The organism is Kribbella sp. NBC_00359, from assembly GCF_036097425.1.
Lineage (GTDB): Bacteria > Actinomycetota > Actinomycetes > Propionibacteriales > Kribbellaceae > Kribbella.
Window position 1 is genome coordinate 3636080 of sequence record NZ_CP107975.1, and the last position, 55091, is coordinate 3691170.

60 protein-coding genes, 1 tRNA gene and 1 pseudogene (1 of these 62 cut by a window edge) are annotated in these 55091 nt (G+C 69.0%); 33 read left to right on the forward strand and 29 right to left on the reverse strand.

Annotation, left to right across the window (positions count from 1 at the left end):
- The first annotated feature begins 120 nt into the window (after positions 1-120).
- Complete coding sequence (locus OG876_RS17755; RefSeq protein WP_328525986.1) at positions 121-441, forward strand: hypothetical protein; 321 nt, start codon at positions 121-123, stop codon at positions 439-441.
- A gap of 140 nt (positions 442-581) precedes the next feature.
- On the opposite strand, the gene OG876_RS17760 is transcribed toward OG876_RS17755, so the two are convergent.
- The 7 genes from OG876_RS17760 to OG876_RS17790 form a co-directional block, all read right to left on the reverse strand.
- A complete protein-coding gene (locus OG876_RS17760) occupies positions 582-3494 on the reverse strand; it encodes a helix-turn-helix transcriptional regulator (RefSeq protein ID WP_328525987.1) in 2913 nt (970 codons plus the stop codon).
- A 122-nt stretch (positions 3495-3616) separates the two neighbouring features.
- Positions 3617-3778: a hypothetical protein gene (locus tag OG876_RS17765; RefSeq protein ID WP_328525988.1), complete on the reverse strand. Its 162-nt coding sequence runs from the start codon at positions 3776-3778 to the stop codon at positions 3617-3619.
- Positions 3779-3791: 13 nt separating this feature from the next.
- Positions 3792-3923: a hypothetical protein gene (locus OG876_RS17770; protein ID WP_328525989.1), complete on the reverse strand. Its 132-nt coding sequence runs from the start codon at positions 3921-3923 to the stop codon at positions 3792-3794.
- Positions 3924-4153: 230 nt separating this feature from the next.
- Positions 4154-4375: a hypothetical protein gene (locus OG876_RS17775; protein ID WP_328525990.1), complete on the reverse strand. Its 222-nt coding sequence runs from the start codon at positions 4373-4375 to the stop codon at positions 4154-4156.
- 1024 nt (positions 4376-5399) lie between these two features.
- The gene (locus OG876_RS17780) at positions 5400-6110 is read right to left on the reverse strand and encodes a GntR family transcriptional regulator (protein WP_328525991.1); all 711 of its coding nucleotides are present in this window, start codon (positions 6108-6110) and stop codon (positions 5400-5402) included.
- Entirely contained in the window at positions 6107-6622 is a 516-nt protein-coding gene (locus tag OG876_RS17785) for a cysteine hydrolase family protein (protein ID WP_328525992.1), read from the reverse strand. The genes OG876_RS17780 and OG876_RS17785 overlap by 4 nt, the downstream gene beginning before the upstream one ends.
- Positions 6622-8079 carry a purine-cytosine permease family protein gene (locus tag OG876_RS17790; RefSeq protein WP_328525993.1) on the reverse strand — a complete coding sequence of 486 codons (1458 nt, stop codon included), beginning with the start codon at positions 8077-8079 and terminating at the stop codon, positions 6622-6624. Before OG876_RS17790 ends, OG876_RS17785 begins: the two co-directional genes overlap by 1 nt.
- A gap of 82 nt (positions 8080-8161) precedes the next feature.
- Between OG876_RS17790 and OG876_RS17795 the strand changes: the two genes are divergently transcribed.
- From OG876_RS17795 to OG876_RS17805, 3 genes are read left to right on the forward strand one after another with little or no spacing between them, the layout of a single operon-like run.
- Positions 8162-9007, forward strand: coding sequence for an alpha/beta fold hydrolase (locus OG876_RS17795; RefSeq protein ID WP_328525994.1), 846 nt, complete (start codon positions 8162-8164; stop codon positions 9005-9007).
- A gap of 4 nt (positions 9008-9011) precedes the next feature.
- Positions 9012-9569, forward strand: coding sequence for an NADH-quinone oxidoreductase subunit B (locus OG876_RS17800; RefSeq protein ID WP_328525995.1), 558 nt, complete (start codon positions 9012-9014; stop codon positions 9567-9569).
- Entirely contained in the window at positions 9566-10258 is a 693-nt protein-coding gene (locus tag OG876_RS17805) for an NADH-quinone oxidoreductase subunit C (protein ID WP_328525996.1), read from the forward strand. Before OG876_RS17800 ends, OG876_RS17805 begins: the two co-directional genes overlap by 4 nt.
- On the opposite strand, the gene OG876_RS17810 is transcribed toward OG876_RS17805, so the two are convergent.
- Positions 10249-11439 (reverse strand): NmrA family NAD(P)-binding protein, encoded by a 1191-nt coding sequence (locus tag OG876_RS17810; protein ID WP_328525997.1) that lies wholly within the window; start codon positions 11437-11439, stop codon positions 10249-10251. The two genes, OG876_RS17805 and OG876_RS17810, sit on opposite strands and share 10 nt — an antisense overlap.
- A gap of 85 nt (positions 11440-11524) precedes the next feature.
- Between OG876_RS17810 and OG876_RS17815 the strand changes: the two genes are divergently transcribed.
- Positions 11525-12472 carry a complex I subunit 1/NuoH family protein gene (locus OG876_RS17815; RefSeq protein ID WP_328525998.1) on the forward strand — a complete coding sequence of 316 codons (948 nt, stop codon included), beginning with the start codon at positions 11525-11527 and terminating at the stop codon, positions 12470-12472.
- A gap of 152 nt (positions 12473-12624) precedes the next feature.
- Here the strand turns inward: OG876_RS17815 and OG876_RS17820 are convergent, their stop codons facing one another.
- The 3 genes from OG876_RS17820 to OG876_RS17830 form a co-directional block, all read right to left on the reverse strand.
- Positions 12625-13275, reverse strand: coding sequence for a DUF6069 family protein (locus OG876_RS17820; protein ID WP_328525999.1), 651 nt, complete (start codon positions 13273-13275; stop codon positions 12625-12627).
- Positions 13276-13403: 128 nt separating this feature from the next.
- Positions 13404-14477 (reverse strand): RNA polymerase subunit sigma-70, encoded by a 1074-nt coding sequence (locus tag OG876_RS17825; RefSeq protein WP_328526000.1) that lies wholly within the window; start codon positions 14475-14477, stop codon positions 13404-13406.
- A gap of 96 nt (positions 14478-14573) precedes the next feature.
- Positions 14574-15503: a phosphotransferase family protein gene (locus OG876_RS17830; protein WP_328526001.1), complete on the reverse strand. Its 930-nt coding sequence runs from the start codon at positions 15501-15503 to the stop codon at positions 14574-14576.
- Positions 15504-15638: 135 nt separating this feature from the next.
- Between OG876_RS17830 and OG876_RS17835 the strand changes: the two genes are divergently transcribed.
- The gene (locus OG876_RS17835) at positions 15639-15956 is read left to right on the forward strand and encodes a nucleoside triphosphate pyrophosphohydrolase (RefSeq protein WP_328526002.1); all 318 of its coding nucleotides are present in this window, start codon (positions 15639-15641) and stop codon (positions 15954-15956) included.
- 38 nt (positions 15957-15994) lie between these two features.
- Here OG876_RS17835 and OG876_RS17840 read toward each other — a convergent pair whose 3' ends face one another.
- Positions 15995-17245 carry an MFS transporter gene (locus OG876_RS17840; protein WP_328526003.1) on the reverse strand — a complete coding sequence of 417 codons (1251 nt, stop codon included), beginning with the start codon at positions 17243-17245 and terminating at the stop codon, positions 15995-15997.
- A gap of 179 nt (positions 17246-17424) precedes the next feature.
- Between OG876_RS17840 and OG876_RS17845 the strand changes: the two genes are divergently transcribed.
- Both OG876_RS17845 and OG876_RS17850 read left to right on the forward strand, forming a co-directional pair.
- Positions 17425-17769: a YciI family protein gene (locus tag OG876_RS17845; protein ID WP_328526004.1), complete on the forward strand. Its 345-nt coding sequence runs from the start codon at positions 17425-17427 to the stop codon at positions 17767-17769.
- Positions 17766-18968 carry an RNA polymerase sigma factor gene (locus tag OG876_RS17850; protein ID WP_328526005.1) on the forward strand — a complete coding sequence of 401 codons (1203 nt, stop codon included), beginning with the start codon at positions 17766-17768 and terminating at the stop codon, positions 18966-18968. The genes OG876_RS17845 and OG876_RS17850 overlap by 4 nt, the downstream gene beginning before the upstream one ends.
- A 15-nt stretch (positions 18969-18983) precedes the next feature.
- On the opposite strand, the gene OG876_RS17855 is transcribed toward OG876_RS17850, so the two are convergent.
- Entirely contained in the window at positions 18984-19253 is a 270-nt protein-coding gene (locus tag OG876_RS17855) for a hypothetical protein (protein WP_328526006.1), read from the reverse strand.
- Positions 19254-19328: 75 nt separating this feature from the next.
- Between OG876_RS17855 and OG876_RS17860 the strand changes: the two genes are divergently transcribed.
- From OG876_RS17860 to OG876_RS17890, 7 genes and pseudogenes are all read left to right on the forward strand, one after another.
- Positions 19329-20087 carry a methylenetetrahydrofolate reductase gene (locus OG876_RS17860; RefSeq protein ID WP_328526007.1) on the forward strand — a complete coding sequence of 253 codons (759 nt, stop codon included), beginning with the start codon at positions 19329-19331 and terminating at the stop codon, positions 20085-20087.
- Between the two features lie 232 nt (positions 20088-20319).
- A pseudogene (locus OG876_RS17865) lies at positions 20320-20511 on the forward strand (4Fe-4S binding protein); the annotation flags it as partial.
- Between the two features lie 140 nt (positions 20512-20651).
- On the forward strand, positions 20652-21146 hold the full coding sequence (locus tag OG876_RS17870) for an NADH-quinone oxidoreductase subunit J family protein (RefSeq protein WP_328526008.1): 495 nt from the start codon (positions 20652-20654) through the stop codon (positions 21144-21146).
- Position 21147: 1 nt separating this feature from the next.
- Entirely contained in the window at positions 21148-21504 is a 357-nt protein-coding gene (gene nuoK, locus OG876_RS17875) for an NADH-quinone oxidoreductase subunit NuoK (protein ID WP_328526009.1), read from the forward strand.
- Positions 21501-23264, forward strand: a complete 1764-nt coding sequence (locus OG876_RS17880; RefSeq protein ID WP_328526010.1) for an NADH-quinone oxidoreductase subunit 5 family protein — start codon at positions 21501-21503, stop codon at positions 23262-23264. Before nuoK ends, OG876_RS17880 begins: the two co-directional genes overlap by 4 nt.
- Positions 23261-24778 carry a complex I subunit 4 family protein gene (locus tag OG876_RS17885; RefSeq protein ID WP_328526011.1) on the forward strand — a complete coding sequence of 506 codons (1518 nt, stop codon included), beginning with the start codon at positions 23261-23263 and terminating at the stop codon, positions 24776-24778. Before OG876_RS17880 ends, OG876_RS17885 begins: the two co-directional genes overlap by 4 nt.
- A complete protein-coding gene (locus tag OG876_RS17890; RefSeq protein ID WP_328526012.1) occupies positions 24775-26226 on the forward strand; it encodes an NADH-quinone oxidoreductase subunit N in 1452 nt (483 codons plus the stop codon). Before OG876_RS17885 ends, OG876_RS17890 begins: the two co-directional genes overlap by 4 nt.
- Here OG876_RS17890 and OG876_RS17895 read toward each other — a convergent pair.
- Positions 26223-27071 (reverse strand): arylamine N-acetyltransferase family protein, encoded by an 849-nt coding sequence (locus OG876_RS17895; protein ID WP_328526013.1) that lies wholly within the window; start codon positions 27069-27071, stop codon positions 26223-26225. The genes OG876_RS17890 and OG876_RS17895 overlap by 4 nt on opposite strands.
- 19 nt (positions 27072-27090) lie before the next feature.
- Here OG876_RS17895 and OG876_RS17900 point away from each other — a divergent pair, with 19 nt between their 5' ends.
- On the forward strand, positions 27091-27627 hold the full coding sequence (locus tag OG876_RS17900; RefSeq protein WP_328526014.1) for a GNAT family N-acetyltransferase: 537 nt from the start codon (positions 27091-27093) through the stop codon (positions 27625-27627).
- A gap of 18 nt (positions 27628-27645) precedes the next feature.
- Positions 27646-28659, forward strand: a complete 1014-nt coding sequence (locus tag OG876_RS17905) for a lactonase family protein (RefSeq protein ID WP_328526015.1) — start codon at positions 27646-27648, stop codon at positions 28657-28659.
- Between the two features lie 40 nt (positions 28660-28699).
- On the opposite strand, the gene OG876_RS17910 is transcribed toward OG876_RS17905, so the two are convergent.
- On the reverse strand, positions 28700-28993 hold the full coding sequence (locus tag OG876_RS17910; protein ID WP_328526016.1) for a hypothetical protein: 294 nt from the start codon (positions 28991-28993) through the stop codon (positions 28700-28702).
- Positions 28990-29853 carry a phytanoyl-CoA dioxygenase family protein gene (locus OG876_RS17915; RefSeq protein WP_328526017.1) on the reverse strand — a complete coding sequence of 288 codons (864 nt, stop codon included), beginning with the start codon at positions 29851-29853 and terminating at the stop codon, positions 28990-28992. The genes OG876_RS17910 and OG876_RS17915 overlap by 4 nt, the downstream gene beginning before the upstream one ends.
- Positions 29854-29953: 100 nt before the next feature.
- Here OG876_RS17915 and OG876_RS17920 point away from each other — a divergent pair, with 100 nt between their 5' ends.
- Positions 29954-30739, forward strand: coding sequence for an AraC family transcriptional regulator (locus OG876_RS17920; protein ID WP_328526018.1), 786 nt, complete (start codon positions 29954-29956; stop codon positions 30737-30739).
- Between the two features lie 9 nt (positions 30740-30748).
- On the forward strand, positions 30749-31486 hold the full coding sequence (locus OG876_RS17925; RefSeq protein ID WP_328526019.1) for a GNAT family N-acetyltransferase: 738 nt from the start codon (positions 30749-30751) through the stop codon (positions 31484-31486).
- A gap of 5 nt (positions 31487-31491) precedes the next feature.
- On the opposite strand, the gene OG876_RS17930 is transcribed toward OG876_RS17925, so the two are convergent.
- Complete coding sequence (locus OG876_RS17930) at positions 31492-32244, reverse strand: helix-turn-helix domain-containing protein (protein ID WP_328526020.1); 753 nt, start codon at positions 32242-32244, stop codon at positions 31492-31494.
- A gap of 127 nt (positions 32245-32371) precedes the next feature.
- Here OG876_RS17930 and OG876_RS17935 point away from each other — a divergent pair, with 127 nt between their 5' ends.
- On the forward strand, positions 32372-33607 hold the full coding sequence (locus OG876_RS17935) for a vanadium-dependent haloperoxidase (RefSeq protein WP_328526021.1): 1236 nt from the start codon (positions 32372-32374) through the stop codon (positions 33605-33607).
- Here OG876_RS17935 and OG876_RS17940 read toward each other — a convergent pair.
- Together OG876_RS17940 and OG876_RS17945 are read right to left on the reverse strand one after the other, a co-directional pair.
- Positions 33591-34538 (reverse strand): phosphotransferase enzyme family protein, encoded by a 948-nt coding sequence (locus tag OG876_RS17940; protein WP_328526022.1) that lies wholly within the window; start codon positions 34536-34538, stop codon positions 33591-33593. The genes OG876_RS17935 and OG876_RS17940 overlap by 17 nt on opposite strands.
- A 61-nt stretch (positions 34539-34599) precedes the next feature.
- Positions 34600-35091, reverse strand: coding sequence for a YajQ family cyclic di-GMP-binding protein (locus tag OG876_RS17945; protein WP_328526023.1), 492 nt, complete (start codon positions 35089-35091; stop codon positions 34600-34602).
- An 81-nt stretch (positions 35092-35172) separates the two neighbouring features.
- On the opposite strand from OG876_RS17945, the gene OG876_RS17950 reads away from it, so the two are divergent.
- A tRNA-Tyr gene (locus OG876_RS17950) sits at positions 35173-35258 on the forward strand.
- Positions 35259-35417: 159 nt separating this feature from the next.
- On the opposite strand, the gene OG876_RS17955 is transcribed toward OG876_RS17950, so the two are convergent.
- Positions 35418-36245, reverse strand: coding sequence for a hypothetical protein (locus tag OG876_RS17955; protein WP_328526024.1), 828 nt, complete (start codon positions 36243-36245; stop codon positions 35418-35420).
- Positions 36246-36825: 580 nt separating this feature from the next.
- On the opposite strand from OG876_RS17955, the gene OG876_RS17960 reads away from it, so the two are divergent.
- The 5 genes from OG876_RS17960 to OG876_RS17980 all read left to right on the forward strand — a co-directional run bounded on the left by OG876_RS17960 (position 36826) and on the right by OG876_RS17980 (position 41032).
- Positions 36826-37194, forward strand: a complete 369-nt coding sequence (locus OG876_RS17960; protein ID WP_328526025.1) for a cupin domain-containing protein — start codon at positions 36826-36828, stop codon at positions 37192-37194.
- A 94-nt stretch (positions 37195-37288) separates the two neighbouring features.
- Complete coding sequence (locus OG876_RS17965) at positions 37289-38185, forward strand: mandelate racemase/muconate lactonizing enzyme family protein (RefSeq protein ID WP_328526026.1); 897 nt, start codon at positions 37289-37291, stop codon at positions 38183-38185.
- 94 nt (positions 38186-38279) lie between these two features.
- A complete protein-coding gene (locus tag OG876_RS17970; protein WP_328526027.1) occupies positions 38280-38939 on the forward strand; it encodes a hypothetical protein in 660 nt (219 codons plus the stop codon).
- 57 nt (positions 38940-38996) lie between these two features.
- On the forward strand, positions 38997-39668 hold the full coding sequence (locus OG876_RS17975) for a response regulator transcription factor (RefSeq protein ID WP_328526028.1): 672 nt from the start codon (positions 38997-38999) through the stop codon (positions 39666-39668).
- The gene (locus tag OG876_RS17980; RefSeq protein ID WP_328526029.1) at positions 39665-41032 is read left to right on the forward strand and encodes a sensor histidine kinase; all 1368 of its coding nucleotides are present in this window, start codon (positions 39665-39667) and stop codon (positions 41030-41032) included. The genes OG876_RS17975 and OG876_RS17980 overlap by 4 nt, the downstream gene beginning before the upstream one ends.
- A 15-nt stretch (positions 41033-41047) precedes the next feature.
- On the opposite strand, the gene OG876_RS17985 is transcribed toward OG876_RS17980, so the two are convergent.
- Positions 41048-42241, reverse strand: coding sequence for a hypothetical protein (locus OG876_RS17985; protein ID WP_328526030.1), 1194 nt, complete (start codon positions 42239-42241; stop codon positions 41048-41050).
- Between the two features lie 261 nt (positions 42242-42502).
- Between OG876_RS17985 and OG876_RS17990 the strand changes: the two genes are divergently transcribed.
- Positions 42503-43519, forward strand: coding sequence for a methyltransferase (locus OG876_RS17990; RefSeq protein ID WP_328526031.1), 1017 nt, complete (start codon positions 42503-42505; stop codon positions 43517-43519).
- A gap of 23 nt (positions 43520-43542) precedes the next feature.
- Here OG876_RS17990 and OG876_RS17995 read toward each other — a convergent pair whose 3' ends face one another.
- Positions 43543-44055 carry a hypothetical protein gene (locus OG876_RS17995; protein ID WP_328526032.1) on the reverse strand — a complete coding sequence of 171 codons (513 nt, stop codon included), beginning with the start codon at positions 44053-44055 and terminating at the stop codon, positions 43543-43545.
- A 135-nt stretch (positions 44056-44190) separates the two neighbouring features.
- On the opposite strand from OG876_RS17995, the gene OG876_RS18000 reads away from it, so the two are divergent.
- From OG876_RS18000 to OG876_RS18010, 3 genes are all read left to right on the forward strand, one after another.
- The gene (locus OG876_RS18000) at positions 44191-45285 is read left to right on the forward strand and encodes a hypothetical protein (RefSeq protein ID WP_328526033.1); all 1095 of its coding nucleotides are present in this window, start codon (positions 44191-44193) and stop codon (positions 45283-45285) included.
- Positions 45285-45809, forward strand: coding sequence for a YciI family protein (locus tag OG876_RS18005; RefSeq protein WP_328526034.1), 525 nt, complete (start codon positions 45285-45287; stop codon positions 45807-45809). The genes OG876_RS18000 and OG876_RS18005 overlap by 1 nt, the downstream gene beginning before the upstream one ends.
- Positions 45810-45870: 61 nt before the next feature.
- Entirely contained in the window at positions 45871-47466 is a 1596-nt protein-coding gene (locus OG876_RS18010; protein ID WP_328526035.1) for a purple acid phosphatase family protein, read from the forward strand.
- Here the strand turns inward: OG876_RS18010 and OG876_RS18015 are convergent.
- Both OG876_RS18015 and OG876_RS18020 read right to left on the reverse strand, forming a co-directional pair.
- Positions 47438-48133, reverse strand: coding sequence for an alpha/beta fold hydrolase (locus OG876_RS18015; protein ID WP_328526923.1), 696 nt, complete (start codon positions 48131-48133; stop codon positions 47438-47440). The genes OG876_RS18010 and OG876_RS18015 overlap by 29 nt on opposite strands.
- Entirely contained in the window at positions 48133-48558 is a 426-nt protein-coding gene (locus OG876_RS18020) for a MarR family winged helix-turn-helix transcriptional regulator (protein WP_328526036.1), read from the reverse strand. Before OG876_RS18020 ends, OG876_RS18015 begins: the two co-directional genes overlap by 1 nt.
- A gap of 92 nt (positions 48559-48650) precedes the next feature.
- Between OG876_RS18020 and OG876_RS18025 the strand changes: the two genes are divergently transcribed.
- Positions 48651-49553, forward strand: a complete 903-nt coding sequence (locus OG876_RS18025; protein WP_328526037.1) for an LLM class flavin-dependent oxidoreductase — start codon at positions 48651-48653, stop codon at positions 49551-49553.
- On the opposite strand, the gene OG876_RS18030 is transcribed toward OG876_RS18025, so the two are convergent.
- Genes OG876_RS18030 through OG876_RS18045 form a run of 4 tightly spaced genes read right to left on the reverse strand, consistent with a single transcriptional unit; the run spans position 49528 to position 52233 of the window.
- The gene (locus OG876_RS18030; RefSeq protein ID WP_328526038.1) at positions 49528-50055 is read right to left on the reverse strand and encodes a hypothetical protein; all 528 of its coding nucleotides are present in this window, start codon (positions 50053-50055) and stop codon (positions 49528-49530) included. The genes OG876_RS18025 and OG876_RS18030 overlap by 26 nt on opposite strands.
- Before the next feature lie 43 nt (positions 50056-50098).
- Positions 50099-50980 carry an aldo/keto reductase gene (locus OG876_RS18035; protein WP_328526039.1) on the reverse strand — a complete coding sequence of 294 codons (882 nt, stop codon included), beginning with the start codon at positions 50978-50980 and terminating at the stop codon, positions 50099-50101.
- A complete protein-coding gene (locus OG876_RS18040) occupies positions 50977-51660 on the reverse strand; it encodes an RraA family protein (RefSeq protein ID WP_328526040.1) in 684 nt (227 codons plus the stop codon). The genes OG876_RS18035 and OG876_RS18040 overlap by 4 nt, the downstream gene beginning before the upstream one ends.
- 36 nt (positions 51661-51696) lie before the next feature.
- Positions 51697-52233, reverse strand: a complete 537-nt coding sequence (locus OG876_RS18045; RefSeq protein WP_328526041.1) for an AAA family ATPase — start codon at positions 52231-52233, stop codon at positions 51697-51699.
- 124 nt (positions 52234-52357) lie between these two features.
- Between OG876_RS18045 and OG876_RS18050 the strand changes: the two genes are divergently transcribed.
- Positions 52358-53638 (forward strand): bifunctional transcriptional activator/DNA repair enzyme AdaA, encoded by a 1281-nt coding sequence (locus OG876_RS18050; protein ID WP_328526042.1) that lies wholly within the window; start codon positions 52358-52360, stop codon positions 53636-53638.
- Here OG876_RS18050 and OG876_RS18055 read toward each other — a convergent pair.
- The gene (locus tag OG876_RS18055; protein ID WP_328526043.1) at positions 53614-54366 is read right to left on the reverse strand and encodes an isocitrate lyase/PEP mutase family protein; all 753 of its coding nucleotides are present in this window, start codon (positions 54364-54366) and stop codon (positions 53614-53616) included. The two genes, OG876_RS18050 and OG876_RS18055, sit on opposite strands and share 25 nt — an antisense overlap.
- A 227-nt stretch (positions 54367-54593) precedes the next feature.
- On the opposite strand from OG876_RS18055, the gene OG876_RS18060 reads away from it, so the two are divergent.
- A protein-coding gene (locus tag OG876_RS18060; protein WP_328526044.1) for a class I SAM-dependent methyltransferase crosses the window boundary here: on the forward strand, positions 54594-55091 show its 5' portion. It continues 297 nt past the right edge of the window; 498 of the gene's 795 nt are visible here — the first part of the coding sequence; the start codon lies at positions 54594-54596; its stop codon lies beyond the right edge, outside the window.

Genomic DNA, 55091 nt, shown 5'->3' on the forward strand with positions numbered 1-55091 from the left:
CAACAAACGTGAGTTTGAATCGCCCGGGATAACGGAATGCGCACAGCTGGTCGCCAAGCGGTCAGTCGGGGTCTATGGTGATTACACGGGGGAACGAAGTGAGTACGGGGCGGTGAGGCTATGTCGTGGCAACTGTGGGTGTTGATCGCACTCGCGGCGACCGGTTTGGTACTGCTGGCCGTGGCGCGAATGCGGCACGCTCGCCACGTCTTCGATGACATCACTCGGCTCGACGGGTCGACGCACGGCAGTCAGCCCGGCGCGGGGAGGCCGCCCGGCCTCGCCGGCTTGACGGGTATCGCGGGACGGCCCGGGTTCGCCGGCCGGATCGGGCTGGCCGGCCGGAATGGTTTGGCCGGCGACGAGCTGGCGCAGGCCCGGGCCCGCCGGCTCGAGCCTGGTGAGGAACAGGCTCACGGCACGCGCCGCAAGCACGGCTAGACAGACTCCAGATCGCCCGGTCCCCACCCGGGTTCCGCCCAGAGCCGCTCATGTTCGGTGGCCCGCACAGCGCCGAACGTGAGCGGCCCGAGGCCAACCAGCCCGGCCGTTGACGCGGCCGGGCAGGCTGCCGTTTGGGCCTACTGGTCCTTGTCGAGGAGGCCGTCGCGGCGGGCTACGGCCGCGGCTTCGGTGCGCGAGCGGACGCCGAGCTTGGCGAGGATGTTGGAGACGTGCACGCTGACCGTCTTCTCGCTGATGTACAGCTCCCGGGCCAACTGCCGGTTGGTCCGCCCCTCGGCAAGCAGCGCTAGTACTTCGGTCTCCCGCGACGTCAGCGCGCCCGCGCCACCGGTGTCGACGCCACCGATCTCGTCCAGCAACGGCTTGGCGCCCAGTTCACGCCCGACGTCGGCGGCCAGCGTCGCCTGCTCGTTCGCCTCCGCGACCCGGCCGGCCGCGCGCAACGCGGCCGACAATCGCACCCGCGACCACGCCTGCTCGAAGGTGTAGCCGTACCCGAAGGCGTCCACGGTCCGCTCCCACGCGGACACATGGTCCGCGGGCGTCGGCGCGTCGACTCCGGCCAGCCACCGCAGTCGCTCCCACTCCGACTCGAGCCGCGCGAGCCAGGCCAGCCCCTCGACGCCCATCAGCCGCCCCGGTGGCAGACCCTTCTCCGCTGTCGTCTGTCCATCGGCGAGCAACGTGGCACCCCGCGAGACCAGCTCAGCAGCAGCCGACGGCTCTCCGACGGCCCGATGGCACAGCACCTGCATCCCGAGTGTGGCGAACCGGATCCGCGCCAGGAACCACTCCGCCTGGAAGACATCGGCACACAGCGCCGACACGTCCGCGATCAGCTTCTCCGCTTCGGCCGGCTGATCCAGCTGACGGTAGGCGTCCACCGCCGGCTGCAGACCAAGGATCGGCAGCATCACGTCGAGGTCCCACCACTTGCGCATCCGCTCGAGCTCCTCGGCGACCGCGGTGTCACCCCGCCCGCCCCGGACGGCGAACTCCACGGCCCGCAGCGCTGCCGCGGCGGCCGCGGGAGTCATCGAGTCCGTCCGGGCCGTCGCACTCGCGTCGTCCCACTCGCCGAGGATGAACTGCGTCAACGCCAGCATCCGCCGCGCGTCGAACCCGTACGCCGCCCACTGCCGCCCGAGCTCGCCGGCCCGCTTCGTAGCGAACGCCAGCGCGGACTTCGCATTGACCAGATCCCCCTGCTCGTACCGCGTCGAGCCGAGCAGGAACCGGCTCCGCACCTCGGCGGCCGGGTCGCCGACGAGTTGGGCCCGGATGGCAGCCTCCTCCAGCTGCTTGGCGGCGGTCTCCGGATCACCGGCCCGGCGACGCAGCTGGGCGAGCGTGATGCCGGCGTCGCTGGCTGCGGACTCCTGCCCGGCCTCCCGGGCGATCTCCAGCGCCTTATGGGCCCAGCGCTCGGCCTCCATCGGACGGCCCAGCGCATCGGAGACCTTCGCGTACAGCGACGCGACCTGGGCCTTGAACACGGTGGACGGCTCGTCGTGCACCAGCTTGAGCGCCTGCGAAACCGCTTCGTTGGCTTCCTGATCCTGGTCGATGATCAGCGCAATGTCCGCCAGCGGCAGCAACAATCGGGCGCGCTGCAGCTTGGGCGCGTCGGGCGGCAGATCCGCGAGCGCCTTCCGGAGCAGCTTGAGCGCCCGCAGGTGCTGCGAGGACAACGTCGCCGCCAGCGCGGTGTCGACGATCAGCCAGGTCTTGTCGATGGTGTTGTCCGGCGACGCGTTCGGGAACAGCTCGAGCGCCATCTCGTAGTGCTTCAGCCCCTCCAGCGGGGCGCCGACCGAGATGGCTTCCTGGCCGGCCCGCACGCGCGCCTCGAACGCGGTCGCCAGGTCATGCGACCGGGTGGCGTGACCGGCCAGCTCAGCCGCCGTACCCGCGACGGTCTGGTTCTTCAGCGCCTGCACGTACGCCGCGTGCTGGCGGACTCGCTCACCCGGCAGGAGGTCGTCGTACACGGCCTCGGCCAGCAGGGCGTGGCGGAAGTAGTACCGATCGCTGGTCGGTACGTCGATGATGTGGGCGTCGATCAGCTCCCGCAGCGCGTCGTCGAGCTGGCGGTCGGGCAGGTCCGCGACCGCGGTGAGCAGATCGTGCGGGACGCGCCGGCCCGCGACCGCGATCACCCGGGCCAGCTGCCGCGCGTCGTCGGACAGCGGGTCGAGCCGGACCAGCAGCAGATCGGCCAGATCCGGCGGTACGGCGTCGCCGTCGCCCATCGAGGCCGCGGCCACCAGCTCCTCGGTGAAGAACGCGTTCCCACTGGCGCGGTCGAGGATGCGCCGTACTTCGGTCTCCGGGAGCGGCTCGGTGAGCAGGGAATTGAGCAGGACGCGGGACTCGTCGGCGTCCAGGGGGAGCAGGTTGACCCGGCGCACCCGGGGGTTGCGGGACCACTCGGCGATCGGGCGGCGCAACGGGTGCCGGCGGTGCAGGTCGTCGCTGCGGTACGAGACCACCAGGGTCAGGCGCTGCGAGGTGAGCCGGGTGATCAGGAAACCGATCAGGTCCCGGGTCGAGTCGTCGGCCCAGTGGGCGTCCTCGATGATCACCAGCAGCGGCTCGCTGGTGGACAGCGCCGTGAACGCGCCGAGGACGGCGTCGAACAGCGCGGCCCGGTCGAGCTGGCCCTCCTGCGGCACCGGCTGGGCGCCGATCAGGCGGTGGGTGGGCAGCAGCCGCCCGATCGCCGGGAAGTTGGTCAGCACGCTCTCGACCAGGTCGGGCCGGTCGCCGGCCAGTCGGCCGAAGATCTCCGTGAACGGCAGGTACGGCAGGCCGGCGTCGCCGAAGTCGGTGCAGTGCCCGACCAGGACGCCGAAGCCCCGCTCGTGCGCGCCGTTCGCCACCTCGTCCAGCAGCCGGGTCTTGCCGACGCCGGCGTCACCGGACAGCAGAACGGCGCCGGCACGACGCGTTCTGGCGTCGTCCACGGCGCTCAGCAGTGCGGCGAGCTCGGTCGAGCGGCCGACGAGAGGTGTCGAAGTCCAGGGCACGTCGTCTATTTTCGCCCCTGGCGCCGACACAAATCGACGGCATCCCGTCCGGTGACCCTTCTTGGACGTGAAAACGCCGTCCCTGATCGCAACTTCCGGATCAGGGACGGCGGTCCCGGCGGTCATGCCGCCGTGGTGTATCGGTCGGCCCGGCGGGCGTGTCCCGGCTCAGGCCGCTCGGCCTGCGCCGCGCGTGCCCGGCGGCTCGTCGTACGGAACTGGCGCTTGGTCCGCTCGTGCTTGTAGGCGGTCTCCGCCTTGATCGACTGAGGTGTGATGAACATGGTGTGCCTCCCTTCAGGCTTTCCGGCCGAACAGGTGGACGAGGTTCCGGCGGGTCCGGGTGGTGGTCCGGTGCTGCCGGTAGTCACGGGCGAGGCGCTGCCTGCGGTAGTCGACCTCTGCCTTGACCGATTCGTTGGTGAACATCTGCTGTTCCTCCTGGTTTCTCGCCGGCTTCCTGCCGACACCCTCAATCTGCTCGTCTGAGGTAGCCCCGCACATCGGAACTCCTCCCTATGCCCGGACCTCAGCTGCCCTTAGGCGCCCTAGGTACGGCGTAAGTGGTGTCTAGGGAGCCTGGAAATGAGGGCGGCGCGACCGGCTCGGGGGAGCCGGTCGCGCCGCGGGGTGGGGGGACTGCGGGGGCGCTCTCGCGGTCACATCGCGGGACGTGCGCGGAGTTCGGGCGCGCAGGGCTCGGGAATCTGTGGCTTGGGCTTGCGCTGGAACCAGGCCGGGCGCTGGAAATCGCGCCGGAGACGGTCCTGCCGGTAGCGGATCTCTGCCTGGAGTGAGTCGGTCGAGTGGAAGAACATGCTGATCTCCTCCGCGAGCTTGTCGATGAGAAGATAGTGCGCGCCTGAGGAGGCCCCCCACATCGGCACATATCCCTACGCCCACAGCAACAACCGCCTTAGACGCCTTGTGGACCACCCCACGCGGCTCCCACCCCACCGGACGGTCCATCCGACCTACCGCCTCAGCACTCGCGAGCCACCACCCCACAACCAACCGCCCGACAGCCCCGCCTCGCCACCCCGCCCGGCTGGCTCGGTCTGTCACTTTGTGCACCAGATCCGCACGGCGCCGACCCTCCGGGCACGGATCTGGTGCACAAAGTGCATCCCAGCAGTGGCCGACACCGGTTGGGCCAAGGTCCGGGCTACCGCCTCAGCACTCGCGAGCCACCCCCCACAACCGACCGCCGGACAGCCCCGCCTCGCTACCCCGCCCGGCCGGCTCGGTCGGTCACTTTGTGCACCAGATCCGTACGGCGCCGGCCCTCCGGGCACGGATCTGGTGCACAAAGTCGATCTCTGCGTTGGCCGACACCGGTTCGGCCAGGGTCCGGGCCCGATTCCGCGGTGCTTGCACTCTCACCAGGCAGACCCTCCGCCTCCGGGGCTCTCCCCTCGGACATCCGCAAAGAAGCCGGCACGCGTTCGGATGTCGGCTCCACCATCCGGGGGTGCCGTTTGGCGGGCGGGGGCGCGGACACCATGTCGGGGCCCGGCACACCTCATGACCTGTCCCAGGTCCCGACATCTTGTCCAAGCTCGCTGCTCCTGCCCGAAATCCTCGCCCACCGCCCACCGCCCACCGGCGCCAGCTGGTGGAGGTGTCGTTCCGCCCGGGTGTGCACCAGTCGAGCGTCGCAGCGGCGGCTCGGTGCCTGATCGGAGCACAAAGCTAGCCGGGGTCGGCGACCCACGAAACGACAGGAAGGCCTCATAAACGAGTAGGGGGACCACGGTCGCTCGATCGCGGGGTGCTTCCCCACACCACAGTCCTCACGCGCCTATCACCCAGCACGTCATGACGGGTCCGGGCCGCCGAAGGCAACAGAACTGCCATCGCAGCCAGGGCGGTGTCCGATTGGCTGGGGACGCCGGGAGGCCGGGGCTAGGTGCCGTAGGAGAGGCTTAGTTCGTAGTGGTCGGGGTCCAGGAGTTCGTCGGCGTACTCGGCGAAGCGGTCGTCGGCGGTCCAGCTGGTGCGGGTGGTGTGGAGGAACCAGGCTCCTTCCGGACGGCGGAGGAGCTCGGCTTCGTCAGGGCTCAGGGGGCGGCCACGGAGTCGTTGCTCACAGTGGTCTAGGTAGAGGCCGGCGCGGTTCAGAGTGGTGCTGATCGAGCCGTGGTCCAGGCCGCGTCCGGGCAGGTCGCGCAGCGCGTCCAGCGCGGGGATCCGGCTGCGTTCGAGCGAGATCGCCGTACCGTCGGTGAGTTGCCGGACCCGCTCGATCACGATCACGTCGGGGGACTCGAGTCCGGCCCGGTCGGCCAGGTCGGGATCCTGCGCGAGCGCGATCCGCACGGTCCGCATCCGCGTCTCCACACCTTGCTCTGACAGCGCATGGGTCCAGCCGAGCCGCCCGTCCAGCGGCCGCCCGTCGAACAACACGAACGACCCCTTACCGGTGCGGGTCGTGATCAGGTCGTCCTCGGCCAGTACGGCGAGCGCGGCCCGGACCGTGTTCCGGCTGACCGAGAACCGCCGCGCCAGCTCGACCTCCCCGGGCAGCTGCGCACCACGCCGTACGACGCCCGACCGGATCTCCCGGGCCAGCACCGCCGCCACCCGCTCGTGCTTCAACGAGATCCGGCGCATCATCGCAACTGGTCGACGCTGACGATCTCCAGCATCGGTGCGTACAGCCGCATGATGTCGATCGCCTTGCGATGGTTGTCGTCGGTGGATCCGGCGCACGCCTCTTCGACCACTTGCACATGGACGCCGGCGTCGACCGCGGCCAGGGCCGTGCTGATCACGCAGCAGTCCGTGCTCACGCCACCCAGGACCAGCCGCCCGTCCGACCGGGCCGCCAGCTCGGGACCCCAGGCGCTGAACGTGGTCTTGTCCAGCGTTGGAGCGCCCTTGAACTCGTCGACGAGCTGGTAGTCCTCTGCGTCCGGCGGCTGCAGGGCGAACGGGAACGCCTCGTAGTACGGCACCCAGGCACCGGCCGGTTTCTCCGGGGCCACGAAGCGGGTGAAGACGACGTCCGGTGCGAAGCGCTCGATCAGCGCCTTGGTCGGCTCGATCACCCGGTCGAAGCCCGGCGTGGCCCAGCCGGAGTCCGGGTCGGCGAAGATCCGCTGCAGGTCGATGAGCGCGAGCACCATCAGGCGATCGTCTCCTGCTGACGTACGGCGGACGCCCCGGCGAACCGCTGCACGACGAAGCCGGCCACCAGCGCGACCAGGACACCGAGGTTGGCGAAGGCCCAGTCGCCGGTCTTGCCGCCCAGACCGAACGGGCCGAGCAGGTAGCCCTGCCAGGTCAGCCAGGACGCGAACGTGTTCGTGACCAGACCCCAACCGATGCCGGTGGCAACGATCATGGTGAGCACCGGCAGCCACCGGACGTCGCCGTACCGGCCGATGGGGGTGTAGAGGTCGTCGTCGGTGTAGTCGCGGTGGCGGGTCGCGATGTCGGCGAGCATGATGCCGCACCAGGCCGCGATCGGGACGCCGAGCGTGATCAGGAAGCCCTGGAACTGGCCGAGGAACTCACCGCCGTAGAACACCACGTAGACGGTCCCGGCGATCATCACCAGGCCGTCGATGAAGGCCGCGACGTACCGCGGCACCGGCAGGCCGAGTGACAGCAGAGCCAGGCCGGACGAGTAGATGTCCAGCACCGCGCCGCCGACCAGACCGAGCACCGCGACGATCACGAACGGCACCAGGAACCAGGTCGGCAAGGCCTCCGCGAGCGCACCGATCGGGTCCTCCGCGATCGCCTTGCTCAGGTCCTGCGACGAGCCCGCCAGCAGCAGACCGAAGACCAGCAGGACGACCGGGGCCACCGCGCCACCGAACGTCGTCCAGCCGACCACGCCGGAGCTCGACGACCGGCGCGGAAGGTACCGGGAGTAGTCCGCGGCCGCGTTCACCCAGCCGAGCCCGAAGCCCGTCATCAGGAACACCAGCGCCCCGATCACCTGCTGGCTCGATCCGCTCGGCAGCGCCGACACGGTGCTCCAGTGGATCTGGTCGGCGACCAGGATGATGTAGACGACCGTGAGTACGCCGGTGACCACGGTGATCACGGTCTGCGCCCGCATGATCAGGTCGAACCCGAGCACGCCACAGGCCACGATCAGTACGCCGACCACGATCAGCGCGACCAGCTTCGTCAGATCGCCGCCGCCCCACCCGAGGCGCTCGAAGACGGTCGCGGTCGCCAGCGTCGCGAGGATCGTCAGCACGGTCTCCCAGCCGACGGTCAGCAACCACGAAACCAGCGAAGGGAGTTTGTTGCCGCGGACACCGAACGCCGCCCGGCTGAGCACCATCGTCGGCGCCGAGCCGCGCTTGCCGGCCAGCGCGATCAGCCCGCAGAGCAGGAACGAGAAGACGATCCCGATCAGCCCGGCGATCACCGCCTGCCAGAACGAGATCCCGAACGCCAGTGTGAACGCGCCGTAGCTGATGCCGAGCACGGAGACATTCGCCGCGAACCACGGCCAGAAGAGCTGCGCCGGCCGGCCCTTCCGTTCGGCCTCCGCGATCACGTTGAGCCCGTTGCTCTCCACCGAGAGCGCGCGGGTCTCCTGCACCTCGAGCCGGTCAGCCATGGTGTCTCCCCACCGGAATGGACCTGTTCAGTCCTGTTCAATCACGGTAAGCCCGGTCCCTGGGGTGGTCAAGAATGAATCCATGCTGAGCAACGTGGTGGACGGATTCCGGCTGGCGTACGACCGGATCGGCGAGGGACCGGCCGTGGTGTTGCTGCACGGGTGGCCCGGTGACCGCACCGACTACCGGGTGCTGGCGCCGATCCTGGCCGAGCGTGGCTTCGAGGTGGTGATCCCGGATCTGCGCGGATTCGGTGCGTCGAACAGTCAGTCCCTGGATCCTGCGCAGTACGGCGTGGCCGCGCAGGGGCGGAGCGTGGTCGGGCTGATCGAGGAGCTCGGACTGGACCGTCCCGTGCTCGCCGGGTACGACGTCGGCAGCCGGATCGCGCAGGGGATCGCCCGGAGCCGGCCCGACCTGATCGAGGGCCTGGTGGTCGCGCCGCCGTTGCCGGGGATCGGGAAGCGGGTGTTCTCCGAGCACGCCCAGGCGGAGTTCTGGTATCAGGCCTTTCACCGGCTGCCGGTGATCGAGGAACTGATCGACGGCAACCCGGATGCGGTCCGGTCCTATCTGCGGCATTTCTGGACCCACTGGTCCGGGCCGGGGTTCGAGCCGGAGCTGGATCACCTGGTCGAGGTCTACTCGGCGCCGGGCGCGTTCACGGCATCGATCCAGTGGTACCGGGCGGGTGCGGGGTCGGTCGCGATGTCGGCGGCCGAGACGGCGCCGGCGTCGTACGACCGGATCGCCGTACCGACAGTGGTGCTGTGGCCCGAGTTCGACCCGCTGTTCCCGCGGGCGTGGTCGGACCGGCTGGACGACTTCTTCAGCGATGTCCGGCTGCGGTTCGTCGACGGGGCCGGCCACTACGCGCCGCTGGAGTACCCGGAGATCCTCGCGGAGGAGATTGTCGGACTAGGCTGACCATATGTCCGAGACCGAGCTGGGGATGCCGACGGTGCGGCCGGCAGTCGGTGCGCTGGCGAAGCTCGCGCCCGAGCCGGTTCGGTACCTGCTGAACTGGGGCCGCAAGTACTCGCTCTGGGTGTTCAACTTCGGCCTGGCCTGTTGTGCGATCGAGTTCATCGCGGCGTCGATGGGCCGGCACGACTTCATCCGGCTGGGCGTGATCCCGTTCGCGCCCGGGCCGCGGCAGGCCGATCTGATGGTGGTGTCGGGCACCGTGACGGACAAGATGGCGCCCGCGATCAAGCGGCTCTACGACCAGATGCCGGAGCCGAAGTACGTGATCTCGTTCGGCTCCTGCTCGAACTCGGGCGGCCCGTACTGGGACTCGTACTGCGTGACCAAGGGCGTCGACCAGATCATCCCGGTCGACGTGTACGTGCCTGGCTGCCCGCCGCGGCCGGAGGCGTTGCTGCAGGGGATCCTCAAGCTGCAGGAGAAGATCGCCGGCGAGAACATGCCGAGCCGGTACGACGAACCGTCCGCCGCGGCGCTGACCCGCGGCCTGGTGACGCCTTGAGCCACGACGCTCTGGATGCGCTGACCAGCGCCGGGATCGCCGCGACTGTTGCGGACAGCTTCGGACCGGTGACGATCGACGTACCCGCGGAGTCCTGGGTGCCGGCGCACGAGGTGTTGCGGGACGCGGTCGGGTTCACGTTCTTCGACTTCCTGAGCGCTGCCGACGAGCTGACCGACGGATTCCGGGTGGTGTCGCATCTCGCGGACTTCTGGGGCGGCTCGCATGTCGAGCATGTGCTGGTCCGCACGCTGATCCCGCGCGACAAGCCGGTGCTGGCGACGCTCTCGGAGGTGTACGCCGGTGCGAACTGGCACGAGCGCGAGACGTTCGAGATGTTCGGCATCACCTTCGAGGGACACCCCAACCTGATCCCGCTGCTGCTCCCCGACGGCTTCGAGGGCAACCCGCTCCGCAAGGAGTTCATCCTCGCCTCCCGGGTCGCCAAACCCTGGCCCGGCGCCAAGGAACCCGGCGAATCCGAGCACGCCCCCACCGGCGCGCCTAGCCGCCGCCGCACTCTCCCACCCGGCGTCCCCGACCCCGAAACCTGGGGCCCCCGACCACCCGGCTCCCCCGACCCGGACCCCTTGGCGCCGGCCCAGGCAGCCGCCACCCCGGCCCGACCACGCCGAGCCGGAGCAGAACGCCGTACCCGCAAGCAGGCGGACCCACCACCTCAGGAGTGAGGTGGGGTGAAGTAGAAGACTTCCTCGCGGGTGATTCGGCCGGAGTCGACCGTGCAGAGGGACAGCTTGGTGGTGCGGCTGCGGGTGCCGGTGCGGACGTTGAGTTGGTCGAAGGTGAAGCGGATCGCGAAGCGGTCGTCGAGGATGAGCGGGCCGAGGATCTGGACGCCCAGGTACTCGATGTCGGCGTTGAGGCGGCGGGTGTTCTCGAGGATGGCTTCCGCGCCTTTGAGCTCGATCTCTTCGCCGCCGGTCTCGAGCGGAGCTACGCGGACGACCTCGGGAGCCGACAGGGCCAGGGCCTCGTCGACCCGGCCGGTGGAGAGGGCGTTGACGTAGCGGTCGGCGACCTCGGTAGTGGAGAGGATGCGGAACTCGTCGGCGTGCTCGCCGGCCCAGGTGGCGAAGGTCAGTGCGGGGCGGCCGGTGAGCTGGGTGACCGTGGTGGTGACGGGCTCGGGATTGTCCACGAGGGTGGACCAGTAGGTGACGGCGCTGTTGGCGATGGCGGCGGGAGTGCCTTGGTCGAGCATGGCCTGGCGGGCCTCGTCGCCGGTGAGCCCTTCGATGCGCATCGTCTTGCCGACGGCGCGAGCGATGGTCTCGACCTGTTCGGCCTGGGTCAGGACCTCTGGGCCGGTGAGCTCGTAGGTCTTGCCGATGTGGTGGTCGTCCAGCAGCGTGAGTACGGCGACCGCCGCGATGTCTCGCTCGTGGATCAACGACCGACCGGCCTCCGGGTACGGCAGCCGGATGACGTCGCTGGTGCGGAACTCCGGCGCCCAAGCCTGCGCGTTCACGGCGAAACCGCCGGGTCGCACGAACGTCCAGTCCTTGCCCGCGTCTCGTAGCAACTGCTCGACCTCGCCCCACACGCCGCCGTCCGAGGCGTTGAGCGAGGACAGGTACACCACTCGCCGCGGCAACTGGCCGACCACGGCCTTCGCGCCGGAGGCGTCGAACGACGGCCACAGCAGGAATGCCGCATCCACGTCGGCCGCGGCCCGTCGTACGGCGTCCTCGTCGTAGAGATCACCGCGGACGAGTTCGACGTCCGGCGGTAGCCCGGCGAGGTCCGGCGTACGGACGAGGGCCCGGACGGTCACGCCCGCGGCGCGCAGGCCCGCGACCACGTGGCGGCCGACCCGCCCGGTGGCTCCGGTGACAAGAACGGTGGTCATCTGAGTCTCCTTCAACTGGTTGACGCGACCCACCCTTGGACCTCAACGCTGGTTGAGGTCAAGTCGGACTCGATAGGGTGCGGTCATGCTGGAGTTCGTGGTGCGGGTGGTGGGCGTCCTGGTCGCCTTCCTGGTGGCGCCCTTGCTGGTCGGTCAGGCCGAGCACAAGGTGATGGCGCACATGCAGTCACGGCTCGGCCCGATGTACGCCGGCGCGTTCCACGGCTGGGCGCAGTTGGTCGCGGACGGCGTGAAGTTCGTCCAGAAGGAGAGCGTGGTCCCGACCGCCGCGGACCGGCGGGTCTTCGAGTTGGCCCCGATCGTTGCCCTGCTGCCGTACCTGGCCGCGCTCGCCGCCATCCCGCTCGCGCCCGGCATCGTCGGCGCGGACCTCGACTCGGGTCTGTTCTTCGTGCTCGCGGTGATGAGCATCGGCGTACTCGGCTCACTGATGGCCGGATGGGGGAGCGGCAACAAGTACAGCCTGCTCGGCGGGCTGCGGGTTGCGGCGCAGCTGATGAGCTACGAGCTTCCGTTCGTGCTGTCCGCGGCGAGCGTCGCGGTGGCGGCCGGATCGCTCAGTCTGACCGGCATCGCCCACGCGTGGAACCCGTGGTGGTTGCTCTGGCAGCTGCCCGGGATGGTCGTGTTCTTCATCGCGGGGCTGGCGGAGTTGCAGCGGCCGCCGTTCGACATGCCGGTCGCGGACTCCGAGGTGATCTTCGGTCCGTACACGGAGTACACCGGGCTGCGGTTCGCGATGTTCCTGCTCGCCGAGTACGCCGGGATCGTCGTACTCGCGGGTCTGACCACGGTGCTGTTCCTCGGCGGCTGGAGTGGTCCGGGGCCGGAGTCGATCGGCTGGATCTGGACGATCGTCAAGGTGGCGTTCGTGTCCGTCGTGGTGATCTGGGTGCGGGTCTCGTTCCCGCGGATGCGCGCCGACCAGCTACAGAAGCTCGCCTGGCAGGTCCTGGTACCGGTAGCACTACTCCAACTCGCCCTCACCGGCATCGGCGTCACCATCTTCTAAGGAAGCCCTACGGGCAACCAGGAAGGGACACCGCTTCGCGGCGGTTGTTCTCTGGCGACCTCCGGCGGCGCCGCGAGGTGTGGATGAGGGCCGCTGGGAGTGACGGGGTGGACTGTGGATCGGGTTCAGGGGACCGGCGTCCTGTGGGGTCGTCAATTGGTTCGGGTGTGGAGGCTTCGCGTCAGGGTGGGGATCATCACCGTTGCAGCGACGAGGTGTAGGCCGATTAGGGCGGTGGTGGTGGCGGTGTTTGCCCCGGAGAGGAGGGGCGGGACGAACGAGATCGCGGCAAGCGACAGTGTCGTCCACACGAATCGCTTGGCGGGGCGAGCGCTCCAACGAAGAAGTGCGACGGCGATGACGGTGCCGACGACCGAGAAGAAGCCGGTCACTACGGCGATCCCGGACAACGGGATCGTCTCGCCGCCATCGGGGACCTCGAAGTCGACGCCGGCGGCTTGGGCAAGCGCAGCGGCGAGGGTGGTGGCCGCCATCGCTGCGAGCGTGGCAATCAAGCCGATGCCGGCGAGCCCGCGGAGTCGGTGGGTCCGGCCCGATTGCGGGCCGGCGACGACCCCGCTGTCATTCCTGCTGTTCATGTCGTTCCTCCAAGGTTCAGTGACTGGGGTGACGATGCGCACTCTCGCTGTCGCGCAGCTCCAGCTGCACGCGTGCTGTTCATTCCGCTGCTGACGGCACTGCTGCTGATCGGCTTCGGTGCGATCGCCGAGGCCGCCGCCCGCGGGTGACGGCGCCGAACGCGTCGCACCACTCCGCGACGACCGCGACACGCGCGCCACCACGCAGCGCGAGCGTCCGCACCGGGACTACGGCGCGAGCGTCGGCACCGGGACTACGGCGCGAGCGTCGGCACCGGGACTACGGCGCGAGCGTCGGCACCGGGACTACAGCGGGAGCGTCCGCGCCGGGACTACTCCGTGCTGTCCGCCGGTAGGCGGTCCGGCAGTCCGAGTTGCGGGAACTGGTTGGCGTGGAACGTGATGATCTCGGTGATCGCCCCGTCGGTGATGCGCAGGACGTCGATCGTCAGCGGCAGGTACGCGCCCTCCCGCTCCCGCCAGTGGTAGAAGGCGACGGCGGGCTGCCGGTTCACGGCCGTGAGGACGGCGCGCAGGTTCGTCATGCCCTCGAAGCCGCTCTCGACCCAGTCGTTCACGACCGCGTCGCGGCCGACGTACAGGCCAGGCGTGGGCGGCATCGAGCAGCGGACGTCGTCCCGCAGCAGTACGGCGATCCTGCCGATGTCCGTGGCCACGCTGGCGTCGGTAAAGCGGCGTACCAGCTCGCGCGTCCCGGCGTCCTCCTCGCCGCCGGTCCAGTCCTGCCGCTCGGCGGGCAGGTGCTCCCGCAGGCCGGCGCGGGCCCGCTGCAGCGCGCTGTTCACGGAGTTGACGGAGTCCCCGAGGAGCTCCGCGACGTCCTTCGCCGGCCAGCCGAGCACGTCCCGCAGGATCAGCACGGCCCGCGGGCGCGGCGCAAGGTGCTGGACTGCGACCAGGTAGGCCAGCTCGATCGTCTCCCGCGCGACGGCGACGGTCTCCGGCTCGTCCGCGTCGCCCGCGGGCAGCTCGTCGAGCAGCCGGTCCGGGTAGGGCTGCAGCCACAGCACCTCGCCGCCGGTGGCAGGCTCCGGGCGGCACTTGGCAAGCAGGTCCAGGCAGGCGTTGGTGGCGATCCGGTACAGCCAGGCCCGGAACGTCGACCGCCCCTGGAAGGTCTCCCGCCGCCGCCAGGCACGGAGGAACGTCTCCTGCACGGTGTCCTCGGCATCCTCGAACGACCCGAGCATCCGGTAGCAGTGCACGTGCAGCTCCCGCCGGTGCCGCTCCACCAGCCCCGAGAACGCCGGCTCGTCGACCTCGCCCAGTCCACTCCCGCCCAGACCACTGCCGCCCAGACCACTCCCGCCCAGACCACTCCCGCCCAGACCACTGCCGCCCAGCCCGCTCACGCCCAGCTCCTCCAGCCATGTGTCCGCACTCATCAAGTCATCCTTCCGCCTCGTCGTGTCCCGTCGTAGGTATGACGGGTGCGAGCGCGACAACTCATCACTGGGGTCGGTCGGCACAGACCTGAACGGTCAGGTCGGAGATGGCTCGATGTGCAGTGCGGTGAATCGCTTGGCGAGGTCGTCGACCCAGGCTGGCGGCGTTCGGTGATCCGGTAGCGGAACGCCTGCTTCGCTGCGCCACAGTGCGTCGCCGAGGGCCGTGCGTACATGCCAGGCCATGACCCGCTCAGCTGCCAGTTCACGGCCTGTGATCTGCCGGTAGTGGCGCATTGTGGCAGTCAGCAACTCAACGCCCGGACCCGTTCCGGGGAAAGCACGCAGGTCGTACTCGGCCTCGGCGAGGCCGGCGGTCTCGAAATCGACGACCACGCGGAGGTGCTCGCCGTCCCAGACCTGATTGCCGCCATGCAGATCGCCATGCACCAGGACACTCGGGCGCGGCGTCGCCAGTACTTCGTCCGCCCAGTCGCACCACCGCAGGACAGCGGGACGCTGATCCGGACGAGCCCATTTCACGAACCGATCGCGCAAGGTGTCGGTCGTGGCCGGTTGCAGCGCCGCAGGGGGAAGTTCACCGACGGCGGCTTCGGCGCGTACCAGGGTCGCCGAACGGTTCAGCTCACCCAGAAAGTGGGCGAGCTGGCGACCCAGGTGGTCCCGATCGAGCGAGTCCACGACATCGAACAGCGCCTCACCCGGCACGAGCCTGGTCACCAGCAGCAGTGGATCGGTGCTGCTCGCAACCACCTCCGGCAGGAACGGAACCGCCGGCTCGCGCGCCAATGCGTCCAGAACCGCGATCTCGTGCGCCAGCCGGAGCGCGGCGGGACGTGACCACGCGAACTTCGCAACGAACCGCTCGCCGACGACCGCGGTCGCCGACCACCACAAGGGGTCATCCTCGCCCGCCGATCCGCGCACCGCGATCGGGTAATCGCCCAGCGCGGGCGCGACCTGCTTCAGCGCCTCGGCGATCGCCCCTGGCGAGCCGTCCTCCAACCACCTCACGGCCGCCGAGGCTACCGCTTTCTCGAATCATGAGGCTGGGAGCGGCGTTATCGGTGTGGTGCACTGGTCCACGCCGGTGAGATGGCTCGCGCGGCCGACCGATCCCCTGACGGTGCGGAGGAAGAGATGAGTGCGGACGCCAAGCTGGTTAGGGATCGGATTCCCGAGATCATTCGTGCGACCGGTGGGGAGCCGATCACCTATCGGGCCGAGCCGGACGAGTATCGCCTGCGGCTGCGAGAGAAGTTGGCCGAGGAGGTCGGCGAGTTTCTCGCTGCCGACGATGAGAATGCCATCGAGGAGCTTGCGGACGTTTTGGAGGTCGTGTACGCGCTCGCCGCCGAGCTGGGGACCGACCAGACGCAGCTGGAGCGCGTGCGCGCGGACAAGGCCAGCCAGCGGGGCGGATTCGTCGAGCGGATCGTGTGGACGGGGCTCCGCTGACGGTTGACCACTGGCTGGCCGCGTCGGTATCTGCCATCTCAGTTCTTTGTGGAGAGGCGTAGTAGGAGGGGCGAGGCGACGAGGACGCCGGCGGCTACGACGATGGCGAAGGTTAGGAGGATGACCTTGAAGGTCACGTATTGCAGCGCGATTCCGGCGCCGACGACGGGGACCGAGAGGCCGACGTAGCCCACGACGAAGAACAGGGCCAGGGCGGCGGCGCGTTCGTTGGCCGGTGCGGTCGAGATGACGACCGACAGAGTGCTCCGGAAGATGCTGCCGCTCCCGACGCCCACCAGGGCCGCGCCGGTCAGGAAGAAGGCCAGGCTCGGTGGGTGCACCCACGCCGCGGTCACGATCACGGCCAGCCCGATGATCAGCACGGGAATGCCGAGCCCGAGCAGCCGGCGCAAGGGCCAGGTCGCGGTCGTGACCTGAGTGAGCGCGCCGACGCCGAAGGCGATGAAGACGGTCAGTCCGGCCAGTGCGGGCGACGAGCGATGCAGCGGCCCGGACAGGAACGCGGACGCCAGCCCCGCGAACACGCCGTACACGGTGAACACCAGGAAGTCGCCGGTGAGCGCCGCACTGAACTGGGCCCGGGCAGTTCCAGGAATGGCCAGCCGTTGCGGGCGGTAGCGGGGCCGGGGCGAAGGCAGCGACCTGACCTCAGGAGACACCCAGGTGGCGGCCAGTGCGAGCACCAACAGCGCCGCGAAGATGAAGTAGATCAGCCGCGGGAGCCCGGGTACGTACGTCGCGAGCAACCCGGCCGCCAAGGGCCCGACCGCCAGGCCGCCGACGTTCGCGACCGTGGACACGATCTGCGATCGCCGCGTCGGGACACCGTTCGGCCCCGAGTCCAGGTCGGTGAGGTAGGCGCCGGCGGTGGCGGTGGCGGCCCCCAGGGCCAGACCTGTGAGCACTCGCCCCACGAACAGGGCAGGAAGCGAGGTGGACGTGGCGAAGATCAGCGCAGCCACCAGGCCCGTCAGCTGAGCGGGGAGGAGCACGGTCCGTCGTCCGTACCAGTCCGAGACATGGCCGACGAGGAGCAGGCTTGTCACGACCCCGGCGGCGAAGACGGCGTACACGACGGTGATGGTGATCGACGACAGGTGGTCCTGTCGTCTGTAGAGCCCGTACAGCGGGCTTGGTGCGGTGGAGAAGGCGGTCAGGATCGTCATGCTCGCGGCGATCGCCCAGAAGCCGGCGGACCGGCTCAGTCGTCCGCGCCTCGTCCCCCCGGTCGCGGGCGCGTGTTCGATGTGGACAGTTGAAGTGGTCATGGCACCGATGGTCTGCGCCGACGACCTCGGTCGCGCCAGTACAGCCCACGTGCAGGACCACGGGTCCCACGGCCGGTGCCGCCGGCCCACGGCCGGCGCTGAAACTAGTGTGTTCGCGGGTGTCGATCTGGAATGGCGGCGTTCGTGTAGGTGGTGACAGCACGCACCAGGAGGTTGGGATGAATCAGTACCTGCTCAGCATTTACCAGCCGGATGGGCCGCCGCCTGGGCCGGAGGTGCTGGGGCCGATCCTGCGGGAGCTGCAGGCTCTGAACGAGGAGATGCAGGCGGCGGGGGTCTGGGTGTTCGCGGCCGGGTTGCATCCGCCGGAGACGGCGACGGTGTTGAAGGCGTCGCAGGGGGAGGTGCTGGTGACCGATGGGCCGTTCACCGAGGGAAAGGAACACCTCGGCGGGTTCACGGTCATCAAGGTCGAGGACCTCGATGCGGCGCTGGGCTGGGCTCGGCGGCTGGCCAAGGTGCTCAGTCCGCTGTCGGTCGAGGTGAGACCGTTTCAGTCGTGACTCCTGACATCGCCGGGGTGTTTCGGGCTGAGCACGGGCGGGCGGTTGCTGTGCTTGCCCGGGTGTTCGGGGACCTCGAGATCGCCGAGGACGCGGTGCAGGACGCGTTCGCGGCGGCGGTGGAGAAGTGGCCGGAGAGCGGCGTACCGCCGAGCCCGGCGGGGTGGATCATCACGACCGCGCGGAACCGGGGGATCGACCGGCTGCGGCGGGAGTCGGCGCGCGCGGACAAGCAGGCCGAGGCGGCGCTGTTGCATGCCCAGGACGAACCAGTGGAGGAGGGCGCCGTGCACGACGACCGCCTCCGGCTGATCTTCACGTGCTGCCACCCGGCGCTGGCGCTGAACGTCCGCGTCGCGCTCACCCTGCGGATGCTCGGTGGGCTGACGACCGCCGAGATCGCCCACGCGTTCCTGGTCCCGGAGCCGACCATGGCGCAGCGCCTGGTCCGCGCCAAGGCGAAGATCCGCGCGGCCGGCATCCCGTACCGCGTCCCGTACGAAGCCGATCTGCCCGAGCGCGTCCGCGGCGTACTCGCCGTCGTCTACCTGATCTTCAACGAGGGGTACGCCGCTTCGTCCGGCGACAGCCTCGTCCGCGACGAACTGAGCACCGAGGCGCTGCGTCTCGGTCGCCTCCTGGTCGAGCTGATGCCCGACGAGCCCGAGGCCGTCGGTCTGCTCGCCCTCATGCTCCTGCAGCAGTCCCGCCGCCCGGCCCGGGTCGACCCCGACGGCTCGCTGATCCGCCTCTCCGACCAGGACCGCGACTTCTGGGACCGAGCGCTGATCGACGAAGGTCAAGACCTGGTACGCCGTTGCCTCCGCCGCAACCAGCCTGGTCCGTATCAACTCCAGGCCGCCATCAACGCCGTCCACTCCGACGCCGCCACGGCCGAAGACACGGACTGGCGCCAGATCCTCCAGCTCTACGACCACCTGCTCACCCTCGAGCCCACCCCGGTCGTAGCCCTCAACCGAGCCGTCGCGGTAGCCGAGGTTCACGGCCCGGCCGCGGCCCTCAGCGCGATCGACGACCTGGACCTGGGCTCCTACTACCTCTTCCACGCCATCCGCGCGGACCTGCTCACTCAACTGAACCGGCCGGCCGACGCCCGCACCTCCTATGCCGCCGCCCTGGAGCTCACCACCAACCAGGCCGAGCAGAACTTCCTCCAGTCCCGCCTCGACACCCTCTAGACGGTCCCACCTGGTCTAGCGGTACTTGCGCTTCTCGCGGCGGTCGCGGTCGCGGCGGGTGGTGTACGGCGAGCGCCTCGCCGGGGGCCGGGTCACGCGGAGCAACAACCCACCGACGGCGCCGGCGGCGGCGCCGAAGAGGGCTGCGAAGGGGGCCAGGGCGATGGCGGAGTGGCTCCAGTCCTGGTGGTCGGGGCCGCTGGTGAACCAGGCGAAGGCGATGCTGACGACAACCATCGCGAACGCGCCGAACACCGCGCCCGACACCGCTTCACGGCTGCCCATGTCACCAAGGTAAGGGCGCCGCCGCGATGTGGAATCCCGACTGGGCGCGCCGCCGGATTCAGTAGGGTCTCGGGTGTGCCGGGATTCGAGCTGGTGTGTGAGGTGGAGCCGCCGACGCGGCCGGATCTGAAGAAGGTGCGGCACCAGATCGGGGTGATGAGCCCGATCGCGGACGCCTTCCTGATCCCGGACAACCACATCGGCCGGGCGACCGTGTCGAGTGTCGCGGTGGCGAACGAGGTCCAGGCGATGGGGTCGCGCGGGATCGCCTGCCTGAACTCGCGGGATCGCAACCTCCTCGGCTTCCGGCGAGATCTCCTGACGGCGGCGGCGTATGGCGTGGAGCAGTTCCTGTTCGTGCACGGCGACGACCCGGCCGAGGGCGCGCGGACCAGCCAGCTGACGGTCCGGACGATGATCGAGCAGGCGCGTGCGACGTCGTACCGCGGATGCAGTCCGTTCCAGGTCGGCGCGGCGACGCGGCTGCGGCCGGTGCCGGGGTGGAAGGCGGAGGCGGACTTCCTGTACGTGCAGGTCAGCTACGACCTGGACGAGCTGCTGCGCTGGCGGGACAGCGTCGTACTCGACATCCCCGTGTACGCCGGGGTGATGGTGCTCGCCAGCGCGAAGATGGCCCACAACCTGGCGGCCCTGCCCCAGCTCTCGATCCCGGAGACGCTGATCGACGCCGTCGAGCGGGATCGCGATGCCGGTGTCGACCACGCCTGCGAGCAGATTCTGAAGATCCGTGACTCCGGGGCCTTCGACGGCGTTCATCTGATACCGGTCAGCCGCTACCGCCAGGTTGCTGCCAGGCTCGAGCGGGAACTCTGAGGTGGGTGGCACCGGAACGGGCCGGAAACGACTAGTGTCCTGCTAGCAGCGGGTTACCGACGGGAGGTGGAAGGTGGGTGTCCCTGGCAAGGGGTTGATCGAGGGGCTGAAGGTCACCGCGAAGACGCTGGCTCGCCGGTCCGTCACCGAGCAGTACCCCGACGTCCAACCGGAGCTGCCGCCGCGCAGCCGGGGCGTGATCGCGCTGCTCGAGGAGAACTGCACGTCCTGCATGCTGTGCGCCCGGGAGTGCCCGAGCTGGTGCATCTACATCGACTCACACACCGAGACCGCGCCGTCGGTCGGTGAGCAGGCCCGCGAGCGCAGCCGGAACGTGCTGGACCGGTTCGCCATCGACTTCAGCCTGTGCATGTACTGCGGGATCTGCATCGAGGCCTGCCCGTTCGACGCGCTGTTCTGGTCGCCGGAGTTCGAGTACGCCGAGACCGACATCCGCAACCTCACGCACGAGAAGGACCGCCTCCGCGACTGGATGTGGACCGTCCCCGCACCGCAGCCGATCGACCCAGGCCCCACCGTCACCCCGGCGCCGGAGGACGACGCGTGACGACTGCCCTCTTCAGCGTCGCCGGAGCAGTCGCACTCATCGCTTCCGTCTTCGTCGTCACCTCGCGCCGGATCGTGCACGCCGCGCTCTGGCTGGTCGTTGCCCTCGGCGCCGTCGCCGGCTGCTTCGGCGCGTTGCACGCCGAGTTCGTCGCGCTGGTGCAGATCCTCGTGTACGTCGGCGCGATCGTCGTACTCGTGCTCTTCGCGCTGATGCTGACCAAGGCGCCGACGAACCCGCTGCCGGGTCTGACCAGCGGCCGCAGCCCGTTCGCGGCCGTGGTCGCGGGGGTGCTGGCGATCCTGGTGGGCACCGGCGTTGTGCTTGCCTTCGGCAACGAGAAGGTCAGGGCCGTACCGGACGGATCGCCGGACGCCATCGGGACGTCGATCTTCAAGACCTGGGTTCTGCCGTTCGAGGTGCTCTCGGTGCTCCTGCTGGCTGCTCTGATCGGTGCGATCGCCCTGTCCCAGCGGAAGAGGGAGGACTGACGTGCCGTTGATCCTCCCGCTGCTGCTGGCGGTCGCGTTGTTCTGCATCGGGGTGTACGGCGTTCTCGCCCGGCGCAATGCGATCACAATGCTGATCTCGTTCGAGCTGATGCTCAACGCTGTCAACCTCAACCTGGTCGCGTTCGACGCCTGGCGGCTCGACGGCCTGGCCACCGGTCAGACGCTGGCGATCTTCGTGATCACGCTGGCCGCGGCCGAGATCGGGCTAGGGCTGGCGATCGTGCTGCTGCTGTTCCGCGGTCACGGCAGCGTCGACGCCGACGCGGCGCGTGACCTGGCCGAACAGGACCCCTCGGTCGAGCTGGATGCCGCGGTCGAGCAGGAGAAGACCTCGTGATCGCGACCGTCTGGCGGGTCGTCGGGGTCGGCTTCTCGCTGCTCGTCATCCTGGCCGCCGTCCTGCTGTCCGGCGCCAGTCCGGATCAGGCCGCGTTCCTCAACTCGTCCGTCGGCGACCTCACCATCGGCTTCGCGGTCCGCACCGACGACCTGACGGTCGTGATGCTCGCGGTCGTCGGCGTGATCGCGACCTGCGTCCAGGTCTACTCGCTCGGCTACCTGCACCAGCGCCCGGCGTCGTACCACGCGCTCGTCACGCTGTTCACCGCCGCGATGGTGACCGTGGTGATCTCGGACAGCCTGTTCTTCCTGCTGATCGGCTGGGAGGTGATGGGCGCCTGCTCGTACCTGCTGATCGGTCACTACTGGGAGCGTCGCGACGCCCGGTCCGGTGCGGTCAAGGCGTTCCTGATGACCCGGCTCGGCGATGTCGGGTTCCTGTTCGGCATCTTCGTGATCGGCGTCGGCGCGGGGACGTTCCGGATCTCCGAGCTCGACCCGGCCGAGATCTCGCCCGGCGTCCTCACCACCGGGACCTTGCTGCTCCTGGTCGGCGTGGTCGGCAAGTCGGCCCAGGTGCCCTTGCAGACCTGGCTCCCGGACGCGATGCCCGGCCCGAGCCCGGTCAGCGCGCTGATCCACGCGGCGACGATGGTTGCCGCCGGCGTCTTCCTGATCGCCCGGCTCTACAACCTCTTCTCCGCCTCCGACACCACATTGACCGTGCTGGCCGTGGTCGCCTGCGTGACCATGCTGTTCGCCGCCCTGTGTGCGATGGCCGCGGTCGAGGTGAAGCGCGTACTCGCGTGGTCCACGGTGAGCCAGTTGGCGATCATGTTCTCCGCGCTCTCCCTGGGTACGGCGGCCGGCCGGCACGCAGCCATCTTCCACCTCGTCACGCATGCGGCCTTCAAGGGATTGCTGTTCCTCTGCGCCGGTGTGCTGCTGCATCAGGTCGGCAGCGCGGCGTTCGTCGTACTGCGCCGCTACACCCGCCGCGGGCGGTTGCGGAAGGCACTGCGGGTCACGTTCGTGACGATGACGATCGGGCTCGCCTCGCTGGCCGGCGTACCGGGGTTCGCTGGGTTCTTCTCCAAGGACGCGATCATCGACGCGGCCTGGGAGCACGCGCGGGACGGTTCGGTCGTCGGATGGATCGTGCTCGTGTCGGTGTGCCTGACTGTGGCGCTCACCGCGTTCTACTGCATGCGGTTGTGGTTGTGGGTGTTCTTCCGGACGCCCGCGCTCGCCGGTGCGCGCGGCGCCTTCGAGGACGACGATGCGACGGCCGACCTCGACGAGCCCGACACCTCCAAGCTGGGCGACGCGCCGTGGGTGATGCTCGCGCCGATGGTTCTGCTGGCGATCGCCTCGATCGTCCTCGGGTACGTCGACGGCCTGCAGCTGAATTGGGGGGTCGGGTTGGTGTCGACGGCACTCGTGGTGCTCGGCGCGATCCCGGCGTACTCGTTGTGGTCGCGGGGCGCGGATCCGCGGCCGGTGGTGCTGGAACGTGAGTTCGGCGTGGACACGGCGTACCACGGTCTGTTCGTCGTCCCCGTGCAGTGGTTGGCGAAGCTGACGGTGGCGGGAGATCGGGACGTGATCGGCGGGTATGTGCGGGCGACCGGGCGGACCGGGACGCTGTTGTCGCAGGGGCTCCGGCGGTTGCAGACCGGGAACGTGCAGAACTATCTGACCGCGGCCGTGGTCGGCGTCGTCGCGCTCGCGGTGCTCGCTGGGGTGATCGGCTCGTGAAGGCGATTCTGCTGGCGATTCTGCTCCTGCCCATCCTGGCCGCGGTCGCGTTGTGGGCGATCCCGGCCGGCATCGGTGATCGGCTTGCAGCGGCGTACGGGTCGGTGATCTCGGGGCTGGTGCTGGTCGGGTCGGTGGTGCTCTGGCCGCAGACCGGGGGATGGTTCGCCTACACCCCGCTGCAGAACGAGGACATCCGGCCGCTCAGCGCCGTGACCGACGTTCCGTGGATTCCCGCGCTGGGCGTGCGGTTCCACGTCGGGGTGGACTCGATCTCGATGCCGCTGATCGTGCTGACCGCGCTGCTGACCTTTCTCTGCTGCCTGTACTCGCTGAAGATCACGCCGCGGATCGGCCGGACCCGGTCGCTGATCGCGTTGCTGCTGGTGATCGAGGCCGGCGTGATCGGAACGTTCTCCGCGATGGACCTGATCCTGTTCTTCGTCTGCTTCGAGATCGTGCTGATCCCGATGTGGCTGGTGATCGACATCTGGGGTGACGACCACGATCCGGTCGGCCGGAGGCGGGCGGCCTTGACGTTCGTGCTGATGACCGTGCTCGGGTCGGCGCTGATGCTGCTCGGATTCCTGCTGGTCTTCCGGCGGGCCGGGACGTTCGACATCGTCCAGTTGAGCAACCAGCCGGTGCTCGGCGGTCACGGCGTACCCCTGGCCGCGGCGCTGCTGATCGCGGTCGGCCTGGCGGTGAAGGTGCCGCTGTGGCCGTTGCACATCTGGCTCCCGGACGCGCACGCGAAGGCGCCGACTGTGGGGTCGGTCATTCTTGCGGGCGTGCTGCTGAAGCTGGGGACGTACGGCCTGATCCGGATCCTGGTCCCGGTGCTGCCGGATGCCACCGTGACGATCGCGCCGTACCTGGCCGGCTTCGCCGTCGTGGCGATCATCGCCGGGTCGCTGGCGTGCCTGGCGCAGACCGACGTGAAGCGGCTGATCGCGTACTCGAGCGTCGGGCACATGGGGTTCATCGTGCTGGGGATCGCGACGCTGTCGCCGGCCGGGCTGCGCGGCGCGCTGTTCGCGAACATCGCGCACGGCATCATCACCGGTCTGCTGTTCTTCCTGGCGGGTGCGATCAAGGACCGGCACGACACCAGCGATCTGCGGGCGATCGGCCGGGCGCTGTACGCGCGGCTCCCGCGGATCGGCGCGCTGCTCACGTTCGCCTGTCTGGCGTCGCTCGGGCTGCCGGGGCTGGCCGGGTTCTGGGGCGAGATGCTGGTCCTGCTCGGTGCCTACAACCCGGCCGCGGTGTTGCCTCGGACAACTTATTTGGTGTTCATGGTGATCGCGGGACTCGGCACCGTCCTGACCGCGGCGTACTTCCTCCGGCTGATCCGCAACCTCTGCCAGGGTGACCCGGCCGAGAACCCGCCGGCCGCATTCGCCGTCGATCTCAGTCGCATCGAGCTGATCACCTGGGCCCCGCTGATCACACTGACCGTCCTCCTCGGCGTGTGGCCAGGACTACTTCTGCATCAGTGGGTGACGTTGTGACCCTGACTTGGATCGATTGGCAGGCGATCGCCGTACCGCTGGTGCTGGCGATCGGGGCGGTCGCCGTTCTGCTGGTCGACAGCTTCTGGCACAGCGCCCCGCAGCAGCTTCGGCACACGGTGGTCACGTTGCTCACGGCAGCGGTGATTCTCTTCGGGGTGGTGTTCGCCTGGGCACAGCGGGACGACTTCAAGCCGGCGTTCTGCCATCCGGCGGTCGAGGGGCCGGCCGAGTGCAGCTTCGTGTTCGAGCCGTTGACCGCGGGGCTATGGGCGGTGTTGCTGGTCGGCGGACTCGGAGTCGTCGGGTTGTCGGCGTACCGGCTGCTGGCTTCGGACATCCCGATCGGGGAGTACCACTTCCTGCTGCTGAGCGTGCTGGTCGGTGCGACCGTGCTGGCCGGGGCGCGCGATCTCGCCACGATGGTGATCGCGCTGGAGGTCGTGTCGCTGCCGAGCTTCGCGATGGTCGCGCTGCGTCGGGATCGCCGCGGATCCGAGGGTGCGCTGAAGGCGTTCCTGGTGTCGGTGCTGTCGACCGCGGTGATGCTGTTCGGGGTCTCCTATCTGTACGGCGTGACCGGCTCGCTGTACCTGACCACGATCGCGAACCGGTTGAGCGGGCTCGATCCGGACTTGAGTCGGGTCGCCTTCGCGGCCGGGCTGTTCGTGATCGTCGGGTTCGCGTTCAAGATCGCGGCGGTGCCGTTCCACGCCTGGCTGCCGGACACGTACGTCGGTGCGCCGGTCGAGGTCACGGCGTTCCTCGCGGTGGTGTCGAAGTCGGCCGGCGTCGGTGGTCTGCTGGTCCTCGTGACGGCCGGGATCGCGCCGGACGGGTCGAACCTGCGGACCGTGATCGCCATCCTGGCCGCGGTGACGATGACGGTCGGGAACCTGGCTGCTCTGCGTCAGGTCGAGGCGGTGCGGCTGCTCGCGTGGTCGTCGATCGGCCAGGTCGGGTTCCTGCTGGCGCCGCTCGCGGTCGGCGATGCCCAGGCGGTGGTCGGGTATCTGGCGGCGTACGTCGTCGTCACGCTCGGCGCGTTTGGATCGGTCGCGGTGGTTCAGCGGCATCGGCCGGGTGGCTTGCTGACGGACTACCGCGGGATGGTGCGCTCCGAGCCGGGACTGGCCGCTGCGTTGATCTTCTTCCTCGTCGTCCTCGCCGGGCTGCCGCCGGGTCTGGCCGGACTGTTCACGAAGTTCGCCGCCTTCCAGGCCGTCATCGACGCCCACCTCGGCTGGCTCGCGATCGTGATGGCCGTCAACGTGATGATCGGCCTGGCCGTCTACCTCCGCTGGGTCGCCGAACTCTTCCGCCTCCCCGCCGACGACCCCTTCTCCGTCGACATCGAGACGCCCGCCGTCACCATGATCTCCATCTGCGCCGCCATCGCCGCCGTCCTCTCCATCCTCCCCAGCACCCTCTTCGCCCTGGCCACCTAACTGGTCTGCTTGGCGAGGAAGTCCTCGTACTGGGACCACACTCGGCGCCAGAGCTCGTTGCGTTGAGCGGTGTCCAGGTGGGGGAGTGGGAGGTGGAAGACGTCGGCGAGTACCGCGAAGTAGTCGGTCGGGTTTTCGATGAGGGAGGTGTCGATGCGGTCGGCGTACAGCTCGGTGAGGCCGACGGAGCGTAGGACGACCACCGACGTTGGCTTGCGGCGGAAGGCGGAGGCCAGGCGGCGGAAGGCGGAGTCCGGGTTGGCCGAGAGGTTCGCGTGCTGGGCGGCGAAGGCGTCGAGGCCCGCTGCGGCGGACTCGAAGTCCATGCCGACCAGGTTGGCTCGCGGGTCGTGGTCCAGTCGCCAGCCGTCGGTCTTCTCGGATGGACGCAAGCGGAGGTTGAACGGCTCCTGATAGGCGGTGCCCGGCTCCAGCGGCAGTGGCTCGCGCAGTGCCTCGCCGAGGCCGGCGTCGACCAGCCAGACGCGGTCCGGATCCTCGACCAATCCGCTCACGGTGAGCACCAGGTGGCTGGCGTCGACATCGCCGGCGCGGGTCGGGGTCTCCGCCCCGCCGCGGTGCATCTTCACCCGGTAGCCGAGCTCGGTCAGCAGCAGGGCGAACGTTCCGTTCAGCTGGAAGCAGTACCCGCCGGTCTCCCACGCGATGATCCGCTTCGCCGCTTCCTCCGGGTCAAGCGGTCCGCCTGGCGCCAGCTGGAACTGCACCGATTCGTACGGCACCTGATCCACGAAAGCCGCGTGCAGCTGGGACAAACCGTCCAGCCGCGGCGGACCGTCGTACCCGCTCACTCCGATGCGTTTCAGGAATGCCTCGGTGTCCATTCGGCCTAGGCTATGCCAGGTGATCGACGTTCTCGCCCCAGACGAAGCCGTCCACGCCGCCCCCGAGCTGGGCGCCGTCTACCTGTCCGCCTTCGGCGCTCCGGGGTACGACGAGGAGCCGGCGCGAGCCGAGGAGTTCGCCACCGAACAGATCCCGCTGCACTCCCAACGCGACGACTTCAAACTCGTGGTGTCCCGGGACGCGGGCAAGCTGACCGGGTTCGCGTACGGGTTCACCGGGCATCGCGGACAGTGGTGGTCGGACCGGGTCGCCGCGGCGGTGAGTCCGGAGCTCGCGGACGAGTGGATCGGCGGTCACTTCGAGGTGGTGGAGCTCGCGGTGGTTGTCGAGGCACAGGGTCAAGGGCTCGGCGCCGAGTTGATGGCCGCGCTGATGACCGACCTGCCGAACCGCAAAGCCCTGCTCACCACGTTCGTCGACGACCGTCCGGCGCCGAGGCTCTACCGGCGGATGGGGTGGAAGGTGCTGGTGCCCGACCTGGGCTGGGACTCCGCGCTCTACGGATTGGACCTGGGAGTGCCCGCCGGCCGCTGACCTGGCAGGGTAGGGCCCATGACTTCTGAGCGGATCTATGTCGGGAGCTACACCAGTCAGCCGGGTGCCGGGGACGGGATCGGGTTCGGGCCCCTCGACGGGATCGAGCTGGTGGTGACGACTGCCGATCCGTCGTTCCTGGTCAGGTCCGCGGACGGCCGGTTCCTGTACGCCACCGGCGAGGTGCACGGTGGCCGGGTCAGCGCGTTCGCGATCCAGCCGGACGGCGGGCTGGAGTTCGTCAACGAGCAGCCGAGCGGCGGCGCGGACCCGTGCCACCTGGACATCGACCCGTCCGGGCGGTACCTGCTGTCCGCCAACTACACCTCGGGCGCGGTCGCGATCCACCCGATCGCGGCCGACGGCTCGCTCGGAGAGGCGACCCAGTTCCTCCAGCGCGAGGGCAGCGGGCCGAACCAGGAGCGCCAGGAGGGGCCGCACGCCCACCAGATCGCGTTCGACCCCGCCGGTGCGTACGTGTTCGACATCGACCTCGGCTCGGACACTGTCTACACGTCCACGCTGACCGACGACGGGCAGCTGGAGGAGGTCGACCGGCTGCACATCCACCCGGGCGCCGGTCCGCGGCACATGGTGTTCCACCCGCACGCGGGAGCGGCGTACGTGATCAACGAGCTCGACTCCACGCTGACCGTGTGCGGCTACGCGGACGGGAAGCTGCAGGTCGTGCAGACCGCGTCGACCCGGCCGGCCGACTCGCCCGGTGAGAACTTCCCGGCGGAGCTGCTGATCTCCGCCGACGGCCGGTACCTGTACGGCTCGAACCGCGGCGACAACACGATCGCGGTGTTCGCGACCGCCGCCGACGGCCTGTCGGTCGAACTGGTGCAGACCATCGGCTCCGGCGGCGACTGGCCGCGGCACCTTGCCTTCAGCAACGACGGCACCCGGCTGTACGCCGCCAACGAGCGCTCCGACCAGATCGCCACCTTCACCATCGCCGACGGCCGCCTCACCCAGGAGGGTGACCCCGTCAGCTGGCCGAAGCCGGTCTGCATCCTCCCGGTGTGACGCACCAGGGCCCCGGCGCGATGCCGGGGCCCTGGTCCGCTCAGGCGAGCTTCTCGAAGAAGAACTCGTGCTTGAGGAACGACACGTCGTACTCGTGACCCGGCTGCGGCGGCATCAGTTGCGCGGCCTGGAACAACCGCCAGCCATCCTTCAGCGCGTCCAGTCCGGTCGCGTACGGCGGCTCGTCGCTGTCGCCCGTCGTCGGGTGCGTGTCGCCGGTTCCGTCGTACTCCGACCAGCCGACAACGCGGGCGTCGAGCGCGGACGAGGCCAGGTACAGGACGAGCACCTGCTGGCGAAGGGTCTGCTGTCCGATGGGGGCGGTGGCGGTCATGCCATCTCCTTCTTCGCGGCGTGCGGGTTGAGGCTGCGCTGGGTGACCACGCGCTGCGGGCGGTTCGACACCCGGGTGACCCAGTACTCCGGGTCGAACGTGTCGTCGCCGGTGAGCGCCTGCCACAGCTTGATCCGGTTGTACTTCTCCAGCCGGCCGGTGGCGTTCTCGTACCAGGGGAACGACTGGTCGAGCTCGCGCGCGACCTGGTCGTCGTACAGGTCCTCGAGGTTCCACAGCCGGACCTGGCGGACGGTCGGGTTGAAGCGGATCTTGAACATGTAGCGGTCGATGGCGCTGTCGTTCTTCCGGCCGCCGTGCCAGATGCCGTGGTGCAGGAACTGCACGGTGCCGGCCGGGCAGACCAGCCGGGTCTGGCCGAGCAGGTTCTGGTACCGGCCGGTGTCGGACTCGTTGGTCCGGCGCAGGTGGCTGCCGGGCACGCTCAGGGTGCCGCCCATCTCGAGCGTCACGTCCTGCGGGTAGTACATGAGCTGGACGTCGAACGCGTCGGGACGGACGTCGATGATCGCGTCACCGTGCAGGTTCTGCGCCTCGCCCTCGTTGGCCTTGCGGATGTGCACGGCGTGGTGGTCGACCGTCGGCTCCGGCCCGACCAGGCTGTGGATCGCGCCGGCCACCTCGGGCAGCTGCACCAGCCGCTGGACGAACTCACTATCCTCGAACGCCTCCGACAGCGGCGTGCCATAGGGGACGCCGGGGATGCCGGCCTTCAGGACCTCGATCGCCTGCTGGTTCATCTCGTCCGGTACGACGGCGTCCATCCGGAGCGACCCGGTGGCCACGAAATGCGCCATGTGAACCGAGGTGAGCAGGTTCTTCTGATGCGGATGGGGCATGAGACTCCCTCTCGGGGTGGTGGTTACTACTCCACCAGGCTAAGTTCGGACAGCGCTTGCTCGCGTGGGCTGTGTTCACCACTGGTGGTAATTTCTCACCATGATCGAACTGCACCTGGCTGCGCCGCCGGAGGTGGTGAGCGTCGGCGTCGGGATTCACGGCGTCCGCAGCCTGCGGGACGTCTTCCGGCTGCCGGACCTGTGGCAGCTGCACGTGTACGCATACTCGGCCGATCTCAAGGTCGCCGGTACGACGTACTCCGTGGCGCCGGGATACGTGTCGCTGACCCCGGCCGGCACGCAGGTGCAGTTCGACTACCGCGGCCGGTCCGAGCACCTGTACGCCCACTTCCGGCCGGTCGTGACGGGCGAGCCGTCGTACGTCCCCGTCGTACAGGACGCCGGGGATGCCGCGCCGGTGCTGTCAGGTCTGCTGCGCTCGGCGGTCGAGGCCTCGCCGTCGGGGTCCGCGCGGATGACGGCCGAGGTGTGGACGGCGTTGTGGCGGATCGTGGACCTCCACGCGGTCACCACCGAGGGCGACTCGCGGCACCCCGCGGTCTCCACCGCCATCGCCTATATCGAGGCCAACCTGGCCCAGCCACTCACCATCCCCACGCTGGCCCGGCTGTCCGGCGTATCCCACAACCACCTGACGCGCCTCTTCCAGACCGAGACCGGCCAGACGGTCATCGCCTACATCCGGGGTCGCCGGATGGCTCGCGCCCGCCACCTGCTCGTCTCCTCGACCCTCTCCATCCCCGCTGTCGCGGCGTCGGTCGGTGTCCCCGACCTCCAGGCTTTCAACAAGACCTGCCGTCGCGAGCTCGGCGGCTCGCCCCGCGCGATCCGTAATGCGGTGGCCGGTCCGGTCGCCGCGGGTTAACGTGCGCTCGTGTTCGAACTCATTCCGGTAGTGCAGGCGCCGCAGTACGACGAAGAAGCCGAGCAGCGGTTCGCCGAGGAGTGGCCGGAGTTCATCTTCCACGACGTCGAGGTCCGGAAGTACTCGGAGCGGCGTACGGAGTATTTCCAGAAGGATTGGGAGTTCTACCTGGTCTCCGACGACCAACGGCTGATCGCCGGCTGCTGGGGTGTGCCGATCGCCTGGGACGGGACCGTCGACGATCTGCCCGCTGGGTTCACCGGCTCGCTGACGCGGGCCGTGACCGCGTACGAAGAAGGCGTCGTGCCGAACACCTTCGTCCTGATGGCGGCCGCCGTCCGCTCCGACGAACAGGGCCGCGGCCACGCCTCGCGCGTCATCACGGCTGTCCGGGAGCGTGCCGTGGCGGGCGGCTTGGAGCGGGTGATCGCGCCGGTCCGGCCGACGCTGAAGTCACGCTATCCGCTGACCCCGATCGAAACCTTCATGACCTGGACCCGCGACGACGGACTACCGCTCGACCCGTGGCTGCGCACGCACGCCCGCCTCGGCGCGACCATCATCGCCCCCGCAACCGTCTCCCAGACCATGACCGGCACCGTCGCCGAGTGGGAGAAGTGGACCGGCCTGGCCCTGCCGTCCTCAGGCTCCTACGTCATCCCCGACGGCCTCACCGTGCTGGAGATCGATCGCTCGACGGACACCGGCATCTACCGCGAGCCGAATATCTGGATGCGCCACGCTTAGCAGGTTCAGGCCGAGTGGGTGCGGCTGAAGGCGGTCGCGACCGCGGCGGTCCGGCTGGTCACACCGAGACGCTCGTAGATGTTCTCCAGATGCTTGCGAACGGTGCCCTCGGCAACGAACAGCCGATGCGCGATCTGCGTGTTGCTGTGCCCGTCGGCGACCAGGCGCAGCAACTGCAGCTGGCGGGTGGTCAGATCGGGTACGCCGGCCCGACGGCGTTCGTGGGCACGGAGGACCTCGATGAAGTGCGGGCGCAGCATCGTCAGCAGAAGTCGCTCGCGTTCGGTGAAGTCGCAGCCGGACGTGCGGAACAGCAGCAGCCGACGGTCTTCCGCACCACGGACGGGGAGCGGCACGGCCACCTCGTGGCGTACGCCGGTCAGGCGGCACCACTCGCCGACGATCGTGTCCGCCATCTGTCGCTCGGTCAGGTAGTCCGACACCCTCCAGACGGTGTCGTAGTCACCGGTGAGCTGCGGCCGGCAGCATGTCTCGCCTTCCCAGTAGGACCGCCAGAACAGGTCTTCCCAGCCGTCCTCGAGGTCGTGGGGGTCGTCGCCGACCAACTCGAGCCCGATGAACTCGTGATCCAGCGGGCGGCTCACCTGGTACGAGATGTACTCGGCGGGCACCAGGTCCGCGAGGCCGCGCAGCAGGTCGCGCGGGAACAACTCCTCAGGGTCGGCGTTCCGGCCCTGGTCGACGACGTCGAGCATCGTCCGCAGGTCGCGTTCGGTGATCGTCAACTGATCCACCATGACGTACCCCTCCCCGCCGCCAGGCTATCCCCGCGCTGCCGCCCCGCCCATACGTCGAACGACGTATGGCGTTCGGACGTCCGCCGCGGCCACGGTGGATAAGTCGTTCCATGATTGGGGGGGTCTCATGAAGTCGCCGTTGCGATGGCCTGCGCTGGCAGCCACCTGTGCGTTGGTGCTCACCGCGGCCGGCTTGTCGCCCGCCGCCACTGCGACGTCGGGTGCGTCCGCGGCGCCGGTGATCGATTGGAGCAGGTACGCCACCCAGGCGATCGTCGCCGGGCGTCCGCCGGCCAGCTCCGAGGTGCTGATGGGCATCGTGCACATCGCGATCGCCGACACCGTGGCCGGTCTGGGATACGGCCGGCCGTTCCGGTTCGCCGTACGACCGGATCGGAAGGCGTCTGCGGCGGCCGCGGTCGCTACCGCGGCGTACGACGTACTGCGGGCTCGCGTGCACCCGTCGCCGGCCGGACTGGACGGAACGTACGCCGACTACCTGGCCGGTGTGCCTGATGGGAGAGCCAAGACCCGTGGTATCACGCTGGGCCGATCCGTCGCGGCCGCCGTACTCGCGTGGCGCGCAGGAGACGGCCTGGACAACACAGTGCCGTACGTCCAGGCCCCAGCAGGGCCAGGAGTGTGGGAGCCGACAGCCCCGACTCCGCCTGTGGACATCGTGCTTACCCAGGTCAGGCCGCTGGCGCTGCGCTACCGCGCGCAGTTCCGCCCCGATGGACCGGATCCGCTGACCAGCAAGCGCTACGCGCGTGACGTGGCTGAGGTCGCGTCACTCGGCCGCAAGGACAGTACGACGCGCACCGCCGCGCAGACCGAGACCGCGATGTTCTGGTCCGAGCAGACCGCGCAGCAGTGGAGCCGGGCGCTCCTGCAGTTGGCGTCGGACCGGCATCTCTCACTGTCGAGGGCGGCGCAGATGCTCGCGCTGGTGCACGTGTCCGCTGGTGACGCGCTGATCGCGTGCTGGGACGCCAAGTTCTACTACCGCTCCTGGCGACCGGTCCACGCCATCCAGCGCGCGGACACCGACGGCAACCCGCGCACACAGGCCGATCCGACCTGGCAGTCCCTGCTGAACGTCAACCACCCGGAGTACCCGTCCGGCCACGCCTGCTTCACCGCCGGCGTCACCCGCGCCCTCCAGGCCTACTTCCACAGCAACCTGCCCTTGACCATGACCAGCCTGGTCACCAACACCACCCGCGTGTACCCAACGCTGTCCGCCGTACGCAGCGACGTCCGCGAAGCCCGGATCCTCTCCGGCCTCCACTTCCGCCACTCGATGCTGGACGGCGAACAGCTGGGCACTGACGTCGCCAACTGGATCAGCGCCCGCCATTGACCGCCAGCGCGGCCAGGCCGTGGCTGAGGATGCCCTTGACCACGGCTAGGGCGTAGGCGTTGTCGGGGCCGGTGATGACCTGGTCGGACCACATGACGACATCTTCGAGGGCCCGGACGTGGCGGTAGTAGCGGATGGCGTCGTCGTCGATGGGGTGCGGGCCGTACCCGGTCAGGAAGGCGTCGAGCTGTTCGGGGGTGGTGGGGCCGACGTCGCCCATGCCGCCGAGCATGAACATCAGGTCTTGTTCGCGAGGCGCCAGGATCACGTCGTCCCAGTCGATCAGGTGCAGGTGGTCATCGACGAGGACGTTGCCGAGATGCGGGTCCCCGTGGCAGACCACGCGGGGACCGCTCGGTTCCGGCGGGCGGGCCCTGAGCAGGTGGGTGATGGTTGCGTCGTACTGCTTCCAGACCGCGGCCAACTCCTCCTCGACCTCGTCCTCGGGCGCCTCGGTGCTGAGCCGCGTCTGCAGCTTCTCCGCCACTGCCGGGACCCGCGCGTCGATGTGGCTGTGCTTCGGAAGCGCATCACGCAGCCTGGGCGGCGGCTCCGCGTCATGCACCCGCCGGATGAGTACGCCGTACTCGGTCCACTGCTCGTCGGTCAGTCCGCTCTCAGCCGCGCGTACGCCGTCGATCCACGGAGTGATCGTGAGCCGCTTCTTCTTCCCATGGAAGGTCCACAGCCCACCCTCCGTGGTCCGGATCATCTCTGGAACGCCCGCTAGGCCACTGTCGGCCAGGAACGCCGCCACCTGATGCCCGGTGTTGGTGCCCGCGCCGCTCCACTTCACGGCGTACGCATTGGTGGCCGTGGTCGCCTTCCACACCTGCGCGGCGAGGTCGGCCCCGTGCGCCACCGGTGAGAGTTCCACCACATCCAGCCCGAAGTCCTCGAGCACCCACCGCCGCAGCAACGTATCTCCCACGCCCGCCAGCATGCCCGGCAACCAGCCCCGAGGCGAGCCGATTACCGGGCCGGCGACCGGGTCAGCGGTAGTTGACGAACTGGACGGCGAAGTCCAGGTCCTGGCCCTTGATCAGGGACTGGACGGCCTGCAGGTCGTCGCGGCTCTTGCTGGACACGCGGAGCTCCTCGCCCTGGATCTGGGCCTTGACGCCCTTCGGGCCCTCGTCGCGGATCAGCTTGGACAGCTTCTTCGCGTTCTCCTGGGTGATGCCGGCGCTGATCGTGGCGTTGATCTTGTAGATCTTGCCGGACAGCTTCGGGTCGTCGGCCTCGAGGCCCTTCAGCGAGATGTGCCGCTTGACCAGCTTGTCCTTGAGCACGTCGAGGACGGCGTTCACCCGCTCCTCGGTGTTCGCCTGCAGGTCGATCGCCTCGCCGGACAGCTTGATCCCGGCGTCCACGTTCTTGAAGTCGAACCGCTGGCTGATCTCCTTCGCCGCCTGGTTCACGGCGTTGTCCACCTCCTGACGGTCGACCTTGTTCACAATGTCGAAGGAGGACTCCGAAGCCATGGGCGTTCCTTTCCGATTTGCTGTCAGGGGCACCCTCTGTTGTATCGTCTCCCACGCCGGTTCACGAACCGGCACCACCCTGGCGGGTTGCCCGAGCGGCCAAAGGGAGCAGACTGTAAATCTGTCGGCGTATGCCTACGCAGGTTCGAACCCTGCACCCGCCACCAGCACCAAACAGCCCCTGACCTGCGGAAACGCGGATCAGGGGCCTACTTTCGTCTCAGCCCTCAGTGTCCGACTGTCGCGAACGATTGGCCTGGCCCAGGTCTTCGGCGCCGGCCGTCCGACAGCCAGAAGGGCCGCCGGACTGGGCGGCCCTTCCGTTCTTACGCTCGACCGCGTAGCACGATGGTGAGCTCCTCGAAGTCGCCTCCACACTCGAAGAACCCGCAGGCGCTCGCCCTCGTGACACTTGCCGCTTTGCCCCCGGCGAACTTGCTGCCGCCGTCCGTTACGACCTCCATACTCCACGACTGCGGAGTGGCGTCGCACAGACGAACGGAGGTAATGCCGCGGCCGTGCACGGTGAACCGGCCGGCCCGTTGCGTCAACTCGGTGCTCACGTCCGTGAAGAGCGGCTCGCCGGTGCAGGTCGCGGTCCCGCTCACCGTCGCCGAACCGGTCCTGGGGTTGAAGCTCGCGGTCGGGTTCACGGTGATGTCCACCGTGGGTGGCGGCGGGAGCACATCGATCGTGAGGTTGAGCGTCCCCCCGTTATCCCCTCCGTCGAACTGGTTGTCGAAGACCAGCAAGGTGTACGTCGTACCAGCGGTCGCCGTCCACGTCACCGCGTTGAACCCACACCTCACCACGCTCCAGTTCCCCGGGCTGCCGGTCGCCACGATCGCGGTGGTCGAGTACGTCGACGAAGACACATCGGCCCGGAGAATTTCGTCCGCGGTCGGGGCGATCTCGTACCAGACGCTGGCATCGGTCGGCAGGGGCGCGGGTGTTCCACAGAAGTCAGTACTGAGGTCGTCGCTGTCGGTGGTCGCCTCGGTGGTGTCGAGGCTGTCGGTGAACGGGATGGCCCCGACCACGGTGCGGCCGCCGTACGTGTCGTTGCCGGGCGGAGCCGCGAGCGCTGTGCTCGCGGACGTGATCAGGGTCCCCAGTACGAGCGCGGACACAGCTGCGCTCCGAAGGTGTCTCATGATGCCGCTCCTGGAGGATGCTGGCGGGCGCAACTCGGCGCCCGCAACTGGACACTGTCCCCGGCGGCCGTCGCCCGGCAGACCACGATCCCTCCCCGGCCCGGAGCGGCGCCGGCATCCTCACCCAGCAGGCCTCCGTCCACCGGGGCACCGCTCTACTGGTATTGATGCATCGACGAACCCATAAGTTACTCGCCGCAGGGCCACGCCCTTGCTGTGCGCAAACTGCTGACGAGCAGTTGAGACACGCTTCCGGAGTGCCAGCACGCTTTCCAATTCTTCGGGTCCATGCTCGGCGGGGTCTGTGGCTACTGGTGCGGTCGTTTGCCGGAACCGGGGGTCGGCCAGGGGCTTTCACGGGTCGGCGCGGGGCCGGAAGCGACATGCTGCTAGGGGAGAAGCTGTACGGCGCAGGTGAGCATCACGGACGTGAGTGAGAACGGCAAGCTGACGTCCTCGGGATCGTCGTCTGACAGTTAGCGATCGCATACTGCGGAGTGAGCCATGACTGAGAAGAGGGGTATCCACGGGGGACCAGCGACCAGGCCGGCTTCAGGCCGATCTTGCCCGAGGACATCGAGTGGGGTCGTTTCCGGCGTTCCCGCCGTCGGTGCGTCTTGCTGTCGTCGTCGGCGATACCTCAGAGCCCACCCCGTATACGGTCCGGGTCAATCTGCCGTACGGCGTCAAGCTGATGCCGCACCGGCACCGTGAGGACCGGGTTTACACGGTCGTATCAGGCGTGTTCTACATCGGCGTGGGCGAGCAGTTCGACGAGGCGAAACTGCAGGCGTACCCGCCGGGCGCCGTCGTTGTCCTGCCGGGTGGCACCCGGCATTTCCATTGGGCCAAATCCGGTGAGTACGTCACCCAGGTGACGGCGATCGGGCCGATCAGCCTCGACTATGTGGACCCGGAAGACGACCCACGGCACCAGCGCCGACGATGATCGTTGCCAGCGTCGAGACGTTCGCGCTGCGCATCCCGTTCAAGCCGGGCAACAGATCCGCGGCCTCTGCCTGGGCCCGAAAGGCCTGTCCGCAGTGGACTCGCTGCTGGTCAAGGTCGCGACCGACGAGGGCTTGGAAGGGTGGGGCGAATCCTTCGGGTTCATCGGCGTCGCCGTGACGCAGCGGGCGATCGACGCGGTGATCGCACCGCTCTGCGTCGGCCAGGACGCCACGCGCATAGGCCCGCTGATGGGCCGGATCCAGAAGAAGCTGGCCGTCTTCGGTCGTGGAGGGCCGTTCACCCATGCCTTGTCAGCGGTAGATATCGCGCTGTGGGACATCGCGGGCAAGGTCGCCGGCGTCCCAGTCCACAGCCTCCTGGGCGGTGGCCGCGACGATCTGTCGTGCTACGCGAGCCTGGACGCCTATGCCGACCCCGAACTGGTCCGCGCCGCCGTCCGGCGGGCGGCCGATGCCGGATTCTCCGGCGTCAAGCTGCACGAACGAGACCTTCCGGTCATGCGCGCCGGGCGTGAAGAAGCCGGCCCGGACGTGGCGGTGATGATCGACGTGAACACGGCGTGGACAGTGAACCAGGCGCGGGCGATGGCGGCAGAGCTGCGGGACATCGGGCCGAAGTGGCTGGAAGAACCGGTCTGGCCACCGGAAAACTACGATGGCCTCGCCCAGGTACGCCGTACCGGCGGCGTCGTGATCGCCGCCGGGGAGAACGTGCCGACCCTGCTGGACTTCGGCCGCCTGCTGGACGCCGAAGCGGTGGACTTCGTTCAGCCGAGCCCGGCCAAGATGGGCGGCATCACCGAGCTCCGGAAAGTCTTCACGGCCGCGGCGATCGGCAACGTCACCGTCATGCCCCATTCCTTCTACGACGGCCCTGGTCTGCTGGCCGCTATCCACGCGACTGCCGCGCTGGGTACGGCTGACTCGATGATCGAATGGCGCTATTGGCCCCCTCTAAGGAAGCTCTAAAGCTGGCTGAAAGCACAGCTGAGGACGCGCTGTTTGGGTTGTCGCCACGGCGCCGGTTCTCATCCGGCGCGTTCAGTGGACGAAAGGACTCACGATGATGAAACGCACACGGCTGGTCGCGGCCGCGGTGACGCTCGCCGCGCTGGCCACGACCGGTACTGCCTCGGCGGGGACGTCCGGTTCGGATCCGAAGCCCGCCGCCGCGAAGTCCGGTGCCGCGGTCAAGGTGGAGGGAAAGTCCAAGCCGGCCAAGGATGCCGACCTCGCCGCGATCGCGGCGAAGCTCGGGGTGACGACCGATCGGCTCAACGCCGCGCTGATCGCGGCCAAGAGGTCGTTCGCCGGCTCGACCACCGTTACGCCGGAGGCATTCGTCGCAGCGGTTGCGGCGAAGCTGGGGCTGCCTGCAGCGCGGGTCAAGGCCGCCGTGGAACCGTTGTTCCTCAAGCCTGGGCGCCCTCGTCCCGGCGACGACAAGCAGGCGGGCAAGGACAAGGCCGGCGAGGACAAGAAGGGAGCGGACGACCCGCGGAACTCGCCGTTCGCGAGCAACGCCGCGGCGGCACGTTTGGCCGCGGCGCTCGGCGTCAGTCAAGCCAAGGCCAAGGCCGCACTGGTCGCCCTGGTCTCGGCTCCCGGCGGAATTGTTCCGACGTCCAAGTTCTTCCGCGACATCGCCCACTCGCTCGGGGTCAGCGCCGACCGGTTGACGACCGCGTTGGGGGATCTGAAGCAGTCACTCGCCAACGGCTGACGGCGGCCTAGTCTCACATCATCACAACTTCATGATCGACGGCGAGGATGGACGACCATGCGGATACTTGTCGTGGACGATGACCCGGCTGTTCGGCGGTCCTTGGAGCATGCGTTGGGCCGCGACGGCTACGACGTGGCATCCGCCGCTGATGGGGCGTCCGCCCTCGCGGAGCACGGCGTGTTCCGCCCGGACGCGGTGGTGCTCGACGTCCTCATGCCCGAACCGAACGGGCTCGAGGTATGCCGGACGCTGCGTTCGGGCGGGTACGACACGCCGATCCTGATGCTGACGGCCCGGGACCTGGTCACCGACCGGGTCGCCGGGCTCGACGCGGGGGCCGACGACTACCTGGCCAAGCCCTTCGCTCTGGAGGAGTTGCGGGCCCGACTTCGAGCCCTGCTGCGGCGCAGCGGCGCAAGAGACGAGGTGCTGCACTTCACCGACGTCGAACTGGACCTGAGCGGCCGCCGGGCCGAACGCGCCGGCCGGCGCCTGGAGCTCACCAAGACGGAGCTGTCCCTGCTGGAGCTGTTCCTGCGCAATCCCCGCCGCGTGCTGAGCCGGACCCAGATCTTCGAGTCCGTCTGGGGCTACGACTTCGGCCCGGAGTCGAACGCGCTGTGGGTCTACATCAGCTACCTGCGAAGCAAGCTCGAAGCGGACGGCGGCAGCAGACTGATCCAGACGGTACGCGGCCTGGGCTATGTCCTGCGCGAGGAGCCATGAACCTGCGCACCCGGCTGGCCATCGCCGGAGGGTCCATTGCCGCGGGCGCCCTCGTGCTCGTGTCCGTCGTCCTCTATCCGGCCGTGGAGGCTAATCTCCGCGGCCAGATCGACAGCTCCCTGGTGGCGGCGGCCGACCAGGCACCGGACGTGGCGAAGGCCATCAAGCAGAAGTTCAAGGGGACGGCCAACGAATCGGCCTTCCCAACTGCTCCGCTGGGGATAGGGAGCACCCAGCTGCAAATCGTGCCGGACCCGGTCCAGGCCGGGCCGTCGACGCAGTTCGTCGACCTCACCGTCCGCGACGTCGAGGTCGCGAAAGGAACGGCCGCTGCCTACTTCCGTAACGCGGTCTACGACGGCGTCGCATACCGCATCTACACCGCACCCTTCCCAGGAGGAGCACCCGGTACGCTCGTGCGCACAGCGATCCCGCAATCCGATCCAGCACCCACGCTGCGCCAGCTCGCCTGGCTGCTCGCCGCATCGACGGTCGCCGCCGGACTCCTGGCGGCACTTGCCTCACGCCTGGCCGCACGCCGGGTCCTACGCCCCGTACGTCGGCTCACCGAGGCCGTCGAACTGATCCGCACGACCGGCGACCTGGCCATCCCGATCCCCGCCGACAGCCAGGACGAGATCGGCCGGCTCGGCTCCGCGTTCGCCGGGATGACCGCCGCGCTGGACGAGTCCGTCGGCGCCCAGCGCCGCCTGGTCGCCGACGCCTCGCACGAACTGCGCACACCACTGACGAGCCTGACCGTGAACCTCGAACTGCTGGCGGAGGACCTGGCCGACACGCAGGCCCCACACCTCGCCGCCGAAGCGCTCGACCAGGCCGGCGAACTCAAGACACTGATCAACGACCTGGTCGACCTGGCCCGCTACGGACAGCCCGCTTTCCATACCGAAGACGTCCGCCTGGACCTCGTCGCCGAGCGCGTCGCGGCCCGCGCGACACGTCGGGCAGCACAGATCGGATTCGACCTGACCTGCGCGCCCACCCTCGCCCACGGAGACCCCGACGCCCTGGAACGCGCCGTTGCGAACCTGGTCGACAACGCCGTGAAGTGGAGCCCGTCCGGCGGCCGGGTCCTGATCAGCGTCAAGGAGGGCACTCTCGATGTCGCGGACGCCGGCCCTGGGATCCCCGACAGCGACCTCAAGTTCGTCTTCGACCGCTTCTACCGCTCACCCGCTGCCCGCGCGCATCCCGGATCCGGACTGGGCCTGGCCATCGTCCGACAGGTCGCCGAGGCGCATGGCGGGACGGCCGAAGTCGTGCCCTGTCATAGCGGCGCGCTCCTGCGCCTCAAACTGCCGGTGGCTAGCGAACACGCTGAGCCCTTGGCAACACCGAGTTGAAGTGACCTTGCGCTCTCAGGAGAGCGCGTCGATCCAGTTGCGCAGGTTCGCGTCGGTCACTTCGCCGGCCGGTGCCACGTGTGCGAACGTCCCGTCCGAGGCAACCAGCGCGATCGTCACCTGCGTGAGATCCGGCGGGACCGTGACGTCGTGCATGAACATCTCGCTGGCGACGCCGCCCTTGAAGTCGAGGCCGACCGGAACGGCGAACGTTCCCGCCGACTTGGAGATCGAGGCCACCAGTTGGTCCACGTCCTTGGGGTTCAGCAACGAGCCCTTCCAGTCCTCAGGCGGGAGAACCAGCAGGAAGCCCACGACCGGTGGCTTGCCGGCCCGCGCCATCGGCTGCAGACGGCCGAGCGCGGTCCGGATCCCGTCCGCAGATCCTGCCACGATCACGAACGGCTTTCCGCGGTACGACGTACCGCTGACGAACCCGCCACCGACCGCGCGAAGCCGGAAGCTGCCGATCTCGTAAGGCCCGACGTCACCACCACCCGGCGGTACGTCGGTGGACTCGGCATCCGGCGGTACGTCGGTCGACTCGCCTTCCGGTGTCACCACGGACGATTCGGCGCCGGGCGGCAACTCGGTCGAGAAAGTGTCGGCCTTGATCACTGGGCCGAAGGTCACCTCGGAGATGACTTCCAGGGCGCCGTAATCCATCACCAGACCGGTCTTCTCGTCCAGCGCCATCTCTCTGGCGTCCACGGCCGGCTGGTCACTGGATTCCACCTTGTCGCAGTGGTAGCGGACCGCCGTCCGCCCGAACAACGTCTTCGTGCCGAGCCGCTTCGCCGCCGGACACAACTCTTCGAACTTCTCGGTGCCAGGCCGGTAGAAGAACGTACTGTCGGGCGAGTCGTCTGTGCCCGGATTCTCGATCCGCTGGTATTTCGGTTCCTCCTCGGGGCTGTAGATCAGCAGTACCTCGCCGTCCCAGACCTGGGAGTACCCTGCGGCTCGGCCCGTGAGCATCGTCAGCCGGAACCGCCTGTTTCCGTCCGCGAACAGCTCGAAGGACTCCGGACCGCTTTCGTCGTCCGTGAACGTGCCTCTGATCCTGACCAGATCGGGCGACGCCGTTGATGTTGCCGAAGGCAACGCAGAGCCGCTCCCTGCTTGTTGCCCACCACAACCACTTGCTGCCGCGACGGCGAGTACGACCGCGACGATTGCCATCTTTGCTGGATTGCCCCGCACAGTCATGGCGACTGCGCTCCTCCCCGGTCGGTGATGCTCCAGGGACCGGCGGTGGCGACCGGCCGTGATCCCGTGGTGCACCCGAGACCTGCCCCTGGGTGCACGCACGCCGTTTCAGCTCAGTCTGCGCGCGGAGAGCCCGGCGCGGACTGAGTAGTAGTGCTCAATTCGTCTCTCCGGAGGCAGACTGATGGAGGGGGTTCCCGGTGGTGGGTCCGGCGACAGCGAGAGCCCGGTCGGGAACACAAGACAGTGGGAGGTCCGGGTGTGAGCGACGCGAAATCGACTGCCGCTGCTGAACAGCTCCGTTCCCTCGGCGACCTCATCACGCCGATGGCGATCAGGGTCGCCGCGACCCTGGGACTGGCCGATCTCATCGCCGAGGGCGTGGTGACGGTCGACGCACTGGCTGATCGGACCGGCACCGATCGCGATGCCCTGGGCAGGCTGCTTCGCCATCTGACATCGGCTGGGCTTCTCCGGCGCGACGGGAGCGAGGTCTGCCTGACTGAACTCGGCGAGGCACTCCGGATCGCTCATCCTGGCAGCCCCGCCGCAGCGCTGGACATCAACGGCATCGTGGGCAGGATCAGCCTGGCCGAGTCGCGGCTCCTGGACACCATCAGAACTGGCCAACCCGCGTATCCGCTGATGTACGGGAAGGGCTTCTGGGAGGATCTCGCGACCGATCCGGATCTCTCGGCTCGCTTCGACGCCCACATGGGCTCGGGAGATCCGGCCGCGGCAGTTGCCGCCTACGATTGGACGACGGCGGGCTGGGTCGTCGATGTCGGCGGCGGCAACGGCAATCTGCTCGCGGGCATCCTCCACGCCAATGCCGGCGTACGAGGAACGGTCGTCGAGCTGGCCGGCCCTGCCGAGGCCGCACGCCACAAGTTCGCCGCCGCGGGGCTGTCGGCGCGAGCATCAGTGGAGACCGGAAGCTTCTTCGACGCCCTGCCGGCGGGCGCGGGCGCCTATGTGCTGTCCAACGTCATCCACGACTGGCCCGATGTGGAGGCGACCACCATCCTCCGCCGCTGCGCGGAAGCTGCCGGCAGTTCCGGAGCAGTGCTGGTCTTCGAAGGCGTTCTGGAAGGTGGCGGCGAGATGTCGGCGGCGACCGACTTCGATCTCTTCATGCTGGTGTGCTGCGGCGGCCGGCAGCGGACGTTGGCAGAGCTGGAAAGCCTTGCCGCGGCAGCCGGGCTGAGACTGATCGCGAGGTCGCGCGTGAGCCCCAGCTACGGCGACCTGTTGACCTTCACCCGCGCCGACCCCTGACCTGCGAAACGTGAGTCGGGGATTCAGGGTTCCTTGCGGGGGCGGAATCTGGAGCGGAACTTCGAGTCGTATTCCAGTTGTACGTAGCCCGAGGAGTGGACGCCTACTGCGATGCAGCCGACGGCCAGGAAGACGATGCCGGCGATGGTGGAGATGTGCCAGAAGGCTGCCGCGATGCCGGCGAATGCCGAGCCCTGGGCGATCGCCTTGGCGACGGTGACCAGCGCTGACTTGCTGGTCCGGCGGCGGAACTCCTCCTGCCGGTTCAGGACCAGGAGTGCGGCGAGTAACGGAATCGCGACGGCGAACGCGATGACGCACACCAGCGCCGACGGGTCGAGTGAGGGCTCGGTCAGGAACGGCTGGACCACGACCAGGCCGGCGGCCGCCAGCCCGCCGTAGATCAGGTTGGACTGGCGGATCCATTCCTGCTCGGCTGCCGGGTCGGAGGTGGCGTCTTCGGTTTCCTGCCGGATGCGTACGGCCTCGGCTTCCATGCGATGGGCCTCAGCCAGGAAGTCCTCGTCCTCGTTCATGCGCTCATCCTCCCGGATGCGGACAAGACGACGCTGTAGTGACCGGTCGCCGACGGCTCTCCGCTAGGTGGGGAATAGCGTTGGGACGACGGGCGGTTTGCTATTCATTGACCAGGTTCGTGACCGAGGAGAGCGATGAAACCCACTGAGTTCGTGAAGGTGAATGGGCAGTTCTGGGGGGATCACCTGCGGAGCGTGAGTGAGCACCTGCCCACGAGTCACCGCAATGAGCTGACCGGGCCGCTGCTGTTCCCGCGGATGATGGTGCTGACCGAGACCCCGGACTGGAACATCCTCGAGCTCGTCGGGGTGAGCCGCGAGTACCGCTCGCTCGAAGTACGGCGGCAGAAGGCGCAGAGCGTCGAGGAGTACTTCGGCCTCGGCACCGGCTCGCCCGTGGTCAAGCTGTCGGGGGAGAACCTGTTCAAGGACGCGACCATCGCGACCGAGACCGGCCGGCGGGAGCTGGACAGCCGGTTCCCGAGCGCGCTGACGATGCTGGGCCAGGAGTTCGTGGGGGCGGGCGACCAGCTGCTGCAGTTCGCGCCGGGCAACTACTCGAGCTTCGACCGCACCCTTCTCGTGCACACTGCCAACGAGTCGATCCGGCTGCACTGGACGTTCTTCGCGATCGCGATCCACCGGTCCGAGCCCGCGGACAAGTACCTGACCTTCCTCCAGAACTACTCCGCGGCCCGACCGCACCTGGACCCGATCGGCACCCTGAGCGTGCCGGCGGACGCCGCTGACCTGAAGAGCGACGCATTCGCCAGCACCTACCTCGCCCACGGTCTCCAGGACGCGACCGTCGACCAGTTCCTGGACGCGAACGAGAGCATCCTGCTGTCGGCGTTCGACGCGACCCGGCTGATCCGCCAGCCCTTTCTCGACGACCTGCAGCCCGACTTCATCCTGGAGCGCGCGGACGGCAGCCACATCATCGGCGACCTCAAGCTCCCGGTCGCCGACACCACCAACGGCAAGAAGCGCCGCCGCGCCTTCAAGGCGCCGGTGCCGGAAGGCGCCGCTCAGCTCGCTCGGTACGCGGAGTACTTCAACTCCGCCGAGAACCGCGCGTTCGCCCAGACCAAGTACGGCGTCGAGGTCAGCGACCCGCGCAAGCTCCTGATCATCCCGACCCAGGAGACCGTCGCCGCCGGCGAGTTCGCCGACGCGGGCGTGGAGATCGTCGACTACGACACGATCCTCCGCCTCCACCTCGCATCCTGATGCAGTACTTCGTCTACGGACGCGACCGGCCCGGCGGCTTCGGCCTCAAGGTCAGCCTGACCGAGGAGCACTGGTCGTTCATGGACGGGTACGCCGACGCCCTGATCGCCCGCGGCCCGACCCTGACCGAGGACGGCGAGGAGACGACCGGCAGCCTCCACATCGTGGACCTGCCGGACGTCGCGGCGGCGCGGTCCTTCGCGTACGACGAGCCCTACTACCGCGCCGGTGCCTTCGAGTCGGTCCTGCTGACCCGCTTCGACAAACACGTCGGCACCACGATGTGGGACTTCACCGAGGCGGTCGAGGGCTACGGCCGCTACCTCGTCCTCACCAAGGACGAGCCCCGTCCGCTCACCTCCAGGCACCTCATCCTGTACGGCGACCTCCTCGACCTGACGGAAGACACCCACCTCGGCCGCGCAGCCCTCGTCGAAGCACCTGACGTGCAGCACGCCGCTGTACTCCTCTCAGCCAAGCTCACGGACGTGCACCCGTGGGAGTTCGGTGGCAGGCGGGACTGAGTTGGTGACGATCTCGCTCAACTGACGGCTGGGATTCACCTGCGGCAGCCAGCGTGGTGGAGTGATTGACGACGAAGAGCTGTTCGAGTCGCACTTCTCACGACGTGGGTTTCTCGCGTCTGCCACTGCGGTCGGGGTCGCCGGTGGATCACTGCTCGCTACCGTGCCGGCGCAGGCCGCGCCCGTACGGCAGTCCGCGCCGGCTGCCGATCCGATCACGACGCCTCTGGTCGGTGGGCTGCACCTACAGTTCGGCGTGGACGCGTCGGCGGAGGTGGTCGTCTCCTGGCACAGTCGCCAGCCGGTACGACGGCCGCGCGTACTGCTCGGTGGTCCGGACGGGAGCTTCGAACGGACCGTCACGGCTGCCACCAGCAACTACACCGACGCGAAGTCCGGGCAGATCGTGTACGTCCACCACGCTCGCGCCGGCCGGCTCCGGCCTGCGACGGAGTACGTGTACGCCGCCGTACACGACGGCGCCGAGGCGGAGTTCGGGACGTTCCACACTGCTCCGAAGGGGCGGGCGAAGTTCACCTTCACCAGCTTCGGCGATCAGGGGACGCCGACGCTGGGCAAGCGGTACGTGCCACCGCCGGGCGTGACGATCCCGAACCCGCCGTTCGTCAACGACAACCTCGGCTCGCCGGCGGCCGGCGACGTGACCGCCGGGGTGGAGCGGGTGCGGCCGCTGTTCCACCTGTTCAACGGGGACCTCTGCTACGCCAACCTGGCCGACGACCGCGTCCGGACCTGGAACGACTTCTGGGAGAACAACACCCGCAGCGCACGCAACCGCCCGTGGATGCCGTCGGCGGGCAACCACGAGAACGAGCTCGGCAACGGGCCGATCGGGTACGAGGCGTACCAGACGTACTTCGCGCTGCCTCGGCAGCCGGGACAGACGGACGTGACGCGCGGACTCTGGTACGCGTTCACGGTCGGTTCGGTGCGGGTGATCAGCCTGGCGAACGACGACGTCTGCTACCAGGACGGCGGCAACAGCTACGTCCGCGGCTACTCCCAGGGCGCGCAGAAGGCGTGGCTCGAGAAGGAGCTGAAGACGACCCGCGCCAACCGCGACATCGACTGGATCGTCGTCTGCATGCACCAGGTCGTGGTGAGCAGCGCAGACCAGGCGAACGGCGCCGACCTCGGCATCCGGCAGGAGTGGGTGCCGCTGTTCGACCGGTACGGCGTCGACCTGGTCGTCTGCGGACACGAACACCACTACGAGCGCTCGCACCCGATCCGCGGCCAGCAGCCCAACCAGACGCTCACCCCGATCCCGACCGCCACCCGCCCGGACGTCGTGGACACGTCGAAGGGCACGGTGCACATGGTGATCGGCGGTGGAGGTACGTCGGTCGGCTCCAACGGCGTGCTCTTCAACCCGCCGGCCTGCCGCGTGATCACGTCCGTCGGCGCGCCCGACCCTACGACCGGGAAGCGGCCGCCCGTCTACGTCCAGGAACCCGCTCCTTGGTCGGCCGCCCGCAACGCCGCGCATCCCTACGGCTTCGCTGCCTTCACCGTCGACCCCGGCCGGCGGGGCGGCCAGACCACGATGCAGGTCACCTACTACGACGTACTGGGCCCCAACGGAGACCTGTCCACCTTCGAGACCTTCACTCTCCACCGCCCGCGCCGCGACTGAGCAGGCAGTCGACCACGGTCTCGGCGACTCGTCGGCCGCTCGACGACGGGTCGCCCAGACCGCAGGTGGCGTGGGTGAGGCCATCGAACTCCAGGTACGTGAAGCCGATCCCCTCCAGCACGGGTCTGAGGCGGCGGAGGCGGCGGATCGCTGGGTCGGCCGTGCCCATGTACGCCACCTTGGTACCGGAGAAACACCTGAGCTCGTGGTGCCAGTCGTACGAGCGATGGTGACGCCAAAACTCCAACGGCGGCCGGGGCAACCGCGGCTCCCGCTCCATCCGGCGCATCTCCCCGTCGGTCGGTGAGCCGATCGGTGGAAAACCGCCCATGACGAGCGCGGCGGCCCGGCCGGTCGACCGGGCGACGACCGCCGACATCGCGGCCGGTTGCGAGAACCCCCAGATGGCGAAGCGGTCGATACCTTCGTGGTCGAGCACCGCCAGCACCTGCTCGCCGATGCTGCCGGAGTCGTAGCCCTCCGGCCGGTCGCTTGCGCCGAATCCGACCGGGTGGATCTGCAGCACGCGAAACCGCCGGGACAACTCCTCGGCCACCGGGTAGTCCGGCGGGCGGCGGTTGTTCTTCATCAGTACGAGCGCCGGGCCGGTACCACTCACCCGGTAGGCGATCCGGGCGTCGTGCAGGGCGACGTACTGGTACTGCATCAAGCTCGGGCGAGGATCGTCTGCAGCGTGGTCGTGAGAGTCCGGCGGGCGGTTGCTGGAAGGTCGGAGGTCAGTGCTTCGATGCGGTCGACGACGGCGTTGTGCGCGTCGTGGGCCAAGGACCGGCCGGCGGGGGTGAGCTCGATGTGGCTGGCGCGGCGGTCGGCCGGGTTGGCGGTCCGGATGACCAGGTCGCGGCGTTCCAGGCGGTCGACCATGCTGGTGAGGCTCGAGCGCTCGATGCTCAGGATCCGGCTGAGCTCGGTCATGCCGAGCGGGCCGCCGAGGAGAACACAGAGCAGGTGCGCCTGCTGCGGAGTGAGGCCGAGCGGCCGGCTGGTCTCGGCGTGCAGGTCCTGTAGCCGATGCATCGTCTGGACCAGAGCCCCGGCCAGCTCCTGATCCCGTGCCGTCGTCGTCGCCATGTCTGCCATGATAGTCCGGCAGCCGGATAGTTTGCAGGTCTAACAGTTCGTGGTACTACTATTTAGATGTACGAACTATCTGGAGGACTGCGATGACCGTGAAGTTCGGATATGGCTCACCCGACAAGCTCCGCGACGTGGCTGCCATCCTGCGGCTCGTGGAGCGGGCCGACCGCGGCGGGCTCGACCACGTCAGTCTGTCGGATCACCCGTATGTCGCCGACATGCTGGACGGGTATGCGGCGATTGCCTTCATCCTCGGCCGGACCGAGCGGCTGTCGGCCTTCGTCAACGTGACCAACCTGCCGTTGCGTCCGGCCCCGGTGCTCGCGCGTACGGCGTCCGCCCTGTCGGCGTTGTCCGGTGGGCGGTTCGTCCTCGGCCTCGGCGCCGGGGGAGCGTGGGACCGGATCACCACGATGGGCGTCCCGGAGCTGCGCCCGGCCGAGGCGGTCGAGGCCTTCGAGGAGGCGATGCAGCTGGTCCGCTCGATGTCCGACGGCGGCCGCCCGGCCCCGACCAAGCACTACCCGATCGGCGACCTCCGACCGGCCGCAGTTGCCGCGCCGCTCATCTGGACCGGCTCGAACGGCCCGAAGTCGCTCGCCGCGACCGGCCGCCAGGCGGACGGCTGGATCCCCGGCCACGCCGCGGACTGGCTGAGCGACCGCTACCGCTGGTCCCGCCCGATCATCGACGAGGCAGCGCTCTCGGTCGGCCGCAAACCCTCCGACGTCGCCACCATCTACAACTTCCCGGGCGCGATCACCGCAACCCCGGTACGCCGTACCCGCGACGCCGACGGCCGCTGGATCGGCGGCTCCCCGGCCCAGTGGACCGAAGAACTCACCGACGCCATCCTCAACCACAACGCCGCCGGCTTCACCCTCTTCCCCCGCGGCTCCGACCCATACGAAACCCAACTGGCCCGCTGGTCCGAGGAAGTAGTCCCCGCCATCCGCACCGCAATCACCCAGCCCGTCGAGGTGCGATGACCTGGTACTTGGCGTCGATCGCCTGGGTGTGCTCCCGGAAGCCGTTCCGATAGGTGACGCGGACGGCAGTGACGTTCAGCGGGCGCTGATCGGTGGTCACCCGGAGGTGCAGGAGGACCACATCCTCCTTGCGCTGCTCGCCAGTCAACTTGTATCCGGCGAGTGGAGCGGAGGCGAGCTTCGTCGGGTTGGACGAGTCGCCGTTGCTCGTCGTCCAACTAGCTGGCACGCCGCCCAGGAAGTCTTCCCGCCTGTAGATCCGCGCGTCTACGAACTCCAAGCCGGGCTCGGCGATCTCCGGAGTCATGCCGACCAGTTCGATCGTGCTGCGGCTCTCGAGCGCTGGGGCCAGGAAGTAGAAGTCGGCCTTGCCCACGAGCGGCGAACCGATCGTCATGCTGCCGTCGCCCACGTCGAGCGCCGCGCCCTGGCGATTGTCGATCAGCCAGATGGCGAGCAGGACCGCAACGACGAGCCCGGCGATGACGATGCGCCTTCGCATGAGTTCCCCCCGAAATCAGCTGGTCGCTCAGCTTACGGCGGGATCAGTTCAAGCTGGCGAGTTCTTCGGGGGACAGGTGGAGGGTGCCGGCGGCGATGTTTTGTTCGAGGTGATGGGGGTTGCCGGTGCCGGGGATGGCTAGGACGTTGGGGCCCTGGTGGAGGGTCCAGGCGAGGCGGACCTGTTGGGGTGTGGCGTCGCGTCTGTCGGCGATCGCCTGGATGGCGTCGGAGTGGTCGGTCTCGGCTCCGCCTTCGCGGGAACCGGCGGCGATCGCGAAGAACGGCACATAGGCGATATCCCGCTCCGCGCACAGCTTGATCAGCGCGTCCTCATCGCCGCGCAGGTCGATCGCGTAACTGTTCTGGACGCACACGACCGGTGCGATCGCGAGCGCCTCGTCGACGTGGTCGGCGCGGACGTTCGACACCCCGAGCTGACGGATCAGCCCGGCGTCGCGCAGGTCCGCGAGCGCGCTGAAGCGGTCGGCGATCGAGTCCGCGCCGGGCTTCTTCATGATCCGCAGGTTGACGACGTCGAGGCAGTCGACGCCGAGCTGCCGCAGGTTCGTCTCCATCTGCGTGCGCAGCTCGGCCGCGGTCGTCGCATGGTAGAAACCACGGTCAGGGTCCTCGCCCGGTCCGACCTTGGTGGTGATGACCAGACCCTCCGGGTACGGCGCCAGCGCCTCACGGATCAGTTCGTTCGCGTACCGCACCGGCCCGTCGCCGACCCGCAGCGTCCCGCCCGGCGACACGTAGAACGCCGCCGTGTCGATGTGATTCACGCCGAGCTCCACCGCCCGCCGCAGTACGCCGATCGCTACCGAGCGATCGGGATTCGCGGTGATCCGCATCGCGCCGAAGCCCATCCGGTTGACGGTGACGTCGCCCAGTCTCCAGGTACCGGCGGCGGCTGCACTCATTCTTCGATCGCTCCTCGGACTCGGCGCAGGTGCTGGCGGAAGGTCAGGGACGGGTCGGCGGCGCGCGCCACCAGATAGTCGGCGAACCTCACCTGCTCGCGCAGCGACCGCCCGGCGCGGATCGCGTCGGCCTGGTGGTGCTCGGCGTCCCGGATCGACTCGGCCAGCCCGAACAGCTCCTCGACACGGTCGGCCGGGACGAAGATCGCGCCGTCCTCGTCCGCGAGTACGACGTCCTCGCGGGTCACCGTCCACTCGCCGATCGTTGCTGTGGACAACGCATCGGCCGGCTGCGGGTCGAGGCGGAGCGGTCCGGTCGGCAGCGCGCCGAGACTGAAGACGGGAAGGCCGATCGCGGTGATGTCGACCGTGTCGCGGTGCAGGCCCCAGATCACGATGCCCGCGACGCCGGCGGTCTTGGCTTCGAGGGCGACCAGGTCACCGACGCACGCCTCGTCCCGCCGGCCGCCGTTGTCCACGACCAGTACGTCGCCCTCCTCGGCGGACTCGAAGGCCTCCAGGAACACGTCGACACTGCCCACGTGCTGCGCCGGCAGCACCCGCCCCGCGACCCGGCCGCCGGCCACGGCCGTCAACGACACCGTGCGTACCGGCACCCCAGCCCGGACGCAGGCGTCCGCCAGATGCGCCGTGGTCAACTCCGCGAACCGTCCCAGCATCCCCAACCCCTCTCGATCGAATGCCCGCCACCGACCTTAGGACAGGAAGGCAAGGATCCCGTCGAGTGGTGGATTGGTGGTGGTGTCGACGGTCAGCGCGGGGACCGGCAGGTCGACCGGCTGGAAGGCGTTGTGGGTCCGCATCCGGGCCTCGGCGCTGATCTGCGCGTCCTCGTGAGCGGCCCGGCGGTGGTCGGTCGTCGTACGGGCGTTGATCCGGGCCAGCGCGACCTCGGCCGGGACCGTGCAGTGCAGGATGCGGACGTCGGCTCGACCGAGCAGCGGGGCCAGACCTGGGTTCCACAACCGGTCCTGGAACGCGGCCTCGGCGACCACCGTCGTACCGCGGCCGACCAGCAGACCGATCACGTCGAAGAACGTCGACAGCGTCCGCATCGTCAGTGGATCGCCCGGCCCGGGCACGAACCCTGGGGTCGCGTGCACCATGCCTTCCTTGATCTCGTCCCGGCAGATCGCCGGGCACCCGATCGCGGCCGCTACCCGGTGCGCCAGGGTCGTCTTCCCGGTTCCCGGCGGACCACTCACCACAACCACCATCGGTTTCGACTGCACCGCCGCACCCTAGCGACCCCGGCCCGCGATCTCCACCGAACGTTCAGGAACTGTCGGTGCGGGTGGTTAACGTGATGTCCGGATGTGGCCGGACTCCTCGTGGGGCGGAGGTGACAGTGGATCGATGACGACGTATTCGGCCGTGCGTACGACGGGGATCTACTGCCGCCCGGGCTGCGGCGCGAAACCCCTCGCGGAGAACGTGCGGACCTTCGAGCTGCCCGCCGCCGCGGAGGCCGCCGGGTATCGCGCCTGCCTGCGCTGCCGGCCGTACCGGGTGGCCGGGACGGTGGCGGACGACGCGCCCGAGCTGGTCTGCCGCGCGGTGCAGCTGATCATCGCCGGCGTGCTGGACGAGTCGGGCGAGGCGGCGCTGGGTGCACGGCTGGGGTTGTCGGCGCGGCACCTGCGCCGGATGTTCCACGAGCACCTCGGCGTCACGCCTGACCAGTTCGCCCGCTCCCGCCGGGCGCATTTCGCGCGGCGGCTCCTGGACGACTCCGAGCTCGGGATCGCGGACATCGCGTTCGCCGCCGGCTTCGGCAGCTTGCGGCAGTTCAACCGCGCCATGCGGGAGGTGTTCCGCGCCAGCCCGCGCGAGTTGCGCGACCGCCGGCGGCGGACTGATCGCCTGGTCGCCGACGGCGGTCTGGTACTGCGCTTGCCGTACACCCCGCCGTACGACTGGGACGCGATGAGCGCGTTCCTCGCCGAGCACGCGATCCCGGGAGTGGAGTCGGTCGAGGACGGCATCTACCGGCGGACGATCGCACTGGACGGCGACCCTGGGCTGCTCGAGATCGGCCCGGGAGGGTCGGATCACCTGCTCCTGCGTGCACATCTGCCCTACTGGGAAGGCGTCATCCACGTCGTCGACCGCGCCGCCCGTTTGGTCGGGCTCGACGCCGAGCCGGTCCTCGCGAAGACTCTCCTGTCCGGCGACCCGGTCATCGGCCCACTGATCGCGGACCGCCCCGGCGTCCGCGTCCCCGGCGCCTGGGGCCCGTTCGAGGCCGCCGTCCAGGCAGTCGTCCGCGACCAGCTCCCACGCGACGCTGCGTACGACGTACTCCACAAGCTTGTCGAAGTCCACGGGATGCCCGTCCCCGGTCTCGGCCACAGCCTCACCCACGCCTTCCCGGGTCCGCAGGTCCTGACCGAGGCAGAGCTGATCGGCCCGCTCGCGCAGGAAGTTGCTGCAGGCAACATCGTGCTGGACGGCGGAGAGGACGCCGAGGCGCTGATCGTTTCGCTGGAAGCGGTGCCCGGCGTCAGCATCGAAGCCGCACACCACGTGGCGTTGCGGCTTGGTGCTCGGGACGCTTGGCCGTTCGACGACGACGCCGAGCGACTACGACCGTGGCGCTCGCTGGCCGCCGTTCACCGGATGCTCAGCGACTCGTAGGTGCCGCTCGACAGCAGTTCCTTCGCCGCGGCCGTCGCCAACCCATAGGCGGCGGTGGTGATGGCGGGGCCGACGCTGATCCGGGTGACGCCCAGCGCGGTCAGTTCGGCGACGGTCGGTGCGCCGGGGCCGACCATCACGTTGAGGGGGAGCGGTGACTCCTTCACGAGCTGCTCGATGGTCGATGGATCGACGACGCCGGGCACGAACAGGACGTCCGCGCCGGCCTCGGCGTACGCCTTGGCTCGGTCGGCCGTGCCCGAGCCGTCGCCGAACAGGTACGTGTCGGTGCGGGCGTTGATCACGAGATCGATGCCTGCAGCAACTGCTGCGGCGCGCGCTGCCGCGATCCGGACGGCGTGAACCGCGGGATCGTCGAGCACGCCGCCCGTGCTGTCCTCGAGGTTGATGCCCACGGCACCGGCTTCGAGGACAGCCGCGACCGTGGCCGCGACATCGTCGTACCCGGCCTCGATGTCGGCGGTGACCGGGACCGACACGGCAGCACAGATCGCGCGGAGTGCCGCGATCGCCGTCGTACGGTTCAGGCCGCCGGCGTCGTCCACCCCGGCGGCCCAGGAGACGCCGGCGCTCGTCGTGGCGATCGCGGCGGCACCCGCGGCCTCGATCGCTCGCGCCGAGCCGGCGTCCCAGGCATTCGGCAGGACCAGCGGCGGCTGTGTGTGCAGCGTGCGCAGCCGCCGGGCCAGGTCGGTCTGCGTGGTCACAGGCTCACCAGCAGTTCGTGGTCCTTCAACTTGATCGGAAACACCTTTGCCAGCACTTGATTCCTCCTGAGGTCTGTCTTCAGCCCTTCAAGACTGCAGCGCTGGACCACCCCGGGTCTGGCCATATTCGGCCATCTCCGTCGGTCCAATATTCGAGACGATATGTCTCACACAACAAGATCCTGCGCTAGCGTGGATCCTGTCGGCAAGGGGCAAAGGAGCCTAGGATGAACAACGTGTACACGCACGGCCACCACGAGTCGGTACTGCGCTCGCACAGCTGGCGCACCGCGGAGAACTCGGCCGGCTATCTGCTTCCCCATCTTCGGCCCGGCATGTCGTTGCTCGACGTCGGAGCGGGTCCCGGCACCATCACCGCCGACCTGACCCGCTTGGTCGAGCCCGGCCGGACCACCGCGCTGGAAGCGAGCGAAGCGGCGCTCGACATCACCAGAGCGACCTTCGCCAAGCTCGACGTCCAGGTCGAGTTCGCGGTCGGCGACGTACACGCCCTCGATCTTCCGGACGACACGTACGACGTCGTGCACGCACACCAGGTCCTGCAGCATGTCGCGGATCCGGTGCAGGCGCTGAGGGAGATGCGGCGGGTCTGCAAGCCCGGCGGGATCGTCGCCGTCCGGGACTCCGACTACCACGGCTTCGTCTGGTATCCGGAGCTGCCCGAACTGGACGAGTGGATGGCGCTGTACCAGCGGATGGCTCGC

Bases quoted from the DNA above. Each gene is read 5' to 3' on its own strand.
- OG876_RS17755 (WP_328525986.1), top strand. From the start codon at position 121: ATGTCGTGGCAACTGTGGGTGTTGATCGCACTCGCGGCGACCGGTTTG.
- OG876_RS17765 (WP_328525988.1), bottom strand. From the start codon at position 3,778: ATGTTCATCACACCTCAGTCGATCAAGGCGGAGACCGCCTACAAGCAC.
- OG876_RS17770 (WP_328525989.1), bottom strand. From the start codon at position 3,923: ATGTTCACCAACGAATCGGTCAAGGCAGAGGTCGACTACCGCAGGCAG.
- OG876_RS17775 (WP_328525990.1), bottom strand. From the start codon at position 4,375: ATGTGGGGGGCCTCCTCAGGCGCGCACTATCTTCTCATCGACAAGCTC.
- OG876_RS17780 (WP_328525991.1), bottom strand. From the start codon at position 6,110: ATGATGCGCCGGATCTCGTTGAAGCACGAGCGGGTGGCGGCGGTGCTG.
- OG876_RS17785 (WP_328525992.1), bottom strand. From the start codon at position 6,622: ATGGTGCTCGCGCTCATCGACCTGCAGCGGATCTTCGCCGACCCGGAC.
- OG876_RS17790 (WP_328525993.1), bottom strand. From the start codon at position 8,079: ATGGCTGACCGGCTCGAGGTGCAGGAGACCCGCGCGCTCTCGGTGGAG.
- OG876_RS17795 (WP_328525994.1), top strand. From the start codon at position 8,162: ATGCTGAGCAACGTGGTGGACGGATTCCGGCTGGCGTACGACCGGATC.
- OG876_RS17800 (WP_328525995.1), top strand. From the start codon at position 9,012: ATGTCCGAGACCGAGCTGGGGATGCCGACGGTGCGGCCGGCAGTCGGT.
- OG876_RS17810 (WP_328525997.1), bottom strand. From the start codon at position 11,439: ATGACCACCGTTCTTGTCACCGGAGCCACCGGGCGGGTCGGCCGCCAC.
- OG876_RS17815 (WP_328525998.1), top strand. From the start codon at position 11,525: ATGCTGGAGTTCGTGGTGCGGGTGGTGGGCGTCCTGGTCGCCTTCCTG.
- OG876_RS17825 (WP_328526000.1), bottom strand. From the start codon at position 14,477: ATGAGTGCGGACACATGGCTGGAGGAGCTGGGCGTGAGCGGGCTGGGC.
- OG876_RS17835 (WP_328526002.1), top strand. From the start codon at position 15,639: ATGAGTGCGGACGCCAAGCTGGTTAGGGATCGGATTCCCGAGATCATT.
- OG876_RS17840 (WP_328526003.1), bottom strand. From the start codon at position 17,245: ATGACCACTTCAACTGTCCACATCGAACACGCGCCCGCGACCGGGGGG.
- OG876_RS17845 (WP_328526004.1), top strand. From the start codon at position 17,425: ATGAATCAGTACCTGCTCAGCATTTACCAGCCGGATGGGCCGCCGCCT.
- OG876_RS17855 (WP_328526006.1), bottom strand. From the start codon at position 19,253: ATGGGCAGCCGTGAAGCGGTGTCGGGCGCGGTGTTCGGCGCGTTCGCG.
- OG876_RS17895 (WP_328526013.1), bottom strand. From the start codon at position 27,071: ATGGACACCGAGGCATTCCTGAAACGCATCGGAGTGAGCGGGTACGAC.
- OG876_RS17905 (WP_328526015.1), top strand. From the start codon at position 27,646: ATGACTTCTGAGCGGATCTATGTCGGGAGCTACACCAGTCAGCCGGGT.
- OG876_RS17910 (WP_328526016.1), bottom strand. From the start codon at position 28,993: ATGACCGCCACCGCCCCCATCGGACAGCAGACCCTTCGCCAGCAGGTG.
- OG876_RS17915 (WP_328526017.1), bottom strand. From the start codon at position 29,853: ATGCCCCATCCGCATCAGAAGAACCTGCTCACCTCGGTTCACATGGCG.
- OG876_RS17920 (WP_328526018.1), top strand. From the start codon at position 29,954: ATGATCGAACTGCACCTGGCTGCGCCGCCGGAGGTGGTGAGCGTCGGC.
- OG876_RS17930 (WP_328526020.1), bottom strand. From the start codon at position 32,244: ATGGTGGATCAGTTGACGATCACCGAACGCGACCTGCGGACGATGCTC.
- OG876_RS17935 (WP_328526021.1), top strand. From the start codon at position 32,372: ATGAAGTCGCCGTTGCGATGGCCTGCGCTGGCAGCCACCTGTGCGTTG.
- OG876_RS17945 (WP_328526023.1), bottom strand. From the start codon at position 35,091: ATGGCTTCGGAGTCCTCCTTCGACATTGTGAACAAGGTCGACCGTCAG.
- OG876_RS17955 (WP_328526024.1), bottom strand. From the start codon at position 36,245: ATGAGACACCTTCGGAGCGCAGCTGTGTCCGCGCTCGTACTGGGGACC.
- OG876_RS17970 (WP_328526027.1), top strand. From the start codon at position 38,280: ATGATGAAACGCACACGGCTGGTCGCGGCCGCGGTGACGCTCGCCGCG.
- OG876_RS17975 (WP_328526028.1), top strand. From the start codon at position 38,997: ATGCGGATACTTGTCGTGGACGATGACCCGGCTGTTCGGCGGTCCTTG.
- OG876_RS17980 (WP_328526029.1), top strand. From the start codon at position 39,665: ATGAACCTGCGCACCCGGCTGGCCATCGCCGGAGGGTCCATTGCCGCG.
- OG876_RS17985 (WP_328526030.1), bottom strand. From the start codon at position 42,241: ATGACTGTGCGGGGCAATCCAGCAAAGATGGCAATCGTCGCGGTCGTA.
- OG876_RS17995 (WP_328526032.1), bottom strand. From the start codon at position 44,055: ATGAACGAGGACGAGGACTTCCTGGCTGAGGCCCATCGCATGGAAGCC.
- OG876_RS18000 (WP_328526033.1), top strand. From the start codon at position 44,191: ATGAAACCCACTGAGTTCGTGAAGGTGAATGGGCAGTTCTGGGGGGAT.
- OG876_RS18005 (WP_328526034.1), top strand. From the start codon at position 45,285: ATGCAGTACTTCGTCTACGGACGCGACCGGCCCGGCGGCTTCGGCCTC.
- OG876_RS18015 (WP_328526923.1), bottom strand. From the start codon at position 48,133: ATGCAGTACCAGTACGTCGCCCTGCACGACGCCCGGATCGCCTACCGG.
- OG876_RS18020 (WP_328526036.1), bottom strand. From the start codon at position 48,558: ATGGCGACGACGACGGCACGGGATCAGGAGCTGGCCGGGGCTCTGGTC.
- OG876_RS18025 (WP_328526037.1), top strand. From the start codon at position 48,651: ATGACCGTGAAGTTCGGATATGGCTCACCCGACAAGCTCCGCGACGTG.
- OG876_RS18030 (WP_328526038.1), bottom strand. From the start codon at position 50,055: ATGCGAAGGCGCATCGTCATCGCCGGGCTCGTCGTTGCGGTCCTGCTC.
- OG876_RS18035 (WP_328526039.1), bottom strand. From the start codon at position 50,980: ATGAGTGCAGCCGCCGCCGGTACCTGGAGACTGGGCGACGTCACCGTC.
- OG876_RS18040 (WP_328526040.1), bottom strand. From the start codon at position 51,660: ATGCTGGGACGGTTCGCGGAGTTGACCACGGCGCATCTGGCGGACGCC.
- OG876_RS18050 (WP_328526042.1), top strand. From the start codon at position 52,358: ATGACGACGTATTCGGCCGTGCGTACGACGGGGATCTACTGCCGCCCG.